This is a genomic window from Bifidobacterium sp. LH_730 (assembly GCF_056355835.1).
On the sequence record NZ_JBKETB010000002.1, the window covers coordinates 396,367 to 453,167 of the forward strand.

The following is a 56,801-nucleotide window of genomic DNA, read 5'->3' on the forward strand; positions in this document are numbered from 1 at the left end:
GGGAGCGCCATATGCGGAGCCTTGCCGAGGACCGCCGTTTGCGCGGAAACCCGGTTGGGCACCCGGTTCACCGGCATCGGCGTGCGAGGGAGGATTCTGCCAGCCGCCGTATGCCGGCCCACCCTGTGGATTGGAGGCGCCATTCGCGGCGCCATATGCGGCACCACCCGGCTGCCCGGGGAACGCATGCGAAAAATCATTGGGATTGCTCATATCTCCATTACAGCAATCCCGGCCCGTCCAACGCACCCGGGCCTTCCCTGATTATCCCCTGAAAACCATGCGGAACCCCCGATATTCCTTCCCGGAGGCGGCACAATGGTAGGCATGACGATTCCGATGCTCCCGGCCAAACTGCCTCTGCTGCGCCCCAAGCGGGGCCGCTGGCTCACCGGCGTGTGCAAGGGCGTGGCGCTGCATCTGGGCATGCCGGTCGCGCTGGTGCGATTGTTGTTCCTGCTGAGTGCGTTCGCCTTCGGCGCGGGCATCGTGGCCTATGTGTTCCTGTGGGTGTTCGTGCCGGTCGGCGATCCGGTCGCCGCGGCCATGGCGCCCGGCGCCGCCCCGGTCGGTCAGGCCCCGCTGTCGCGAGGCAACCGGCGGGCGGCAACCGCGGGCCGCGCCCGCATACCCGCCGCGGGCATGTCCTATGCGCCAGCCGCCGCCAACGGCCACCCCATCCCCGCTGCCGACGCCGACGCAACCGCCGACGGCACGACGGCCGGCAGCGAAAGCCTGCTCGACGCGTTGCGGCGCGCCCCCAAACCCGCGCTGGTGGCGCTGGCCGGCCTCGCATTGCTGGGCATCGGATTGGCGCTGACCTATTCCGGTTTCCCCAACGAAATCATGCTGCCCCTGATGCTGGCGGTCGCCGGCGTGGCCCTGGCATGGCTGCGATACGACGCCGAGCGCGGCCAGCTGCCGACGATGATCGGCGGCATAGCGCTGATCTTCGGCGGTTTCGCCGTATATGCCATGAATCTCGCGTCCCGGTTCGGCATGGGCATGCTGGACACCATTGTCAGCGGCTTCGTGATGCTGGCGTGCGCGGCCCTGGCGATCGTGCCATGGGCTGGGTCGATGATCCGGGGACTTACCACCGAGCGCGCGTTGAAGGAGCGCGAGGAGGAGCGCGCCGATATGACCGCGCATCTGCACGACGGCGTGTTGCAGACGCTGGCGCTGATCCAGTTGCATGCCGAGGAGCCGGACACGGTGTTCGCCCTCTCGCGCCAGCAGGAGCGCGAGCTGCGCGAATGGCTGTATCAGACGCGCGCCGCCTCCGACCGCTCGGTGAGCGCGGGATTGAAGGATATCGCGGCGCATGTCGAGGACGAGCACGGCAAGCCGATCGAGGTGGTGACCGTGGGCGACGCGCGGCCGAGCGCGCAGACCGATGCGATGCTCGACGCGACGCAGCAGGCGCTGGTCAACGCCGTCACGCACGGCGGCGAGCCGATATCCGTGTATTGCGAGGCCGGCGAGCGCATGGTCGAGATCTTCGTGCGCGACCATGGCGACGGATTCGACGTCGAACAGATTCCAGCGGACCGCCTCGGTATACGCGAGTCGATCATCGGCCGCGTGCGGCGGCGCGGCGGCACGGTGGAGATCGTGTCGAGGCCGGGATGGGGCACCGAGGTGAGGATGCATATGCCGGTCGGCGGCGCGGCCGCCGACCCCGGTTCTCAGACGTCTGAGAACGCGAAGTGAGCATGGCGGGCGCGGGATCGGCCAATGCTCCCGCGGAACGCCCCGCAATGGGGATACCATGGGCGAAACACCATGGATCCCACAGAGAAAGGACGGCAGATGGACGGGCAGGAATCCAGCCAATCCGGCCATATTCGCGTGGCCGTGGTCGATGACCACGAGATGTTCCGGGCCGGCGTGATCGCCACGCTGCGCCCCTTCTTCGATATCGTCGGCCAGGCGGCCGATGTGGAGGGTTCCGTGGCGATGGTCACGCGTCTCAAACCCGATGTGGTGCTGCTTGACGTGCATGTGCCCGGCGGCGAGGGCGGGGGCGGCGCCGAGATTCTGCTCAAAAGCCGCCCGCTGTCTCCGGCGACCAAATTCCTGGCCCTGTCCGTCTCCGATTCGGCGGCGGACGTGGGCTCGGTGATCCGCGCCGGCGCGCAGGGATATGTGACCAAGACGATCACCGGCGACGATCTGGTCTCCTCGATCAAGCAGGTCCACGAGGGATATGCGGTGTTCTCCCCCAAACTGGCCGGCTTCGTGCTTTCGGCATTCCAGGGCGCGCCACTGGCCGACGAGGGCGGACGCCCCGCGCGCGACGAGGAGCTGGACAGGCTATCGGCGCGCGAACAGGAGGTGATGCGGCTGATCGCACGCGGATACACCTACAAGGAGGTCGCCTCGGAGCTGTTCATCTCCATCAAGACCGTGGAGACGCATATGAGCGCGGTGCTGCGCAAGCTCCAGCTGTCGAACCGCACCGAATTGACGCGCTGGGCGGCCGACCGGCGCATCGTCTAGGCGAGACGCGATAAGCGAGCTGCCACACGAAAACACGATTTGGCGGAAATGACGCCATTCGTTGTTTTTGCGTGGCGGCTCGCTTATATTCAGCGCGTGGTGGCACGGGCGATGACACGGCTGGGGGTGGTCAGCAGCTCGGGGCTAAGCGTTTCGCCTTGGATGCGAGCGAGGATGCGCCCGACCGCGGTGGGAGCGGTCCAGTCGAGGCGGGAATCCATCGTGGTCAGCGGAGGCTGCAGATAGGCGGCCTCCTCGATGTTGTCGAAGCCGATCACCTGCACCTCGCCGGGGATCTCCCGACCGCTGGCGTTCAGCGCGGAGACGGCGCCGATGGCCAGCTGGTCGTTGAACGCGACGATGCCGTCGAAGGGAACGCCGGATTCGATCAGGCTCTGCGTGACGCGATAGCCCGAGCCAATCGTCCAGTCCTGATCCGTGACGCCGACGAGCCGCGGATCAAGCGCGCGCCCCTGCGCCCGGCAGGTTTCGAGCACGCCGCGCAGACGCAGCTGGGCGTTCCCTTCCTCGGCTTTGAGGGCGGCGGACTCGTCATACTCGCCGCGCGCACCGACCACGGCCAGCCGCTCCACGCCGCGGGAGAACAGGTATCGCGCGGCTTCGCCGGAGGCCTGCACATCATCAGGGGTCACATGGTCGCACCGCCCCCACGTGGTGCGCGCGCCGACGACGACCAGCGGGAACGGCACGTCCAGATCCTCCGGACAGATGCTCTCCACCTCGGACATCGACAGGATCAAACCATCGGAGACGGTGGTGTTGAAATTCTCCAGCAACGAACGCGCACCCTTCGCCGATCCCTCGGCGTAGGTGGTGACGTATACGGAATAGTCGCGTTTGCGCGCCTCGTCGATGACGCGGTTGGCCAGTTCGGCCAGATATGGCGGCGTGAGCGTGGGCACGGCGAGCGTGATGAAGCCGGTATGGTCCCGGTTGAGGTTGCGCGCGGCCATATTGACCCGGTATCCGAGTCGTTCGATGACCTCCTGCACACGGTCGCGGGTGGGCTTGGCCATGCGGCCGGTGCCGTTGATGACATTCGATGCGGTCTTGAGCGACACACCGGCCTCCTGCGCAACGTCACGCAATGTGATTCGCTTGCCGCCATCCTGCACTGCCATCGCCGCCCTTTCGCACCATTGGTAACCGGTGTCCCTAAGCCTACCCCAAGCCCGCCCGGAGCAACCCCGCGCAGGCGTGGATCAGTCGCTCGCACGCGTGACGAGCACGCCGTTGCGCTGCAGGACGCGCTCATGCCGTGCATCCGCCGCGTGAGCACAGCGATATTCGATCACCGGCTCTCCGGCGGACTCAGGCATGGCAACGGGCTCCTTCGACCGGTTCAGATAGAACTCGAAGGTCACCGGCGTGCCATCGCCGTCACGTCCGATGCGGCGGGTGCGGATGAGTCGCGCGTCCGGCCTGGCGCCCGGCTGCCCGAATTCGGACTCGACGAACCGCACGATATCCGCGCGGTCAAGATCGCAGCCGATGTAATACGCCTGCCCTTCGCCATACGGACGGCGGGTGAACGCGGGGATGGCGGCCAGCTCCCAGTCCTCGGCCTCGGAGCCCGCATAAGTGGCGAGCACCGTCGCATCGGGAGCCATGGAAGTGACGACGTTCTGCCACAGGCGGCTGGTCGCCCCGTTGGAGAGACGGACGGCGCCGGGGTCCGCGGCACTGATCGGATCGACGGGATTCTCCGTGCCGACGGAACCCTCGCCGGAGACGTCCCCGGAAACGATGTTGAATTCCTCCGAACGCACGCCGAGCATATCGCGCAGCAATCCGCTCCCGGCGCCCGGATAGCCGCCCAGCCCCACACGGAAGGTTTCATCGACCAATCCGGTGGCATAGCCGACGACGACGCGGCCGCCTGCTAACGCGAAATCGGCAATCCGCCGCACATCGGCGGCACGCAATACCAGCACGGTGGGCAGCACCACGGTGTCGTATCCGTTCCAATCGTCGCGTAGCGGCACCACATCGGCGCGCAGTCCCGCGTCGAGGAAGGCGCGATACCAATCGCGCACGTCATGGAAATGTCTTAGCTGAGCGCTGGGCAGGGTCTGGCAACGGGTGGCCCACTCGGATTCGGCAGAGAAAAGGATGGCCGTGCGGCTGCGTTCCAGCTCCGTGCCCTGCACGCCCGCATCCGACAGCGTGCGCAGCGTCTCGCCCAGCTCGCACACCTCGCGGTAGATCTTGGAATCCGCGCCGGCATGCGGCAGCATCGCGGAATGGAAGGCCTCGGCCCCGGAGCGCGACTGACGCCATTGGAAGGAGTTGATGGCGTCGGCACCAAAAGCTACGTGCGCGAGCGCGTCGCGCATCAGTTCGCCGTGGCGTTTGCGCGCGTTGAGCGGCTTCCATTGCACGGCGGAGGTGGAGTGCTCCATAAGATACCAAGGGCGTCCCTGCGCAAACCCACTCACCAACGCATCCGAGCAGGCCAGTTCGTCGAGATGGGATTCGCCCTCGTGAAAATAATGGTCGTTGGAGACGAAATCGACCTCGTCGCTCCACTGCGCGTAGTCCATGCAGCATTGATCGGTGGAGACCATGAAGTTCGTGGTGAACGGCTTGTCGGGGCAGATCTCGGCGATCGCGTCGCGCTCGGCCTTGTAGAAATCGAGCAGCATGTCGTTGCCGAAGCGTTCGAAATCAAGCTGTTGGGCGGGGTTGACCATGGAATCGCCGCCCATATGCCGCGGCAACCGCACCTCGCCGAAGTCATTGACATGCTGCGACCAGAAGGCCGTGCCCCACGCGTCGTTGAGCGCGTCGATATCACTGTCATATCGCTGCTCGCACCATTTCCGGAACGCGGTCTCGGCGTTGTCGGAATAGTCATGGCGGTTGTTCCAGCCGTATTCATTGCCCATATGCCAGGCCGTGACGGCGGAATTGTCGCCATATCGTTCGGCCAGGCGGCGGCACATCGCAAGCGCGTATTCCTTGAACACCGGGCTGGTCGGGCTCCACGACTGGCGCGAACCCGGGTTGATGACGTGGCCATAACGGTCGCGCGGCAGCACCTCGGGATGCGCCTCGTAGAGCCACATCGGCGCGGAGGCGGTGGCGGAGGCGAGATCGACGGCGATGCCGGCCGCGCCCAGCTTGGCGATGATGCGGTCGAGCCAGTCGAAATCCCATGTGTCTTCGGTGGGTTGGATGCGCGACCAGCTGAAGATGGCGAGCGCGACCGTGTTGACCCGGGCCCGCTTCATCAGCTCGATATCCTCGTCCCAGACCTCCTCCGGCCACTGGTCGGGGTTGTAGTCGCCGCCATAGGCGATGCCGCGGCCGTCGTCGGTCAGCAATCGCGGCCACTTGAACGCTCTGCGCATGGGGAGCTCCTTCATATTCCTGGTATTCGACGGTTCGGCGCGCCGCCCCGCGATCCCGGACCGGCATGGCATGGCCCGAGAGCCGCGCTCCGCTCTCGCGGACGAGTCCCGGGCCGGGTTTGTCAAAGCTGGCGGAACCGCCGGTTCACTTCTCGGTGACCGTGTATCCCTGTTCGGTGCCGTAGTCGGCGAGCACCTTCTGATAGTCGGCCATGGCCTCCTTCAGGGTCTTCTTGCCCTGATAGGCGGGGGCGATGGTGTCGCCGAACTTGGACTGCGCGTAGGGGTTGTAGGGCAGGTACTGGAACTCGGTGACATCGAGGTTCGCGGCCTCGCACAGCACCTTGTTGACCTGCTGGCCGCCGAAGTACTCGTTCTCCTTGTTCTGGAACTCCTCATCGCTCAGGATGGACTTGAGCGAGGGGAAGGTGCCGTGGTCGGCCATGACCTGCGCGCCGTCGCCGTGCGTCAGATACTCGGCGAACTTATAGGCGGCGTCCTTGTTCTTGGACTGGGTCGGGATGGCGAGGGCGGAGCCACCGTCCTCGGCGGAGACCTGCTGGCCCTCCTCCCACTGCGGCAGCGGGGCGACGCGCCAGTTGCCGGCCTGATCGGGGGCGCCGGATTCGAGATTGGTCGGCATCCAGCCGCCGATGACGAGGGAGGCGGTGGTGCCGTCGTTGAGGGAGCGGTTCCAATCGTCGGACCAGTTGGCGATGGTCGTGTTGACCAGGCCCTCGTCGATGAGCTTCTGCTGGAAGTCGATGTACTTCTTCATGCCCTCGTCGTTGGTCATGTTCATGGTGATGTTCTCGCCGTCGACCTTCCACGGCTGGGCGCCGGCCTGCCACACCTGCGCGGTGAAGGGCTGGTAGGCGTTGGAATCGCCGGAATTGTTGGTGATGTAATAGTTGTCGCCGAGCGCGTGGATCTTCTTGGCGGCCTCGTAGTAGTCGTCCCACGTCTTGATGGACTCGCCGTCCACGCCGGCCTTGTCGAAGATGGCCTTGTTGTAGAAGAAGACCTCCGGGCCCGAATCGATCGGCAGCGCATAGGGCTTGCCGTTGTACTGCACCTTGTTCCACGGGCCGGCGGCGAAGTCGTCGGCGAACTTGTCGGCGCCGAACTCGCTCAGATCGGTCAGGCCGTCGGTGACGGCGAACTGGGTGACGGTCGGGTCCTCCATCATCACCACATCCGGCGCGCCCTTGCCCGCGGCGATGGCGTTCTGCAGGGCGGTGGCGGTGTCCGAGGCGGTACCGGTGTTGTTGTACTTCACCGTGATGTCGGGGTTGGCCTTTTCGAAGGCCTCGATGGTTTCCGTCAGGCCGTTGCCCCAGCCCCAGAACACGACCTCGCCCTTGGCATCGGAGGTGTCGGTGTCCGTGGCCTTGGCGCCGTCGTTGGACGAACCGCAGGCCGCCAGTCCGATGAGCGTGGCGACCGCGGCGGTCGCGGCGATGATCTTCTTCGAGTTGCGCATGATATCTCCTTCGCGTTCCCATGGCGGCGCTCACGACGAACCGCTGTCGCAAGCGTGCCATCCCTCGGTTGGCTGTTTCTTATGTGGTACAGCCGTGTACCAACACCCATGATGATACACCTGTGTACCGTTTTGTCAAAATCACCGCAACACGCCTCGAATCACTGCGTTTTCCACCCCGCCCCTCCCTCCGACGAGGAAAGCGCCGGCAAGATGATCGCAGGCACCAATCCGACCCCGATGAGACGGAACAGCCCATCAGAGGAAGCATCCGACGCAGGTCAGGGTTCGACACATGTCCACACACTCCAATATGGAAGTTTTTGTATTTCAGAGCCAATATAAGCGGAAAAATTTGCACTACAACCTTGACATAGGTGGAAATTTTTGCGTTTTTCTGCAATAATATTTAGGAAAAAATGTTACGCATATTGGGTGATCGCATGGACAACTTCGCGCGACATATCGAAAGAACACTGGACGAATGGGCCGATACTCCCCGGACCAAACCCCTGCTGTTGCGGGGCGCGCGACAGGTGGGCAAAACCCATGCGCTTCGGGAACTCGGCAAACGCAAATTCGACGACATGGCCTATGTCACGCTGTTCAACGGCGACATCCGCACGATGATGTCCCGCGTCGTATCTCCCTCGATGTTGTTGGACGCGATCGAAGCAGCCACCGGTGTGCGGCCAAAACCCAAAACGACCCTAGTCGTGATCGATGAGATACAGGAGGAGCCGGGGCTCTTCCCGCTGCTCAAAACCTTTGGCGACGAGTTCCCGGACATCCATTTGGCCGCGGCGGGGTCGTATCTTGGATTGGCATTGCACGAACGTCTCTCGTTCCCCGTCGGCGCAGTGCGGATGCTGGACATGCACCCGCTGAGTTTCATGGAATTCCTGCGCGCGGTGGGCGACGGACGCGCGGCCAACGCGCTGGAACGGCATGAGACCGACCTGGTTGACGCACTGGCCGAACGTTTCGAACAGCGATATCGGCAATACTGCATCATCGGAGGCATGCCGGCAGCGGTCGCCGCTTTCATCGAATACGGCTATGTCGCCGCGCGCGACGTGCAGAACGGCCTACTGAAGACCTATGATCTGGATTTCTCCAAACATCCCGTCGCGGGCGTGGACGTCGAACGCATCAGAATGACGTATTCGACCTACATCCCCGACCATCTCGCGCAGGAGAACAACCACCGCTTCGTCTTCAGCCATATCGGCAAGGGCGCAAGGGCCTCAATGTACGAAGCCGCTATACAGACCATCGTGGACTGCGGTTTGGCAATACGGGTGCCGCGCACGAAAATCGCCCGCAATCCACTCGGCATCTATGCCGACGAAGCGGCATTCAAACTCTACATGCATGATGTGGGGCTGCTCGGCGCGGCGCTTGGCATCACCGCCCGCGACGTCGTGGCCACGGATACAGGGTTGATCGAATACCGGGGAGCGATGACCGAGCAATATGTCTGCCAACAACTCGTCGCCGCTGGGTTGACGCCGTATTACTGGGTCAGCGGCGACAGCAAATACGAGGTCGACTTCGTCTTCAACTCCGACCATGGCGTCACCCCGCTGGAGGTCAAGGCCGGCGAAGGACGGAAGAAAGCGAGCCTGTCCCGATGCTGCGAGACATACGAATTGCATGGATTCCGCACTTCCATGCGCGGATATGACCAGCAAGACTGGATGGACAACATTCCACTGTGGGCCATCGGCAGCACTTTCCTGCCTTACGACATCAACGATTTCAAGCCCGACGACGGCGCCGATCTAGGACCGCTGCCGCCGCTCGGCCAACCGTTGGCATGACCTATGCATACGAATCTCAATGAGATAGCGTCTGCCGCTTTCCTCCGATAAGAGAGCCTCATAATCCTCCCTCTGATGAGGGAGCGTAAATACGTCAGAAGGCGAGGATTCGGTCGGCGATGCGCATGGCGGACTCACGGTGGGAAACCAGCACGGCGGCTTTGTTGCCGCCATGAGCCAGCTCGTTGATCGACCCCAAGATCACGGCTTCGTTGAACGCGTCGAGGCGGCTGGTCGGCTCGTCGAAGAGCACCAGATCGGCGTCGCGCAGGAACACGCGGGCCAAGCCGATGCGCTGGCGTTCGCCCTCTGAAAGGCGGTCGCCGAGTTCGCCGACCGGTGTGTCGAGGCCTTCGGGCAGCGAATCGATGAGATCGAGCACCGAGGCCTTGCGGCAAGCCTCGCGCAGGAGGGTGTCGAGGTCGTCCGCAGACCGATCCGCCGAACCAAGCGCCATAAGCAGGTTGTCGCGGATCGTGCCATCGAACAGATGCGTCTCCTGGGTCATCATGGTTTGGACGCGGCGGCGATGGTGCGCGTCGATCCCGGGCAATGCCGTGCCGGACATCGCCACGGAACCGGCGTCGGGATCCCAGTAGCGCATCAGCAGCTTGAGCGTCGTGGACTTGCCACGGCCGCTCGGGCCCTGCACACCAAGCACACCATGCACCGGAATATCAAGTGAGAAGTCATTGAGTATCGGACGCTCCGAGCCCATACGCGCCGACGAACCGGACACGGTTGCAGCCGGCACTGACATCTCCTCCTCCATGGATGGCGACGCATCGTCATACGCAAAGGTCACATGGTCCATCCGCATGCCCGTGTAGGCGGGGGCCGCCGTCCCCGACTCCACGACGGCGGGAGTCTCGTCCATCAGGGCGAACAGACGGCGGGCCGCAGCGAAAGTGGAAGTGAGATTGCCCGGCAGCGCGGCGAGCGCCAGCGTCGGCCCGAAGGAACTGGCGATCAGCACGAAGGCCACGGTCAGGGCGGGAATCGCATGCGGACCGGTGACCGCCATCCCCGATGTGAGCGCGGCCTCATCCAACGGCCCGGGAGCCGCCGCCAACGCCACGGCGAGCGCCGCGGCGGCGAAGGTCAGCGCCATGACCAGCAGGCCGCCGACACCTGTGAACCGTCCGTTGACACGGCTCAGCCGGGCATGCTCGGCCCAGAGTCGCTTGGTGCGTTCGACGATGCCCTTGGCGCGCTCGTCGCCACGACCGAAACGGATGATCTCGTCAAGGCCACGCATATCGTCGAGCATCACGTCGTCGAGCGCGGAGGCCTGGCTGCGGATGGCGGGACCGAGATTGCGCACGCCGACGGCGAAGAACCTCGGCACCAGCACGCCGATGACCAAGTGCGCGGCGATAAGCATCAGCGCCATCCATGGATTGAGCGTGACCAAGGCGATCGCATAGACGACGGTGGTGATGACGGCGATGACGACCGGGGAGATCGTATGCGCGAAGAAGATCTCCAGCAGCTCGACATCGGTGGTGATCAATGCGATGAGATCGCCCTTCCCCTTGCCGGCGAGCTTGGCCGGGGCGAGGCGGCGCAGCGCGTCGAATGCCTTCGAACGGAACAGTGCGAGCAGGCGGAAGGCGACGTTGTGGTTGAGATACTGCTCGACGTATCGCAGCACGCCGCGCAGCACGGCGCACACGACCATCATGGCGATGGCCGGCCCCGCGCCCATGCCCCACACCGGGTTGCCGGCGAGTGCGAATCCCGCGATGACGCCGAACACCGGCAGGAAGGTGGCGGAGAGGTGACCGACGGTGCCCGCCAGCGAAGCCATGGTCATGAGATGGGCGAGCGGGCGCGCCTCCTTGAGGAGGCGGGCGATGAGGGTGGCGCTGGACTGCGACGCAACGGCACTGGCCGATCTTCTCTCTGAAGAAACAGAGGTTTCTCTCCTTCCGTCGGCTTCGCCGACACCTCCCTCATCAGAGGGAGGAATGGATAGCGCATATTGCGCCCCCTCTGACGAGACAGAACAGTCCAGTGGACTGTTCTGTGACAAAAGCGGCGAAGCACTCTGCTCTGCCGGCAGAGCCGACTGGGGAAGAGACCCGACGGAACGCGAACCCGCCGAAGGATGGGCAATGGATTCGATATCCCGCTGAACGCGCAGAAGCCGCGCGTATGTGCCGTCGGCGGCCATCAGCTCGTCGTGCGCACCGGTTTCGACGACACGTCCGCGCTCGAAGACCACGATCTCATCCGCATCGACCGCATTGGCCATGCGGTGCGTGATCATGATGACGGTTTTGCCCGAGGCGGCGAGCTCATGGATGGATTCGAGGATCAAAGCCTCGCTTTCCACATCGACGCTGCTGGTGGCCTCGTCGAACACATAGACGGCGCCGTCGTGCAGCATGGCCCGGGCGATGGCGACGCGCTGGCGCTGCCCTCCGGAGAGATTCGTGGCGCCCGATTCAATCGACATATCGAGCCCGGCGGGCTGTTGGCGCACGAAATCGGCGATACGGGCGCGTTCGAGCGCAGCCCACAGCTCGTCATTACTCGCGTTGGGACGGGCCATCAGCAGATTGTCGCGCAAAGTGCCGGCGAACAGATGGCTGCGGGCGCCGACCAGTGTGACGGCCTGGGCCAAGGACATGCCGTCAACCGACGCAAGCTCCATCCCGGCCGCACCACCCACGGTGATCGAGCCGGTGTAGCCGGTGAGCATGCCGGACAGCAGCGCGGCCATGGTGGATTTGCCGGAGCCGGATTCGCCCACGACGGCCGTGAGTTGACCTGGCAGAGCAGTGAAGCTGACCGAGACAAGGGAGCTGCCACGCGTATTGTCGCCAACCTCGCCGGAGGGTCGTTTATCGTTGGAATCTAGCCGTTGTCCGTTCGCGTCTGAGCCGGCGGCACCAGCCCGCGTATCGGCATACGCAAACCCGACCCCGTCGAAACGCACTACAAGCCCATCCCGCGCCCCATCCCCGCCGACCGGCAGCGTGGCCGTGCCATGCTTCGGCTCGGACGCATCCAGCAGCGCGAAGATACGCTTGGTGGAGGTCATGCCATTCATCGCCACATGGAAGAAGGACCCGAGCTGACGCAGCGGAATGAAAAACTCGGCAGACAGCAGCACGATCAACAGCAACCCGGCCAATGTCAGCGGCGCGCCGGAGGCATACCGCCACAGGGCCACGCCGATGCCGGCCGCGGCGCCGCCATAGGCCACGAGGTCCATCGCGGACAGCGAACGCAGCTGGATTTGCAGCACGCGCATCGTCATCACACGGAATTCCTCGGCCTTGGTATCCATATCGGCGGCGGCACGCCCGTCGGCGTCGAAGGCCTTGAGCGTCTCCAGACCCTGCATATCGTCGAGGAAGGCGGCGCCCATATCGGTGTATCGTCCCCAATACCGCTTGAACACGCGCGCGGCGCTCATCGCCACCAACCCCACGATCACGACGATCAGCGGCGCGCATACCAGCAGCGTCGCGGCGGCGGGCAGATCGAGCGGCAGGACGACGAGGAACAGGGTGATGGGCGCGAGCACCGCATAGAACAACTGCGGCAGGAACAGCTCGAAGAAGGTCTGGATCTGTTCGATGCCCTCGCCGGCCGACTGCACGATGTCGGCGGTTTTGACGCGCGAGGAATACGAGGGACCAAGGGCAAGCATCTTGCGGTAGAGCCGTTCGCGCAAGGCGAGTTTGACGCGTTCGGCGGCCTCGGTGCCGAGCTTCGCCGCAAAGACGGTGGAGAGGTACTTGATCAAAGCGCATGCGGCCATCGCCAGCGCCAGGACGGCGAGGCTTCCGGCGCTCGGATGGATGGACACCAATCCGAAGACGTTGGCGGGGCACGGAACGCCGGCCGGGGCGTCGCATTGGATGAGATGGGGGTCCGCCAGATCGACCAGCTGGGCGAGAAGCGCCACCAGCGCGACCATGAAGCCGATGTTGGCCGCCAGCCCGATCCACAGGCAGGCCACCTTGCCGGCGACGAGCCGGCCGATGCCCGGGGCCATCGAGAACAATCGCTTGTCGAACATGCGCACCTCGCTTCATGGGACGGCAGCGTTCGCAGCCGCCTCTTGCGAGGGTAGCCGAGCAATCATGGCATGACAATACCCCCGGGCGAATTATCTCATTGTCTTGTCGGCATTCCCGCCCACAGGTCGACGGCAGACGGCACGCAACACGTCACACGACCAAGTGTCCGCGCAGATCGGCGGCATGAGACACCGTCAGCGGATCGACGTCGAAGCACACGTCGGCGCGACCGGCGACGACTTCGGCTCCGACGATGCGGGCGTTGCCCTCGGTTGCGGCGCGCCATGTCTCGGCGCGGGTCAATCCGCACGATTCCAAGGCATCGAGTTCCTCCAGATTGCGCCCGAACAGCAGCGGCGTGCAGTAATCGGTGCCCACGCCGATGGCCACGCCGGTGTCATGCGCCAGTCGGACGGCCTGGGGATGGCGGTCGGCGGCGACTTTCGCACGCTCGGCGACGACCGGCGGAATGCCCAGGCCGGCCGGAGCATCGGCGAGGATGCGATAGATGTTGACGGTGGGCACCAGCGGAATGCCGACCCGCGCCATGAGCTCCGCCTGAGCCCCGGTGAGCAGCACGCCGTGTTCCACACTGTCGATGCCCGCCTCGATGGCCCAATCAAGCGCCGGACCGCCCCAGGCATGGGCCATGGCCTTGCAACCGGCCACATGGATGGCGGCGATCACGCGCCGGACCCGATCCCGGCTCATCATCGGCTCAAGCACGCGATCGGCCGGGGCGCCCATGCCTCCGGTCAGGAACAGCTTGACCCAACGGCCGTGCTTGGGCTCCAACGTCGCCCCGGCCAAGGCTCCGGCAGGGGCGTCGTCGTCACCGGGGATCATCGCCGCGCAGCCGAGCACCGTCACACCATCGCGCGTCTCGTCCCGCGTCCAGCCGCCCGCATCGCGCATGGCGGTGAATCCACAGGCGGCGAGCTCGCGCCGCTGCTCGGCGACCAGACGGTCCGTGTCGGCGGCGGAGCGCTTCGCACGCGCCTGAGCGTCGAAATCGACCCATCCGATATGGGCATGCGCATCGATCAGTCCCGGAGAGCGCCATACGGCCCTTTTCCCGGCCGTCATCGCCGCACCGCCACCGCGCGCGCCGCCTCGAGCAATGACCGGGGATAGCCTTGCGGAGGGTCGGCGAAGAAGGCGTCCGTGGCCCCCTTGCAGACGACCCGCCCGTGCCGCATCACCGCCACCTCGTCGCACAGGTCGGCCACGACACCAAGGTCATGGGTGATGAGCACGACGGCCAGTCCCCGTTCCCGCCGCAACGCCGCCAGCAAGTCGAGCACGCCGCGCTGTACCGACACGTCGAGCGCGCTGGTCGGCTCGTCGGCCACCAGCACCTCGGGCTCGACGCCCAGCGCGCGGGCGATGGCGATGCGCTGGCGTTGGCCTCCGGAGAAGGCGCGCGGCCGACGGTCCAAGGCATCGGCCGGAAGCCCCACCATATCCAGCAGCCGGACGCAACGCCGTTCGATGCCCTCGCGGTCCGCGCGCGCGACGACGCCGTGCAGCACCATGCCTTCGGCGAGGATACGGCGCACGGTGTGACGCGGGTTCAACGAGGAGTCGGGGTTCTGGAAGACCATCTGGATGCGGCGACGCTGTTCGCGCGTGCGCCGACGCGGATCGCGGGGCAGCGCCTCACCGTCGAACCGCACTTCGCCGGCATCGGCCTCGATCAGTCCGGCCAGCACGCGGGCGAGCGTCGATTTGCCGGCCCCGGATTCGCCCACGACGCCGAGAGCGCCGCCGCGCGGCACCTCGACATCCACTCCGTCAAGGGCCGTGGCGCCGCCATATCGCACGGTCAGCCCACGCGCCTCGAGCAACGGCGCCGGGGACGCGCCGGGCATATCGATCATTCCCTCGTTCGTCATCCCGCTCATCACTCTCCCTCCGGTTCCTCTGCCGGCACAGGCCCTGGAATCGGCGTCACCGCGGCGATCAGACGACGCGTGTAGTCCTCCTGCGGGCAAGTGAGCACATCACCGGTGGCACCGGTCTCAATGGCGCGGCCGTGCCTCATGACGACGAGCCGGTCGCATAGACGCGCGGCGACGCCGAGGTTGTGGGTGACGAACACCATCGTCAGGCCGAGCCGCGCCTTGAGACCGGCGAGCAAATCGAGTATCTGCGCCTGCACGGTCACATCGAGCGCGGTGGTGGGCTCGTCGCACAGCAGCAGATCGGGCTCCGTGGCCAACGCGACGGCCAGCACGACGCGCTGGCATTGCCCGCCGGACAGCTGGCCGGGATACCGGTCGTGCGCGGCGAGATCTTCGGCGGGCAGACCAAGCCGCCCCAGAAGCGCCAAAGCCTCCCTCCTCGCCTCGTGACGCCTCAGTCCGCGCGCGTGGCGCAGCACCTCGGCCACCTGACGGACCACGGGCATCAACGGGTCGAGCGAGGCGACCGGGTCCTGGAGGACCATGGCGGCGTTGACGCCGTCGGCGAGCGCCACGCCGCCTCCAGCCCGCCGCACACCGCGCGGCAGCATCCCCGCGCCACGGCCGCGACCGCTTCCCAGGCACTCATCCATGATGGTGCGCAGGGTGAGGCTTTTGCCCGAGCCGGACTCCCCCACCAATCCCAGGCATGCGCCGCGCGCGACCTCGAAGGACAGTCCGTCGACCAAGGCGCGCGGGGAATCGGCGTCACCGGCACCACCGCCCGCGTCGTCGGCGTCATCCGCGACGATACGAAGCCCGCGCACCGAGAGCACCGTGTCACGCATATCCATCGTCTCCGTCATATCCCTCGCCGTCCCAACTCGTTGAGGCCGTCGGCGACCATCGCCAGCGCGAGGCCGACCAGCACCACGACGCAGCCGGGCAGCGTGGACAGCCACCAGCGCGTGGCCAGGAAGGACTGGCCGTCCGCGATCATCGTGCCCCAGTCGGGCGTCGGCGGCGCAATGCCCAGGCCCAGGTAGCCGAGCGTGACGATCGACACGAGCAGCGCCACCATGTCGGTGGCGAGCACCACCAGCGCCTGCGGCAGCACATTGGGCAGCAGCTGGCGCGCCATGACCGACGCATCGGAAAAGCCCATCACCCGGGCCGATTCCACCCATTCGGCATGTGCCAGCGATGCCGTGGCGCCCTTGACCGAACGGGCGAAAACAACCCATCCGACGATCAGGAAGGTCAGGACGACGCCGCGCACACCGGCCCCGAACACGAAGGCCACGACCGCGACGGTCAGATAGAACGGGAAGGCGATCAAGGTGTCGGACAACAGCGTCACCGCGCGGTCCCACCAGCCGCCACGATATCCTGCCACAAGACCGGCGGCCGTGCCGATGACGAAGGGCGCGGCCTCGGCGCCGACCATCAGCGCCAGATCGATGCGGCCGGCGGCGGCCACGCGCACGAGGATGTCGCGGCCGAGCTGGTCGGTGCCGAAGGGATGGGCGAGGGAAGGAGGCTGGAGCATCGCGGCGACGTCCTCGCGGGTCGGGTCGTAGGGCGACAGCACCGGAATCAACACGACGGCCAATACGATGGCCAGCAATGCCAGCAAACCGACCGTCAGCAGCGGAGGCAAAGCCGGGAATGCGGGGAACGCACGCCGACGACGCGCCGTATCTTCCTTTGTCGCCCCGTTCATCGTTCGCTCTCCCCCATGCCCATGCCGGCGCGCAGCCGCCAGTCCACGGCGCCGGACAGCAGCGAGATGACGGCCCCCACCGCCACCACACCGAGGGCGCAATAGAGCGCGATGGCCTGGATCAGCGGAAAATCGCGCGCGCCGATGGCGGCGAACAGCAACGACCCGACGCCGCGCAGGCCGAAGACCTGTTCGACGACCAGCGTGCCGCCGACAAGGAAGGAAAGCTTCATGCCGAAGAGCTGCAATGCCGGCAGCACCGCGCCGCGCAGCACATGGCGGCGTATCGCGCGTTCGGGCAGTCGGGCGGCGCGTAAGGTCACGACGAAATCGGCGTCGTAGACCTCGATCAATCGTTCGCGCAGGGAACGCACCAGGAACGGCACCTGCGCCAGCGCGATGGTCAGCGAGGGCAGCGCCATCGAATAGAGCATCCCGTCGATGCCGGGCTGCGTGCCGCCGACCGGGAAGACGCGCAGACGGACCGCGAAGACCAGGACCAGCACAAGGCCGACCCAGAACTCGGGCATGCCGAGGGTGACCGTCGGCACGGCGCGCACGATGTGGTCGATGACGCCGCCGCGATGCCGGGCCGCGGCCAGCGCCATCGGCGGCACCAGCAGCGCCACGAGCAGGGCGGAGCAGCCGATCAGCCACAGGGACACCGGCAGCCGATCCAGGACCAGCGCGCGCGAGGAGACATGGTAGGCGATGGATTCGCCGGTGTCGCCGGTGGTCAGCAGCGTCGTCAGGAAGTCGAGGAACTGCCGCCAGAGCGGCCGGTCGAGGCCGAGCCGCGCGTGCATATCTGCGATCTGGGCGGGGGTCGCCTTGAGCCCGAGCACCATCTGCGCCGGGTCGCCGGGCACCAGCCGGACGATGAAGAACACGCCGACGGTGACCAACGCCGTCACGGCCAGCGCGTGCGCCGCGATGCCTCCCAGCCAGCGCAGAACCGGCGGCCACGCAATGGAGCGGATGCGCACGGCGGAGCCATCCGGGCTCTCAGAGCCGCCGGCAGCATCGGCGCCGTCGTCGCGGCGCAAGGTTCTCGGTTCGTTCATAATGCTGTCATTATGGCCTCGGGACGCGGGAACGGACCCGCGGCATCCCACGATGCGCACGACGCGCGCCACCGGTCCGTCACTTGGCCGCCGCGTCCCCGAAGGTCACGTTCTGGAAGCGCACCGAGTCGTTGGGCAGCACCTCGAGCCCCTGCACGTCGGAGCGCACGGCCTTGACGATGTCGGGCGAATACAGCGGAATATAGGGCACCTCGTCGGCAAGCGTCTGCTGGATGCCCTCGTAGAGCCTGCCGCGCCCGTCGCCGTCGGCGGTGGCGCGCGCCTGCTTGAGCGCCGCGGTCACCTTGGGGTTGGAGTATCCGGTCCAATACGAGTTCGAGAAGCCGTCGGGATCGGCGAGGAAGGAGACGATCGAATCGGCGTCGGGATAGTCGGCCTGCGAGGAGTTGAGCATGATCGCATAGTCGAATTTCTTGAAGCGGTCGCGGAATGTGGCGGAATCGGCGGCGTCGATCGTCACGTCGATGCCGAGCCCCTTGGCGGCGGACTGGAAGAGCTGCGCGGTCTGCTTGCGCGCGTTGTCGCCGGAGGGGATGAGGATCTTCGTGGCGAATCCGTCCGCATACTTCGACTGGGCGAGTTCCTTCTTCGCCGCGTCGAGGTCGGCGCCGCCGGAGGCGAGCGACTTGACGGTCTTCTGTCCGGAATACCGGATGGCGGAGGGCACGACGGCGTTCGCGGTGACGGCGTGGCCGAAGGAGACGGCCTTGGTCACGGCGTCGCGGTCGAAGGCCAGGGCGAGGGCGCGGCGCACATGCACGTCGGCGAAATGCTCGTCCTTGGTGTTGAAGAACAGCTGCTCGGTGACCCACGAGCCATTGGAGAGCACCTTGGTCTGCGCGCCGTCGGCGCCGAGTTCCTCGAGGCTTTCGGAAGCGGGGTTCTCGATGCCGTCGACCTGCCCGGTCTTGAGCTGGTTGACGGCCTGCGTGCCGTCTTCGACGAGCTTGTATTCGAGTCGCTTGAGCGTGCCGGAGGTCTTGCCCCAGTAATGCTTGTTGGCGACGAAGCTCAGGTCGCCGGAGGGGTCCCACTTCTCGACGGTCCACGGGCCGGTGCCGACGGGCTTCTTGAAGAACTCCTCCTCGGTTTTGCCGCCGAAGTCCTTGGGCACGATGCCGTTGGAGAAGTTCGCGAATTCGGCGAGCAGCGGGGTGTCGGGGCTGTTGAGCTTGACCTCGACGGTCGCCTTGTCCTTGGCCGTCACCGAGGCGATGTCCGCGTCGAGCGGCAGGGCCGCGTCCTTCTCGTCCAAGTGCTCGTCGATGGAGAAGACCACATCGTCGGCGGTCACCTCGGAGCCGTCGGAGAATTTCAGCCCGTCCTTGAGCACGAAGGTATAAGTCAGGCCGTCGGCCGACACCTCGTGCGACTTGGTGAGCCAGTCGATGATGTTGCCATCCTTGTCAAAACTCAGCAGCGGCTCGAAGACCTTGTCTATCGCGAAGGCGTTGTTGGCGGTGATCTCGGTCCACAGATCGAGCGAGGTGACGGCGGCGGAGCGCGCGTAGACGAAGGTGTCGCGCGCCTCGTCCCCGGCACCGGCTCCCCCCGCCTGTCCGCCGGTCTGCGAGCACGCACCAAGCGACAGCGCGAGCGTGGCCGCGAGGGCGCCCGCCAATATGCTTCTGACTGGATGCCTCATGATGTTCCCCTCTTCTAACCGTTCACGACATGATGGTTCCGCCCGGCGTCGCCGGTGCGGACCAGTCCACCAGTATAGGAACGGCGGCGATGGCACGCGCCCGCATGCCATCGCCGATATCTCCAACCGGCTATCGATTCGCCCTATGGCCGCGGCCGGCCATCGCCGCGGACCGCCATATACGTCCGGTTGTCGTTCGCGGACAAAAGCGGCGTCCGGAAATTGGCGGAGCCCACAACGGCGGTTACGGTTACGAAGGCGTAGGTTAAGGTGTATATATGGCCGTTCTCAGACGCGGCCCACCCAACGAACGAGGTCATATGAAGCAATACGACGCCCCCGGCACCGTGGAAGTGCGGGACGACGAGACCATGTACTCCCTGCTCACCGATCGCATGGCCCGCACTGGCGCGGACACGCCGATCGTCAGCCGCAAAACCGGCCCCGGCCAGTGGTCCACGATGACCACCGGCGAATTCCTCGAACTCGTGCGCAAGGCCGCGAAGGGCCTGATCGCCTTCGGCATCGCCAAGGGCGACGCGGTCACGCTCTTCTCCCCCACACGCTGGGAATGGGGCGTGCTCGACTTCGCGCTGGCGGCCATCGGCGCGGTGAATGTGCCGATCTACGACACCGATTCGGCCGCGCAGGCCGAGCGCATCCTCAACGATTCGGCCGTCAAGCTCGCCATCGCCGACAACCAGGAGCGATATGACCGCCTCGACGGCGTGATGGACCGCTGCCCGGCGCTCGAGCGCCTGCTCATGCTCGACGGCAACGCGCTGGGCGCGCTCGAAGGCCTCGGCGTGGCCGTCTCCGACGAGGAGCTCGACGAACGCATCGCCTCGGTCGGCGCCGACGACCTCGCCACGATTGTCTATACCTCCGGCTCCACGGGCGCTCCGAAGGGCGCCGAGCTGACGCACCGCAACTTCCTGTTCATCGTGCGCGCCGGTTACCAGCTCGTCCCCGAGCTCATCAACAACCCGGATCCGAAGACGCCGACGCGTCTGCTGCTGTTCCTGCCGCTGGCGCACTGCTTCGCGCGCTACATCGAATACTGCTCGATCGGCTCGGATTACGGCGTCGTCGGCTTCCTGCCGGACACCAAGACGCTGCTGCCGGATGTGCGCGCCTTCGCGCCGTCCTATCTGCTGGGCGTGCCGCGTGTGTATGAGAAGGTCTACAACGCCGCCTCCCGCAAGGCCGGCACGGGCGCGAAGGGCCGCCTGTTCGTCAAGGGCGTCGAGGCCGCGCGCGCGTGGAGCCGCATGGAGCAGGCGGGCGAGCAGCCGACGCTGGCTCAGCGCGCCGAGCATGAGTTCTATGACAAGACCGTCTACCGCATGGTGCGCGGTGCCCTCGGTCCGAACATCCGCTTCGTGGCCTGCGGCGGCGCGCCGCTGGACGTGGATCTGGCGCATTTCTTCTCCGGCATGGGCGTGCCGATGATCCAGGGCTATGGCATGACGGAAACGGCCGCCCCGTTCACGGTGACGACGGTGGAACTCAACAAAATCGGCACGGTGGGCCGTTGCGCGCCCGGCGCTTCGGTGCGCATCGCCGAGGACGGCGAGGTGCAGGTGCACGGCGACAATGTGTTCCGCGGATACCACAATCTTCCGGAGAAGACGGCGGAGGCCTTCACCTCGGACGGCTGGCTCAAGACCGGCGACTTGGGTTCGCTCGACGAGGACGGATGCCTGACGATCACGGGCCGCAAGAAGGACATCATCATCACGGCCGGCGGCAAGAACGTCTCCCCGATTCCGATGGAGGAGCAGATCGTCAAATGCCCGATCGTCGAGCATGCGGTGGTGGTGGGCGATCAGCGCCCCTTCATCGGCGCGCTGATCACGCTCGACCCGGAGGGCTTGGAGCATTGGCTGCCCGCACATGGCCTGTCGGCGGACACGCCGCTGGAGCGCGTGGCCACGGCGGCGGCCGTGCGCGATGAGATCCAGACGTGGGTGGACCGTGCGAACGCGACCGTCTCCCGCGCCGAGTCCGTGCGCAAGTTCGTGGTGCTCGACACCCAGTTCACGCAGGACAACAAATGCCTGACCCCGTCCCTGAAGGTCGTGCGCCCCAAGGTCAACGAGGTCTTCGCCGATGTGATCGACCGCGAGATCTACGGCGGCACGCGCTGAGGGCGCTGCGCCAGCACCGCGCCCCGATCCACGTCATACATATGCGTTCCCGTCCCGACTGGAGCGCATATGCCCGAAACTCATCCGGTTTTACGTGAATCTCCTCTGTATTCGTACGGAACCGCGCCATATTTGCGCGGATCTCCGTTGGAGTTGTACGGATCTCTGGCGGGTTTGTTGCCGCTGGCGTCACAAACCCGCCAGAGATTCGTATATTCCCCTCAAAGTTCCGTACAGACCCAACGGAGATCCGTATGTTTCCGGTGGAGATCCGCACAGATACGTAGGAGAATCGCCGTTCCCTCATAATGCGCCGGAAAACAGGGAAGCCCCACGGCTCAGCAACCGTGGGGCTTCCTCTTAGCGCTCGTCAGCGGTGCGATAACGCACCGTTATCTCAGTGCTGGTTGGTCAGGCGGTGATACATCTCGCTGATCTCCAGTTCCTTCTCGAACTGGCGGGCGGTGGTGTTCTCGTCGATGACGGCGAGCTCGACACCGGCCATGCGGGCGAAGTCCTCCCAAGCCTCGCGGCCGACGGAGGTGGTCATGCAGGTGTGGTGCGAGCCGCCGGCGAGGATCCAGCACTCGGCAGCGGTCTTGAGGGACGGCTGCGGCTTCCACACGGCGCGGGCGCACGGCAGCTCCTTGAGGGAACCCTGCGGCTCGACGACCTCGACCTCGTCCATGAGCAGGCGGAAACGCTCGCGCATGTCGGACATGGAGACCACGACGGCCTTGCCGGGCTTGCCGGAGAAGACCAGACGCACCGGGTCGGACTTGCCGCCGATGCCCAGCGGGAAGATGTCCAGCTTCGGCTTGGCGATGGTGCCGATGGCCGGGGAGACCTCGAGCATGTGGGAGCCCATGTCGAGCTCATTGCCCTCGGTGAAGTTGTAGGAGTAGTCCTCCATCAGGGAGGCGCCACCCTCGAGGCCGTAGCCCATCACGGCGCCGATGCGCACGAGCACGGCGGTCTTCCAGTCGCCCTCGGCGGAGAAGCCCCAGCCGTACTCGGACGGGAAGCGCTGCGGGCCGACGCCCGGCAGCTGCGGGAGGGCGCCGAGGTCCTCGAAGTTGTCGACGCCGGCGGTGCAGCCGTTGGCGCGCATCATGTTGACCATGGCGGCCTCTTCCTTGGCGGCGATGAAGAGCTCATCGTAGCGGGAGTCGAGCAGCGCCGGGGCCACGTCGTACTTGGCCTTGTAGTCCTCGATGAGGGCCTTGACCTGATCGTCCTTGACGGCCTCGTAGGCGGCGACCAGCTCATTGACGGCCCAGGTGTTGATCGAGGCGCCGAACACGCGCTCGGCCTCGGTCTTGTCGCCCTCGGTGACGGCCACGTTGCGCATGTTGTCGCCCCAGCGCATGACCTTCATGTTCTGGGAGGCGTCCCAGCCGGCGCAGGCGCGGGCCCAGGTGGCGATCTTCTCGGCGACCTCGGGATCGGTGTAGTGGCCGACGACGACCTTGCGCTTGATGCCCAGGCGGGAGACGATGTAACCGAACTCACGGTCGCCGTGGGCGGCCTGGTTCAGGTTCATGAAGTCCATGTCGATGGTCTCCCACGGGATCTCCTTGTGGTGCTGCGTGTTGAGCTGCAGCAGCGGCTTGGTCAGCACCTCGAGGCCGCGGATCCACATCTTGGCCGGGGAGAAGGTGTGGCACCAGGTGATCACGCCGATGACGGCCGGGTTGGCGGAGGCCTCGACCATGAACTCCTTGACGCCGTCGGAGGACTTCAGGGTGGGCTTCAAAACGATCTTCGCCGGGATCTTGCCGGTGGCGTTGAGGTAGTCCACCATCTCGCCGGTCTGCTGGGCGACCTGACGCAGCGCTTCCTCGCCGTAGAGGTCCTGCGAACCGACGCCGAACCAGATTTCCTTGCCCTCGAAGGGGTTCTCCATTGCCATAATGGCTCCTTTACTTCCTTGTTGGTTGGTTGTTACAGATTCATGCAGCTCAGTGCTGGCGAACTCAGCGGTGACATAGCGCGTGCGGTATCGGTGCGGTGGAAGGCGAAGGCGTAGGTTGCTACGTCGAGCCTTCCACCGTGCCGATAACGCTCCGCTATGTCAGTGCTGGCCGTAGACGTTCTGGTAGCGGTCGTTAAGCTTATCGATGTCTTCCTGCGGAATCGGAATGATATCGCCGAGCTGGCGGGCGGCCCACATGGTGTGGGCGACTTCCTCGGTCATGGCGGCGGCCTTGACGGCGCCCTCAGCATCCTTGCCGATGGTGAAGGGGCCGTGGTTCTGCATGAGGACGGCCGGGGACTTCGGATACTTCTTCAGGGTCTCGACTACACCTTCGCCGATGGCCTCGGAGCCGATGAGGCGGAACGGGCCGACCGGCACGGGGCCGCCGAACTCGTCGCCCATCATGGTAAGTCCGCAGGGGATGTTCTGGCCGGTGGCCGCCCAGGCGGTGGCGTAGGTGGAGTGCGTGTGCACGACGCCGTAGACGTCGGGCATATGTCGGTAGATGTAGGCGTGGGAGGCGGTGTCGGAGGACGGGGCCTCGGAGCCGTCGACGACATTGCCGTCGAGGTCGCACACGACCATCGAGGAGGGGGTCAGATACTCATAGCGCAGACCGGAGGGCTTGATGACCATGAGGTCGGCGGTGTGCAGGCGCTGCGACACGTTGCCGGCGGTCCACACGACGAGGTTCCACTTGATGAGCTGCTCATGCAGGGTCGCGACGACCTCGCGTACCTGCTTGACCTCGGCGCGGACCTCGGGGCCGTAATCAGCCAGAGTTGCCATATTTGTTTCCTTTCTGGATGAGGGAGTTTTTACTTGTCTTCGAGATCGATGGATTCGATGGCGGTGTGCTCGATCGGCAGCCCCTTGCGGAAGCGCGCGAAGAAGTCCTCAAAGCCCACGACGTCATGCTCGTCGGGCGCCTCGGTGGTGGACGCGGCGTCCTTGAAGACGCGGCCGTCGAGATAGTCGGCGAGGTTGGAGCGATCCTCGTTGGCATGCCACAGGTAGTCAGCGAGCACAGCCATGCCCCAGGCGCCGCCCTCGGCGGCGGTGGACATGACCTTGATCGGGGTGTTGAAGGCGGCCGCCAGGATCTTCTGGGCGACCTTCGGCGTGGTGAAGATGCCGCCGTGGCCGACGAGGGAATCGACCTGGACGTGTTCGTCCTTGGTCATGACGTCCATGCCGATCTTGACCGGGGAGAAGGCGGAGAACAGCTGGGCGCGCATGAAGTTGCCGAGGGTCATATTGGCCTCGGGGCTGCGTGCGAACAGCGGGCGGCCCTCGGGCAGGCCGGCGAGGAATTCGCCGGAGCGGAACGGATAGTTGATGAGGCCGCCGCAGTTGGAGTCGACGTCGTCGGCGATGGCGGCGCGGAACAGCGTGCCGTAGAGCGTGCCGGCGTCGACCGGGCTGCCCAGCGCCTCCGCGAACTGGCCGAAGAGACCGACCCAGGCATTGAGGTCGGAGGTGAAGTTGTTGGCGTGGCTCATGCCGGCCAGATCGCCGGCCGGGGTGGTGACCAGATCGACCTCGGGATGCAGTGCCTTGAGCTTGTGCTCAAGCACGACCATCGCGAAGATCGAGGTGCCGGCGGAGACGTTGCCGGTGCGCACGCGCACGGAGTTGGTGGCGACCATGCCGGTGCCGGCGTCGCCTTCCGGCGGGGCGAGCACGATGCCCGGCTGCAGGGTGCCGGTCGGGTCGAGCAGCTTGGCGCCTTCGGCGGTCAGCTCGCCGGCGGGCGTGCCGGCGACCAGCGGCTCGGGCAGCAGGTCCTCGAGCTTCCACGGCTGGGCCGCGACCTCGGGCAGGGCGTCGAACTGCTTGACGAACTCGGTTTCCCACGTGTGGGTGGTCGGGTCGATCGGGAACATGCCGGAGGCATCGCCGACGCCGAGCACCTTCTTGCCGGTGAGCTTCCAGTGGACGTATCCGGCGAGGGTGGTGAAGTACTTGACGCGGCCGACGTGCTCCTCCTTGTTGAGGACGCACTGATAGAGGTGGGCGATGGCCCAGCGCTCGGGGATGTTGTATTGGAAGAGTTCGGAGAGCTTCTCGTGCGCCTCGTGGGTGTTGGTGTTCTGCCAGGTGCGGAACGGCACCAGCAGCTCGCCGTTCTCGTCGAAGGCGAGATAGCCGTGCATCATGGCGGAGAAGCCGATATGGCCCACATGGGTGAGCCTTTCGCCGTAGGCGCGCTCGACGTCGTTGGCCATGGAGGCATATGCGGTCTGCAGACCCTTCCAGATCTCCTCGACGCTGTAGCTCCACAGGCCGTCCTCGAGATGGCTGGCCCAGCCGAAGTCGCCGGAGGCGATGGTCTTGTAGCTGTCGTCGATCAGCACGGCCTTGATGCGCGTGGATCCGAACTCGATGCCCAGCGAGGTCTTGCCGGCGCGAATCTTCTCCGCGATATCGGCGATCTGCTCGGTGTTGTCGTTTGCCATACTGCGAACTCCTTTGGTGACCGGCGGCCCGCACCGCCCGTCCTCTTCCGGAAGCGCCTTCGCCACTCCGTCCTCGGAGTACTGTTAGCGCTCACATTGCCTCTGCAATTGTAACCGGAACACGCGGGGAACTCAACCCCGACGTGTCCCGCCCGATAACGAATTGATAACGCCCGACGCAGGCCCTACGGACGCGCGGCGTGGCCCAGCGAACTGCGCGTCACCACCCGCGGCGGAATCAGCCCGACCCCATGCTCGCCGGTGGCATACGCCGGCTCGGCGCCCTCGCCGATCAGATGCAGCGTCTCGCGCATCGCGGCCGCGCCCAGCCCCTCGAAATCGGGACGGACCGTCGTCAGCGGCGGGAAGAGGTTGTCCATCGCCGGCATATCGTCGAATCCGACGAGGCTGACATCCTGCGGAATGCCGAGGCCGTGCTCGTGCAGGGCACGCGCCACGCCGACGGCCTGGCTGTCGTTCGATGCGATGACGACGGTGGGCAGAGGCGCGCCGGTACGGCCGATGGTGTCGAGCACATGGTTCATCTTCGCGTAGGCCTCACTGGAATCCCAGGTGTCGCAATGCACGGTCTGCGAGCGAATCGCGCGCTCGGCGCTCAGCCGATTCCACGCGGCCAGACGGGTCGCGGCGTCGCGCCATTCCTGCGGCCCGGCGAAGAAGATGGCGGAGTGATGCCCGTGGGCGCTGACCAGTTGCGCGATCTCGCCCATCGCCCCCCACTGGTCCATGCCGACGATCGCGGTGCGGGCGCGATCGCCCTCGCCCATCAGCGACAGCCCCTCGCGCACGCTCATCGCGCCATGCGTCGACGTGACGATGACGCGCGGACGGCTCACCTTGGTCCGGCAGGCGGCCTCGAACATCACATCGGTCGGGGTCAGGAAGATGAAGGCGTCGACGTTCTGCTCGGCGAAGGTGTCGGTGAGCTCCTCGAACTCCCGCTGCGTGCACAACGCCTCGTGGACCATCATCACGCTCATGAACAGGCCATGGTCGCGGGCCATCGATTCGATGGAGGATATGGTCGAGATCGGGCCGAAGAAACGCATGCCCCCGGCGATCAGTCCGATGGTGCGCGAACGGCGCGAGGCCAGGGCGCGGGCCGAGTTGGAGGGGCGGTATCCGAGGCGCTTGATGGCCTCCTGCACTCGGGCGCGCGTGGCGGCCGACACGTCGGGCGAGTCGTTGATCACGCGGGAGACGGTCTGGTGGCTCACTCCCGCGAGCTTGGCCACCTCAAACATCGAGGGACGTTTATTGGTTGTGCGGCCGGTCACCATACTTCCTACCTCCCGCATGCGTTGACGGTTTGATATGAGTCTACCGTAATTTCGTGAACGCTCACAATCCGGAGGGACGCCGGATGGCCGCTTCCGTCCGCCCGTGCAGACATCGATCCCGGGGCACCGACCTCATATGGATGGTCAGGCCATATGGCCGTGCGCGGCCTTCAGACGAGTTTCCAGCTGACGCGGTGCAGCGGCGAGGGGCCGAGCGCCGCTATGGCCTCGCGATGCGCCTTGGTGCCGTATCCCTTGTTGTGCGCCCACTGGTAGGCCCCGTAACGAGAATCGGACCGGGACAGATCGACCATGAGCCGGTCACGCGTCACCTTGGCTATGACGGCCGCGGCGGCCACCGAGGCGCATTGGCGGTCACCCTTGACCAGCGTCGTCACCTCGGCGCCCACCGGCACCTCGGGCGCGTCGAAGGTGTCCGCGGCTTTGGTGATGTAATCGTTGGGCCCGTCGAGGATCGCGCCCACGGACAGACCCAGGCGATCGGCGGCGCCAAGCTCGCGCTCGACTTGGTTCAGGGCGCGCAGCGAGGCGATGCCCAAGGCATGCCCTATCCCCCACTCGTCGATCTCGGCGTTGCTCGCCTGGCCGACGGCCCATGCCGCGCACCATGCCTTGAGCCCGTCGACGATGGCCTCGCGCCGGTGCTCGGTGAGCAACTTGGAGTCGGCCACCCCCTCCGGCACCGCGAGATCCGGCAGGTCCCGCGACCAGAGCGCGGCGGCCCCGACCATCACCGGACCGGCGAGCGCGCCGCGGCCGACCTCGTCGAAACCGACGATCAAGTCGTATCCCTCGTCGGCCAGCCGGCGTTCCAGATCGAGGGTGGGCGTCACCGATGGCATGGCGAGGGTCCTTTCAGTCCTTGGAGGCGGAGGCCGCCGATGACGCGCCGCCCGGCACGTCCGCGAAGACCTCATGATGGGCATCGAGCCCGCCGACGCGCGTAAGCGGCCAGAAACGCGCGAATCCGACGCCCACGACGTCATCCACCGGCACCAGACCATGCTGGCCGTCGTCCTGGTGATATCTGGAATCGGCGGAGTTGGCGCGGTTGTCGCCCATGACGAACACATGCCCCTCGGTGACCTCGACGCGGAAGGGGAAGGCGCTGGGAGCCACACCCGGGCGGATATAGGAGCTTTCGTCGACCGCGACGCCATTGACCTTGACGGGCTGGCCGTCGCCGGCGCATTCGACGACATCGCCGGGCAGACCGATCAATCGTTTGATCAGGAACTCGGTGCGCGAGGCATCCGTGCCTTCGTTGCCAAGCCAGTTGGAGGGATCCTTGAACACGATGACGTCGCCGCGTTCCAAATCGAAGACCCGTGGCGTCAGCTTGCTGGTGATGACGCGGTCGCCGATCTCGATGGTGTCGAGCATCGATCCGGAGGGAATCGTGTAAAAGCCGAAGACGAACAGGCGCAGCAGCAGGATGACGACGACCGGCACGCCCGCCCATATCAGGAAATCACGCCAGCTGAAACCGTCCGCGGCCCCGCCGCCGGCCCGACCGCCATCCGAGTCGTGCGGCTCGGCGGGATCGACGCCGCGTCCGGCCACCGACATGGTCCTTGCGTCGCGCGCCGCGGCGGCCTCGGACGCATCGGACGACGGATCGAAGCCGTCATACGTATCGTCGGACTGCATGCGTGCCTCCCTGTGTGGAATATGAATGCATATGCCCTCATGGTCGTCGTCGACGGACCGGTGCCCATCTTAGCCGGCTCGGCCGCGCATCCGCATGGACGAGGAGCCTGGATATGGAAGGACCCGGGAACCATGCGGTCTCCGGGTCTTTCGCGACACAAGCGTTACGCTCAGGCCTCGGCCTTGGCGCTGTTGTCACGGCGCTCGACGATGCGAGCGGCCTTGCCGCGCAGGGCGCGCAGGTAGTAGAGCTTGGCGCGGCGCACACGGCCCTTGCGCACCAGCTTGATGGAATCGATCGCCGGGGAGTGCAGCGGGAAGCGGCGCTCCACACCGGTGCCGAAGCTGATCTTGCGCACCACGAAGGTCTCGTGGATGCCGGCGCCCTTGCGGGCGATGACCACGCCGGTGAAGGTCTGGATACGGGAGTTGTTGCCCTCCTGGATCTTGACGTTCACGTCGACGGTGTCGCCGGGACGGAAGGCCGGGATCTCCTCGGCCGGCTTCATGTGCTTGGCGTCAAATGCGTCAATAGCGTTTGCCATGGTGTTCCTCGTTCGCCGCCGCATATCGGCGCAACCATTCGGGCCAGCCCTGTCGGCTGGCGATGTCGTTCGTTGCCGATCCGCCGGGAGTCAGGCTCGCGCCGCCCGGCTGGACCCAAGGGAGACGGACCGATATGCGGCCAGCCCGTCCCGACACAGCAAAGCAACAGCATATCCCAGCACGGGGACTGATCGTGGTCGGGAAAGCTCAACGACCTTGCATAAGTTCGGCGACGGCGGCGCGGATGGCGGTTTCGGCGGCGTCGAGGCCGGCGGCGTCCGCATCGGCGGGGATGTCGCGCACCGAGCGCTCGATCGGGCACATGCCGGTTTGGTCACGGTTGAGAATCATGGGGACGAGGATGTCGTAGCTGGCGGCGATGCCGTGGGCCCGCAATGCCTCCAAGCCGCCTTCGCTCATGGTGCGGGCATGCACGGCCACCGCCCCGAGCTTGACATAGAGCAGGGCGGCGGCTTTGCCGACCACGCGGTCGGCGGCAGAGAAGCCGTCGAGCCGCGTGCCGTCGGCAAGCCACAGCAACAGCGGGCGCACGCCTCGGCCGGAGCCGGTCAGCACAGTACCGCTCTCCCCGGTGTCGCCATCGCTTGCCTCGCCGCCGCGCACGGCCGCGCAGCCTAGCGTGTCATCGCCCGCCAGCACGGCCTTCGCGCGAGTCAGATCGTCATTCATGCGCGACGGGACTGGGTTTTGGAATCAATCCAATACGCCAACAGCGGAATCAGCGCCCACTGCAAAATCAGACCGGGCAGACCGGTGACCACGCTCATCCAGATCGAGGCGACGGCCACGGCGCTGTTGCCCAGGGCGAACACTGCGACCAGCACGGCCAAGGCCCGCACCACGCGACCGGCGACCTGCGCGACCAGCACCTTGGCGATGGTCGGCATGGCCGTGCCGCGCAGCAGACCGGCGACCAATCCGTAGCCGGCGAGCTCGATGATCATGAACGGCAGCATCGCGGCCATCGGCATGCCCGACAGCGCGAAGCTCACGGCCGGGGCAAGCGCACCGGTGGCAAGGCCTGCCCACGGACCGGCCAGCAGACCGACCATCAACACCGGCAGATGCATCGGCAGGAAGGTCTCGCCCAGTGCGGTGCCGAGACCAGACACGGCGCCGACCGCGTGGAAGCACTGCGGCAGTGCGACGGCCGCGACGACGGCCAGCGCCGTGGCGGCGGTCTGGACGCGCACGCTCGGCAGCGTGCGCACACGGGTGGAGATCAGCGCGACAGGCGCATTCGCGGAAGCGGACATATCAAACTCCTTCTCAGGGCTTTTTAACTCAGGGTTTTGCTCGAAAATATCCCGGCGGCGTCTCAGCGCGCGTCGAGATCGATGAACTGGTAATTGCGACTGCCGACATGCATCTCGACGGCATGCTCGATGGTGTGGATGCCATTGCGGCTTTCGATGCGCTCGATCAGCGGGGCGTTGTTGTCGGGCGACTCATACACCATATCGACGCAGGCCTGGTCGACGGCCACCGGATCAAGCGAGGCGGCGATGCCGATGTCGGCCATGACGGGAGCGGACGGATTGCCATCGCAATCGCAGTCCACGGACAGATGATTCATCACATTGATGAACAGCATGGCGCCCTTCAGCTTGGTCGTCACCGCCCATGCGGCCTCGGCCATCGCCTCCAGGAAGGAGTCGTGGTCACCGGAGAAATGCTTCTCGAGGATCTCGTCCTGCCCGGAATGCAGGCGCTTCTTGCCGTTCGCCGAGGCGATGCCGATGGAAATGTTCTTGAGCGCGCCGCCGAAGCCACCCATCACATGTCCCTTGAAATGCGATAGCACGGCGTAGTAGTCGTAATCGGTGAAATGCGAGCCGACGATGTCTCCGGTGATGCGCTTGCCGCCCTCGACCGGCAGCGTGATCTCGCCTTCCTCGTCCTGGATGTCGACCGGGGCGATGGCGGTGAAGCCGTGTTCCTCGATGGTCTTCCAGTGGGCCTCGTTGGTGTCGCGGGTGCCCGCGTAGGCGGTGTTGCATTCGACGATGGTGCCGTCGAGCTCGTGCACCAGATCCTTGATGAGATTCGGATCGAGATAATGGGTGTTGCCGCCTTCGCCGGTGCTCAGCTTGACGGCGACCTTGCCCTGCGGCCGCGCGCCGAGGGCGTCGTAGACGCGCTTGAGCCCGGCGGGGCTGATGTCACGGGTGAAATAGACCTTCGGCGCCATCGGGAATTCGGTGCGATGGTTGACGTAGCCGGGAACTGCCGCCATGGCTGGCCTCCTTGCGTGGGCGATTTGGTATCGAAACCATGATACGGCGACGCCCACTCATCGCCGTGTGGATATGGATGCGGATATAAACAAAGGTCTCCCCGCCACAAGGGCGGGGAGACCCGAGAATCAGCGATTCAGCGCCAGCGCTCTGATCTCAATCAGAACTCGCGCTTCGCGCGGTAGAACTTGATCAGGGACTGCGTGGACGCATCCTGGGCGGCCAGGGCCTCGTCATCCTGGGAGATGGCCGGGGTGATCTGCTTGGCCAGCTGCTTGCCGAGCTCGACGCCCCACTGGTCGTAGGAGTCCAGGCCCCACACGGTGCCCTCGACGAAGGTGATGTGCTCGTAGAGCGCGATCAGTTCGCCCACGGCGAACGGGGTGAGCGCCACGCCGAAGATCGAGGTGGTCGGCTTGTTGCCGGTGAACACGCGGGCGGGGACGATCTCCTCCGGCGTGCCCTCGGCGCGCACCTCGTCGGCGGTCTTGCCGAAGGCGAGGGCCTTGGTCTGCGCGAAATAGTTGCCGAGGAACAGCTCGTGCACATCCTGGTCGCCGTCCTTGGTCGGGTTCGGGGTGTTGACGAACGCGATGAAGTCGGCCGGGATGAGCTGGGTGCCCTGGTGGATCAGCTGGTAGAAGGCGTGCTGGCCGTTGGTGCCGGGCTCGCCCCAGAAGATCTCGCCGGTCTCGGTGGTGACCGGGGTGCCGTCCCAACGCACGGACTTGCCGTTGGACTCCATGGTCAGCTGCTGCAGATAGGCCGGGAAGCGGTGCAGATACTGGTCGTAGGGCAGCACGGCGTGCGAGGCGACCTTGAAGAAGTTGCGATACCACACGTTCAGCATGCCCATGAGCACGACGACGTTCTTCTCGAACGGGGTCTTCTCGAAGTACTCGTCGATCTCATGGAAGCCGTGCAGGAACTCCTCGAAGCGGGCCGGGCCGAAGACGACGGCCAGGGAGGTGCCGACGGCGGAATCGACGGAGTAGCGGCCGCCGACCCAGTTCCAGAAGCCGAAGGCGTTGTTCGGATCGATGCCGAACTCGGCGACCTTCTCCAGGTTGGTGGAGACGGCGACGAAGTGCTTCTTCACGGCGTCGGCCACGGAGGCGTCGGAGCCATCGATGGCGCCCTTGGCCTTGAGCTCCTCGAGCAGCCAGGTGCGCGCCTCGCGGGCGTTGGTCAGGGTCTCGAGGGTCGTGAAGGTCTTGGAGACGATGATGAACAGCGTGGTCTCCGGATCGAGGCCCTTGGTCTTCTCGGCCAGGTCATTGGGGTCGATGTTGGAGATGTAGCGGGCGGAGATGCCGGCATCCGCATAGGGCTTCAGGGCCTCATAGACCATGACGGGGCCCAGGTCGGAGCCGCCGATGCCGATGTTGACGACGGTCTCGATCTTCTTGCCGGTCACGCCGACCCACTCGCCGGAGCGGACCTTGTCGGCGAAGGCGTAGATGCGGCCGAGCACCTCGCGCACATCGGCGACGGTGTCCTGGCCGTCGACGATGAACTTGCCCTTGTCGGTCTCCGGGCGGCGCAGCGCGGTGTGCAGCACGGCGCGGTCCTCGGTGTTGTTGATATGCACGCCGGAATACATCTGCTTGGTGCGCTCGTCGAGCTTGACGGCCTTGGCAAGGTCCGCGAACAGCTGCAGGGTCTCGGGCTTGATGAGGTTCTTGGACAGGTCGAAGTGCAGATCGCCCGCCTCGAAGGAGAGCTTCTCGACGCGCTCGGCGTCATCGGCGAACCACTGCTTCAGGGACACGCCCTCGGCATTGAGCTCGTCGAAATGCTTCTGCAGCGCCGCCCATTCCGGGGTTTTGGTCGCGTCAACAGGAGGATTGATGGCCATGGATTCCATTCCTTTCATCTCTGTCGAAACGCCGCCGGCGGACGGCTCGGAACCACCACCCGCAACGTCTCGGTACACCTCACAAGATACTCACAAAAGGGGACACAATCCAACAAAAATCGGCACGGCAACCGCGACGCGACGCACCGTTTTGATTTATCCGCACTTTGCCCTATACTTTTCTTTTTGTGCACGGGCATGCGAATGTCGCAGTGACAGGCCACTTTAGCTCAGTCGGTAGAGCGGCTCACTCGTAATGAGCAGGTCGTCAGTTCGATTCTGACAAGTGGCTCCATTCCCCTAGGGCAGTCCCTGCCCTAGGGTTTTGTATATCGGCGCCCGATACCCACGGCGCGCCCACGCGAGAGTGGCGAAATTGGTAGACGCGCAGGATTTAGGTTCCTGTGACTTCGGTCTTGCGGGTTCGATTCCCGTCTCTCGCACCACTTGCCGCCCAAGGAGAAGAGAGAGCCATGTCGGCGATTATCCAACCCCTGTCGCTGCTGGCGATCATCATCATCGGATATCTGTTCAAGCGATACCGGGTCTTCGGCCAGCGTGATTACAACGTGCTCAAATCGGCGGTGTTCAACCTGACCCTGCCCTGCGCGATCATCCATTCCTTCGCCACGAACCCGCATGATCCCAGCATGCTGCTGGTCTCCCTCTTCGGATTCTTCGCCTGTCTGCTGCCGATCGTCATCATGTTCCTGTGCTCGCGGCGCATGAGCGTGGGGCGGCGCGTCTTCCTCATGCTCAACGGCTCCGGGCTCAACGTCGGCAACTTCTGCCTGCCCGTCGTCACCGCGATCATGGGAAGCGGGGCGGCGATCAGCGTCATCATGTTCGACATCGGCAACTCCATCATGGTGTGCGCCGGCATGTATGTGCTGACCGTCGCGCTGCTGCATGTGCCCGAGGACCGCCCGCTCAAACCCGAGGAGGCCCAGGGCGCGCCGGTGATGCCGCGCATCCGCCCGAAGGACAGGCAGGCACGGATGCTGGCGCTGCGCGCCCATATCCTCACCGTGATCAAAAGCTTCGTGACCTCGGTGCCCTTCGACACCTATGTGGTCATGGTCGTGCTGATGCTCGCCGGCGTGTCGATTCCGGGGTTCGTCGGCGATTTCGTCGAGCCGGTGTCGAAGGCGAACGGGTTCTGCTCGATGCTGATGGTCGGCATGATGATGGACATGCCCTCGTCGAAGCGCGACGCCCTCGACGTGGCGCAGGTGGTGGCCTGGAAGCTGGTGTTCATCACGCTGCTCGGTCTGGCGGCATGGTTCCTGCTGCCCTTCGACCCGTTGACGCGCAAGGCCGTCGTGCTCACCTGCATGGCGCCGAGCGCCGTGTTCTCGGTGCTCTACACCGACCGCGTGCTCGGCAACGCCAAGCTCGCCGGCTTCACCCTCGCCTGCACCGGTTTCCTGTCGCTGGCCCTGATGACGGCCGGCAACATCCTGATCCCCGTGGCCTGAGTCTGGCATGCGGCCGCCTGCGTACGTTTGTGAGCACTGAGATGAAGGGCCTGCTCACAAACGTACGCTGAGCGCCGCCAGGAATACGTTTATGAGCAGGCATACCGTCAATCTGCGCAGAATCGTACGGATGGAACGGACCAGCGTACGTTTGTGAGCAGCCACAGCATCGTTCCGCACATAAACGCAACCCGAAATCAGTCGATGCAGGCCTCGATCGCGGGCACGAGGGCCTTCAACGCCTTGCCTCGGTGGGAGATCGCGTTCTTTTCGGCCGGCTCCATCTCGGCGCTGGTCAACGGCTCGGCGGCCGGGTCATCGGCGATGCGCGCCGGCTGGTCGTCGGGCACGAACAGCGGGTCGTAGCCGAAGCCATGCTCGCCGCGGGGAGCGCGGAGGATATGCCCGGGCATCTCGCCGGTCTCCACGGTCCGCGCGGCAATCGGGAATTCCCCGTCCGCATTGGCGACGGGCCCGGGCACGACCAGCGCGGCGGCGCAACGGAAGCGCGCGGTCCGCTTGTCGTCGGGGATGTCCTCGATCTGAGCGAGCAGCAACGCGTTGTTCGCCGCATCGTCGCCATGATGACCGGCCCAGCGGGCCGAAAGGATGCCGGGCGCGCCGCCCATCACGTCCACGACGAGCCCGGAGTCATCGGCGACGGCCGGCAGCCCCGTGCGACGGGCCACATCGCTTGCCTTGAGCAACGCGTTCTGTTCGAAGGTGACGCCGGTCTCCACCGGGTCGGGCAGTTGCAGCGAGCCTGCGGAGACCAGTTCGATGGCCGACGCCGCGTCCCCAAGATCCTCCTCGAGGATGCGGCGGATCTCGACCAGCTTGCCTTCGTTATGCGTGGCGACGACGAGTTTCATGAGGTTCCTTTCCGGTAAAATGCGTCCAAAACGCAAACTGTTGGTTGTTTCAGGCTTCTGTTGGTAACCGATGCCGTCAACCGCGGATCTGTCTTCGAGCAAAACCTTGGAAAAACGCCATTTTACACAATGGCTCGCAACGGGCTTCTCAGCACAACTACCAACAGAAGCCCAAAACAACCAACAGTTTGTCCCAAGATGCGTCAGTCGAGGGCGAGCGCCGCGCGCTGGGCCGCCTGCAGCTCCTTGTTGCCCTTCTCGGCGAGGTCGAGCAGTTCGTTCAGCTCCTTGCGCGAGAACGGCCGATGCTCGGCGGTGCCCTGCAGCTCGATGAACTCGCCGGAGCCGGTCATCGCCACATTCATATCGGTCATGGCCTGGCTGTCCTCGATATACGGCAGGTCCAGCATCGGCGTGCCGTTGATGACGCCGACCGACACGGCCGACACGCAGTCGCGCAGCACGCGTTCGGCGGACTTGATATGACGGTGTTCCTCGGCCCAGCGCATCGCATCGACCAGCGCCACATAGGCGCCGGTCACGGAGGCGGTGCGGGTGCCGCCGTCGGCCTGCAGCACATCGCAGTCGATCTGCACCTGGTTCTCGCCGAGGGCTTTCATATCGACCACGCCCCTCAGGCAGCGGCCGATCAGGCGCGAGATCTCATGCGTGCGCCCGCCGATCTTGCCGCGCACGGACTCGCGGTCGGTGCGCTCGGAGGTGGCGCGCGGCAGCATCGCGTATTCCGCGGTCACCCAGCCCAGACCCGAATCCTTGCGCCAGCGCGGCACGCCGGCCGTGAACGTAGCCGTGCACATGACACGCGTGTTGCCGCATTCGATGAGCACCGAGCCCTCCGGGGCGTCGGTGAAATGACGGGTGATGCGAACCGGGCGCAGCTCGTCGACCTTGCGCCCATCGGCGCGGATGACGGTGTGTTCGCCCAACATATCCTTGATCTCAACCATATGCCCCAGCCTACACGCTGACCTGCGGTTCAGCGCAGCAACGCGCGCCTGGGCAGCACCCGGTCGATGAGGAACAGCGCCAGGCCCAGCGCGAAGAAGACGCCGAGATAGATCGCCATGTTCACGCCGAGCTGCGCCCAACCCAGCTTCGCCAGGTCGACGAAGGGATAGGGATAGGGCGAGTCGCCGTCGAGATAGGCGTGCGGCCACAGCGCGGCGCGGATCAGCACGAAGGCCAGGTAGAACGGGAAATAGGCCAGCCAGGTCAGCGTGTAATGCCAGCGGAACCGGCGGTGCGGGTCGAACAGCAGGAAGTCGATGCCAGCCATGATCGGCACGATGATATGCACCATCCACACGCAGGGGATGCCGAACACGCGCGCGGTGTCGGGGCCGATGACGGCGGGCGCGAGCACCAGCCACGCCACGAGCCCGGTAATGGCGATGTAGAGCGTCAGACATCCCTTGAGCCATGCCGGCGGCTGCCTGCCGTCGAGCAGCGAGGCGAAGCCCGCCCATATCATCACCAGCCCGAGCATGATGTTGGTCTGGTGCGTGAAGAACGCGAGGTTGTTCACCTGCCCCAACAGCCAGGTCTCGTGCGTGCCGGCCAAGGCGAAGAAGGCGATGAGAAGTCGAAAGACGCCAGCGAGGTATTTCATGCGGACCAGTCTAGCCGCGGCCGCGCGGAAAGGGTTAGACTGACCTTCGACATCATGCGAATGGGAGGACCCATGTTGGATTATTCGCCGGCTCTGATGACCGACATGTACGAATACACGATGCTGGACGCCTGCCTCAAGGACGGCACAGCCAACCGCCGCTGCGTCTTCGAGGTGTTCACGCGCCATCTGCCGGAGGGGCGCCGATATGGCGTGGTGGCCGGCACCGGGCGCATCCTCGACGCGCTCGAGCATTTCCATTTGGACGACGAGGACCTGAAGTTCCTCTCCGACCGGCACGTCGTGAGCCCCGAGACGATCAAGTGGCTCGAGGACTTCCATTTCAGCGGTTCGATCAAGGGCTACCGCGAGGGCGAGATGTTCTTCCCGAATTCCCCGATATTGCAGGTCGAGGGCACCTTCGGCGAGTGCACGCTGTTGGAGACACTGATCCTGTCGATCCTCAACTATGATTCCGCCGTCGCCTCCGCCGCCTCCCGCATGGTTTCGGCGGCCAAGGACCGCCCGTGCATGGATATGGGCGGGCGCCGCACGAACGAGTGGGCGGCGGTCGCCGCGGCCCGCGCCTCCGTGGTCGGCGGCTTCCAGGGCACGGCGAATCTGCTGGCCGCGCAACTTTATGGTCTCAAGGCCATCGGCACGGCCGCGCACTGCTTCACGCTGGTGCACGATGACGAGCGCCACGCCTTCGAATCGCAGATCGCCGCGTTGGGCAGGAACACCACGCTGCTGGTCGACACCTATAACATCGAGCAGGCCGTGAAGACGGCCGTCGAGGTGGCCGGCCCCGAGCTCGGCGGCGTGCGCATCGATTCGGGCGACCTCGCCTCGTTGGCGCAGCGCGTGCGCAACCAGCTCGACGCGCTGGGCGCGACCAACACGAAGATCACGGTCACCAACGACCTCGACGAATACGCGATCGCCGCGCTGCAGACCGCGCCGGTCGATTCCTATGGCGTGGGCACGATGCTGGTCACCGGCTCGGGCGCGCCGACCTGCGCGATGGTCTATAAACTCACCGAGCGCGAGGGCGCGGACGGCACGATGGTGCCGGTGATGAAGAAGTCGAAGGACAAGGCGACCGTCCCGGGCCGCAAGCTCGCCTACCGCTCCTATGAATACAACCTCGCGGAAGCCGAGCATGTCATCTCCGGTTCCGAGGAGAAGCTTGCCGCATACCAGCCGGATGCCGAATGGAAGGATCTGCTGGTCGGATACGTCGACCATGGCCGGATCGACGCGCGTTGGCAGGGCCACGACGCGATCATGGCCGCGCATGACTACCATGCCAAGGCGCTGGCCGAGCTGCCGATCACGGCGCAGTCGCTGATGCGCGGCGATCCGGTGATTCCGACTGAGACTACGGTTCTGTAGAACCATCGTCTCAGTCGGAATCCGTCGCGGCATAGCCGCTCCCCTCACCTGGCCGAACCCCACTGAGGTTCGGCCTTAACGGTTCGGCCTTAACGGTTCGGCCTACTGAAACAACAGTTCTGTAAAGACCCTTATTACGAGCGGAATACCTTATCCCGATAGTCGTTCCAATCGGGATAAGGGGCGCCTTCGTCGAGGCTGCGTTTGATGTCGCGGTAGAAATGCTGTTTGCGCAGGATATGTCGCCGCGCCTCCTCGATGGCGACCCGCTGCTCCTCGATGGCCTCGCGCCGCTCCTCCAGCAGCTCGAGCATATCGTCGATATGCTCGTCCTCGTTGCCTTCGTAGGCGAAGAAACGCTTGAGCTCCTCGATGCTCATGCCCGCGCGCTTGAAGCAGCAGATCGACCCGAGCCGATTGATATGCCCCTGCCGATACCTCCGCTGACCATTCGCATCCCGCTCCACATTGGTCAGCAGCCCCTGGTCCTCGTAATAGCGCAGGGTCGAGGGCTGCATGTGGAACATGCGCGCCACCTCACGTATCGTCCAGGTTCCGTTCCCGTCATCCTGTGCTGCCATATCCCCGACCTTCCTTTCCATCCGGACACGCCGGCGCTTGCGTTCAAGCATACTTGAGCGAGGACCATGGAGCATGGATTCGTTCGAAGCAATACACATTCAAAGGAGCAATGATGTTCGAACCCACCGCCATCTATGAACCGGCGACGACGCGCTATAACTCGATGACCTACAACCGCTGCGGCGACTCCGGCCTCAAGCTGCCGGCGATCAGCCTCGGATTCTGGCACAACTTCGGCGATGTGACGCCCTTCGAGCAGATGAAGCAGCTGGTCTTCACGGCCTTCGACAACGGCATCACGCACTTCGACCTGGCCAACAACTACGGCCCGGAGCCCGGCCAGGCCGAGTTCAACTGCGGTCTGCTGCTCGACAAGTATTTCAAGGCGCACCGCGACGAACTCATCATCTCAACCAAGGCCGGCTATGAGATGTGGGCCGGTCCCTACGGCGACGGCGGCTCTCGCAAATACCTGACCGCCAGCCTCGACCAGAGCCTGGAGCGCCTGGGCCTCGACTATGTGGACATCTTCTACCACCACCGCCCGGACCCCGAGACGCCGCTCGAGGAGACGATGGGCGCGCTGGCAAGCATCGTGCGGTCCGGCAAGGCGCTCTACGTGGGCCTGTCGAATTATGACGGCGAGACGATGGCGAAGGCCGCGGCGATCCTCGACGAGCTCAAAGTGCCCTTCGTGATCAACCAGAACAAATACAACATCCTCGACCGCACGGTCGAGACCAACGGCCTCAAGGACACAGCCAAGCGCCTGGGCAAGGGCCTGATCACCTTCTGCCCGCTCGCGCAGGGCCTGCTGACGAACCGTTATCTCAACGGCATCCCGGCCGACAGCCGCATCGCCCACGATCCGCGATTCCTCACCGAGGACGCACTCACCGACAAGCTGCACCAGCAGATCGTGGATCTCAACGACCTCGCCGCCCAGCGCGGCCAGAGCCTGGCCGAGATGAGCCTGGCCTGGCTGCTGCACGACGGCGTGGTGACCAGCGTGCTCGCCGGAGCCTCCAAGCCCCAGCAGATCCTCGACAACATCGGCGCCCTCAAGAACACCACCTTCACCGAGGACGAGCTCGCCCGCATCGACGAGATCAGCCAGCGCTGACCCTTCCCCTTCCCACCCCGCTGTGCGTAGCTCCACACGCTCTCTGCGCCACGCTACGCACAGCGCAACTCAAACAAAGCAAGAAAAATCACGCAACGAGGCGTTGGCCGGGATATGGGGCATTGGACCGTAGGCTTGGCCGAACGGCCTGGAGTGTGTCCGATGCCCCATATCCCGGCCAACGCCGGTCACGGGAATTAACTAATTTCAATCAACGTCCGGCGCACGCCGGTCGCCCTCACCATCCACGCATCTCGTCATAGATGCGCTTGCAATCCGGGCACACCGGATATTTCGAGGGGTCGCGCTTGGGCACCCACACCTTGCCGCACAACGCCACGACGGGCCGCCCGGTCGCCCTCGATTCGGCGATGCGGTCCTTGGAGACGTAATGCGCGTAACGGTCCGCGTCCCCGTCGTCCGCCCGGCGCGTGTCCTCCTGGACCTCGGGGCGCTCCAGCACCGCCGTGCCGGCACCGCCCTCGGGATCGCTCTCCATCGGGTCGCTCTGGTTGAACCAAGCCATATCGCCGCCTCCTCAAGGCCTCGTGCGGATGTCACTGCCTCCAATAATAGGCGCGGCGCGGTAGTCTTGGGGATATGACTATCGCAGTGTGCCCAGGATCGTACGATCCCGTGACCGCCGGGCATTTGGATGTGATCGAGCGCAGCGCCCACTTCTTCGACGAGGTGCATGTGGTCGTGGCCGTCAACGCCGCGAAGACGCCGCTCTTCCCGGAGACCACGCGCGTCGAGGTGATCCGCCGCGCGCTCGATAAGGACGGCTATCCCCAGGTCAAAGTCACGTCGACCGACGGTTTGATCACCGATTACTGCAGGCGCGTGGGCGCCACGGTCATCGTCAAGGGACTGCGGCAGAACGGCGACTACGAGGCCGAGCTGGGGATGGCACTGGTCAACCGCAAGCTCGCGGGCGTCGAGACGCTGTTCCTGCCCGCCGATCCGGTGATGGAGCATATTTCCAGCTCCATCGTCAAGGATGTGGCGCGCCACGGCGGCGATGTGACCGGCATGGTCCCCGATTGCGTCGTGCCGATGCTGGCCGATGCCCTCACTGAAGAAAAGAGCCGATGATGGATATCGAAGACAAGACCGGATATGTGCCCGTGTCGTCCGCGCCCGGGGACGGCGGCGAGGGGGCCACGGCCGAGGCGCCGGCACCGGCGGACACCACGCCGCAGCCGCAATCCGCGGCCGCCGAAGAGACGCAGGCCAAACCGACCTTCCCGATCGACGCGCTGCCGGACCTGCGTTCCACACTCGACGGATCGTCCGTCGACGAAGCGGCCGAGGCCAAAAGCCGCGAGGAGTTCACGACGGTCTACGACATCATCGACAAGCTCGAGGAGACCCTCGACGAGGCCAAGGCGGGCTTGTTCACGCCGGGCCAGGTGAAGGTGGACCGCGAGTCCTTCGCCGCCGATCTCGACGAGCTCAAGCGCATGCTGCCGGTGCAGCTGGAGCGCGCCTCGGCGCTGATGCGCGAGGCGGAGCGCCGCTTGGAAAGCGCGCAGACGCAGGCCAACGCCATCGTCGCCTCCGCGCAGAGCCGCGCGGCCGATATGGTGCGCGACGCCAACGAACAGGCCCAGTTCCTCGCCGGGCAGGAGAACGTGACCGAGCTGGCCCGCCAGAAGGCGCGCGCGATCCTCGATCAGGCGCAGGCGAAGGCCGACCACCTCACCCAGGGCGCGGACCGGTATTGCGTGACCTTGATGGAAGGGCTGCAGCAGCAGCTGGGCAAGCTGGGGCAGGATGTCTCGGCAGGCCTCAATGTGCTCTACGAACGTCAGCGCACGGCGGGAGAACAACTGCCGCGCCTTGACGACGACAATCAGACGGAGGTGCGATGATGTCTCGTCCCGAGGATTCCCCATGGGCGGTGCCGGTGGCGCAGGTAGCGTCCCGCCCCGGCCAAAGCAAGCAGATCGACGCGGATTTCCCGGCGCCCAGCGGCATCGGCGATGAGATCGTCGGCGTCAAGGAGGGAGCCCCGGTGCATGTGTCCGGCTCCTTCGACTCGATTGTGGACGGACTGGTGTTCTCCGCGCGTGTCACCGCGCCGGTCAAGGCCGAATGCACCCGGTGCCTCAAGCCCATCGAACGCGATTGGGGCGTGGATGTGACCACGTTCATGCCCTATGAGTCGGGCGAGGATGCGAAGGGCAGGAACGGCGAGGTGGACATCGTCGCCGGTGAGGAGGAGGCGGAGGACATCTACCCGCTGCTCGCCGACGGCGCATGGGCCGATCTCGAGGCGCTGCTGCGCGACACCCTGGTGGAGGCGCTGCCGCTGCAACCGCTGTGCAGCGAGGACTGCCAAGGCCTGTGCTCGCAGTGCGGCGTGGATCTCAACGAGCATCCCGACCATCATCACGAGGTCACTGACATCCGCTTCGCGGCGCTGGCCGATCTCAAGAAGCAGCTCGAGCAGCAGGCCGACTGACGCGCCACGCCCGGTTTGTACCCCGGGTGCGCTAAACTAACCGACGCTTAAGCTCAATCGATCGATAGATAGAGGAAACTGAAATGGCACTGCCTAAGTACAAGACCTCGCGCGCCAACACGCATTCGCGTCGCGCGAATTGGAAGGCCACCCCCGTGGCGACCGTGACCTGCCCGAACTGCGGCGCTCCGGCCTACCCGCACATGGCCTGCCCGAGCTGCGGCAACTTCCGCGGCCGCACCTACCGCGAGGCCATCCGCTCGTCCCACACCAAGTGAACCAGCGGCCATAACGCATCGAAAGGCCCTGCCATCGACGGGTGGCGGGGCCTTCGCATATTCCTGATATCCCCCAAAACCGTTTCCAATCCGACACACGGAAGGCATGCACGCCCATGACCGTCGATATGAACGACACACCGCAACCATCGAAAGAGGCGCTGCTCGCGGCGCTTGGCACCACGCTGTCCCCCGACATGCTCGTGCAGGCGCTGACGCACCGCTCCTTCTGCCACGAGCATCCCGGCGTGCCCAGCTATGAACGCCTCGAATTCCTCGGCGACGCCGTGCTCGAACTGGTCGCCACCGAATCGCTGTTCTCCGCCCATCCGGACCTCAGCGAAGGCGAGCTGGCGAAGATGCGCGCGAAGGCCGTCTCCGAGGAGGCATTGTCGGCCATCGCGCGCGACCGGCTCCACGCCGGCTCCTACATCCTGCTCGGGCGGGGCGAGGCCGAGCAGGGCGGAGCCGACAAGGACTCGATTCTGTGCGATATCGTCGAGTCCCTGATCGGCGCGACCTTCCTCGAGCATGGCATCGAGGGCGCGCGCCAGGTCATCCACCGGCTCGTCGACGACACGCTCGCCGAGGTCGCCACCGAGGGGCCGGCCCTCGACTGGAAGACCTCGCTGACCGTGCGCGCGCACGAGCTCGGCCGCAAGGAACCGGTCTACCGCATGCAGGTCTCCGGTCCCGAATACGCGCCGGTGTTCACGGCCCATGTCTCGCTGGGCGAAGGCGGCGACATCCTCGGCGAGGGCACGGGCCCCAGCAAACGCAAGGCACAGCTGGCCGCGGCCGAAGTCGCATGGAAGGCGCTGGCCTAGCCTCCCCACCGGCCGTCATGCGGCCCGCCGGCACCAGCATTCGGGCGTCGGCGGGCCGCATCATCCATCACCGGCTAGCATGGGGCAATAACACCAAGAGAACAGAGAACGCACGCGCCCAACGCCACAAGCACCGGGCGCACGGCGTCCGCGCCGACGGGCCGAACGGGGCCGGAACGCGGGACGCATGCACCGAACAGTGTGAGAGGAATCATGGCTTTACCCACACCTTTGCAGGCATTCAGCGGGGTGCCGAAAACCCCCGCGGGCAACGACAGGCAGATCGTCGGCGGCGAGAAGATGACCGGCGCCAAGGCTCTGGTCCGCTCGTTGGAGGAACTGGGCGTCGAGGATGTGTTCGGACTGCCCGGCGGCGCCATCCTGCCGGTCTATGACCAGATCAAGCAGGACACGAAGTTCCGCTTCGTGCTCGTGCGCCACGAGCAGGCCGCCGGACACGCGGCCGAGGGCTATGCGATCGCCACGGGCCGCGTGGGCGTGTGCATCGTCACTTCCGGCCCGGGCGCGACCAATATGATCACCGCCATCGCCGACGCGAACATGGACTCGGTGCCGCTGGTCGTGATCACCGGTCAGGTGGGCGTGGGCGCGATCGGCACCGACGCGTTCCAGGAGGCCGATATCGTCGGCGCCACCTATCCGGTGGTCAAGCATTCGTATCTGGTCACACGCGCGCAGGACATCCCGCGCGTCCTGACCGAGGCCTTCCACATCGCTTCCACCGGCCGCCCCGGCCCGGTGCTCGTGGATCTGACGAAGACGGCGCAGACCGGCGAGATGTATTTCTCCTGGCCGCAGCGCATGATCCTGCCCGGCTACAACCCCACGACCAAGGCGCATGGCCGGGTGCTGAGCGACGCGGCGAAGCTGTTCACGCGCTCCTACCGCCCCGTGCTCTATGTGGGCGGCGGCGCGGTGCGCTCCGGCGCGGCCGCCGAGATCGCCGAACTGGCCGAGATCACCGGCGCCCCAGTCGTCACCACGCTGCAGGCGCGCGGCATCCTGCCGGATTCGAATCCGGCGAACCTCGGCATGCTCGGCATGCACGGCACCGTCGCGGCCACCGGCGCGGCCCAGCGCTCCGACCTGCTCGTCGCGATCGGCGCACGCTTCGACGACCGCGTCACCGGCCGGCTCGATGCCTTCGCACCGACTGCCCGAGTCATCCACATCGACATCGACCCGGCCGAAATCGGCAAGAACCGCGTGCCGGACGTGCCGATCGTCGGCGACGTGGCCACCGTGCTCAAGGATCTGATTCCCGAGATCAAACGCGCCTTCGCACTGCACGGCAAGCCCGATCTGAAGCCGTGGTGGGCGGCGCTCGACAAGCTGCGCACGGACTTCCCGATCGACTACGACCAGCCCGAAGACCAGCCGACGGACGGCACGTTGTCCCCCCAGTGGGTCGTCCGTCGGCTCTCCGAGCACGCCGATCCCTCGTCGATCTGGGTGTCCGGCGTGGGCCAGCACCAGATGTGGGCCTCGCAGCTCGTCGATTTCGAACAGCCCCGCCACTGGATCTCCTCCGGCGGCCTGGGAACGATGGGCTACGGTCTGCCGGCGGCCATCGGCGCGCAGGTCGGCTCGGCCCGCGAACATGCGAACGGCGAGGCCGACGGCATCAAGCCGGTGTGGCTGATCGACGGCGACGGCTCCTTCCAGATGACCAGCGAGGAGCTGGCCACGGCGTTGCTCGACGGCACACCGGTCAAGATCGCCATCCTCAACAACTCGGTCTACGGCATGGTGCGCCAGTGGCAGACCCTGTTCTACGACCACCACTACGCGGCCACGAACCTGCATGACGGCGAGGCATCGCAGGCCGCCGCCGAGGCGGCCGAAGCCGGAAACCCCGCCGAGTTCCACGATGTGCCCGATTTCGTCAAGCTCGCCGAGGCCTATGGCTGCGTCGGGCTTCGCGCGTTCACCCAGGAGCAGGCCCTCGAGGCCATCGAGAAGGCGAACCGGATCAACGACCGCCCGGTGCTCATCGACTTCCGCGTCTGGAAGGACGCGATGGTCTGGCCGATGGTCGCCGCAGGCGCCTCGAACGACGACGTGACCTACCGTCCCGGCACCAAGCCGCTGCTGCGGGGCACCGCGCAGGACGCCCCGGCCTCCGGCGCGGACGTGGCGTCGGTGTGAACGGCATGCGAATGAAGGAGAACTGACATGGCAAACTATCCCGCATCGCAACCCGGCTCCGAGCGCCACACGCTGTCGGTGCTCGTCGAGAACCGCCCCGGCGTGCTGGCCCGCATCGCCGGCCTCTTCGCACGCCGCGCCTTCAACATCAATTCGCTGTCCGTTTCGCCGACCGAACGGCCCGACATCTCCCGCGTCACCGTGACGGCCGATGTGGAGCGCGTGCCGCTGGAGCAGATCATCAAGCAGCTCAACAAGCTGCTGCATGTGTTGAAGATCGTCGAGCTGGACCCGAAGACCACCGTCGAGCGCGAGCTCGTGCTCATCAAGGTCGCGGCCGACGAGTCGAATCGCTCCGATGTGCTGGAGATCGTGCGCTTGTTCCGCGTCAACGTCGTCGACGTGCACCCCGAGTCGTTGACCATCGAGGCCACCGGCGCCGAGGGCAAGATCGATGCGCTGCTTGGTCTGCTCGAGCACTACGGCGTCATCGAGCTCGTTCGTTCCGGCGCCGTCGCCGTCACCCGCGGCCCGCGAGCCCTCAGCGAGAAGGTGCTCGGGTCGGAGATTACCGGCCGTTGAGCCGCTCGGCAGCTCAACGGCGCGAGCCGGCCGAAGAGGGAGCCCAGTGGGCTCCCGTGCCGGCGGAGCTTCCCGGTTCGGCCGTAATTTCAAAGAAATTACAAAAGCCGAACCGCGCGAGGAGGAAGACAGTCCAGTGGACTGTCTGACGACGGAGCCATCCTTATATGGACGGGGCGCAACCACCACTCGGCGGTTGCGCCCTGTCCATATCTCCGTGAGTCCCCTCACTCCTTCACATATGTGAAGTCATGGATGACCCGCCCCGCGGCGAGTCCCTTCTTCTCGAAGTTGGTCAGCACTCGCCCCTCGAAACGCTCCGATTCCATAAAATCGGCATGCGGCATATCCGCCGCCAATTCGGCGTTGCCCTTGCCCACATGCCCCGTGGGCAGGCTGACGGTCAGCGCGCCGCCGTTGCGCCATCCGTCGAGGCCATCCATCACCTCATGGACATGCAGCGCATAGTCCTCGATGTCGGTGGCGATGCGCCACACGCCTTCGTCGGCGAGCGCGCGATGGATCTCGCCGGCGAGCGCGGGCTGCACGATGCGCCGCTTGTGATGCTTCTTCTTGGGCCATGGGTCGGGGAAGAAGGTCCATACCTCGGTGGCCATGCCATCGTCCATTGCTTTGAACAGTTCGGGCGCGTTGATGCGCGCGATTCTCAGGTTGCCAAGCTCACGTTTGCCAGCGAGCAGCAGGGTGTGAGCCACACCGGGGTCATAGACCTCCAAGGCCAGGAAATTCATCTCCGGGCGAACCTCCGCGGCGGCGGCGATGTTCTCGCCCTGCCCCGTGCCGATTTCGACGATTAGGGGATTGTCGTTGCCCCAAGTCTTGCGCACGAATTCCCCGTTGAAAACGAACCCCGGACGCACATCGAGGGAGTTCTCCCCCGCGTTGATATCCAGCAGGTATTGATGGGCGTAGTTGTCCCATGCGCGCTGCAACCGCGCGTCCAAGCGCCCGGAGCGGCGCACGAAGGAGAGCACGCGGTGCAGCGGATGTCCGCCGGGCTCGTCGGTCGGCTCGTCCATGGCTTGATCGGTCATCGGATTCCTCCATTCTCCTGCGCCAACTTCGAACTGTTGGCGGATTCCATCTACAGTTGGCGCCCACACCATTATCCCCCATGGAAAGTCGCCACCGGAACGCCTATTTTTCAAGGATTAGCGGACAGGTGTCAAGCCAAACTCACGAGACAACCGCCAACTGTGGACGATAGCCGCCAACTGTAGGCAGCCCTGAGTCAACGTCTCTGCCGCGCGCGTTCATTCCTGTTCTGTGTTATACTCAAATTGTTCGAAAAGGTAACAAATGTGAGCAGAAGCGAACAGCGGCTCGCTTGTCGAACCGTCTCGCTTCCGCTCATCTCAGCGAAAGGCCAGACATGACAGTTCTCGTCACTGGTGGGTGCGGATACATCGGCGCCCACGTCGTCCACGCCCTGCATCAGCAGAACGACAAGGTCGTCGTCGTCGACGATCTGAGCTATGGCAAGCCCACCCGCATCGAAGGCGCCCGCCTCTACGGCATGGACGTCTCCTCCCCCGACGCCGGCGATCGTCTCGCCGAGATCATGAAGGCCGAGGGCGTCGACTCCGTCATCCACTTCGCCGCCCGCAAGCAGGTCGGCGAGTCCGTCGAGAAGCCGCTGTGGTACTACCAGCAGAACATCAACGGCATGCTCAACGTGCTCGACGGCATGGTCAAGGCCGGCGTCAAGAAGCTCGTCTTCTCCTCCTCCGCCGCCACCTACGGCGAGCCGCCGGTCGACGTGGTGCCCGAGGATGTGCAGCCGATGCTCCCGATCAACCCCTACGGCCAGACCAAGCTCTTCGGCGAGTGGATGGCCCGCGCCTGCGAGGAGCCCTATGGCATCCGCTTCTGCGCGCTGCGCTACTTCAACGTGGCCGGCTGCGGCCCCGTCGAGCTCGAGGATCCGGCCATCCTGAACCTCATCCCGATGCTCTTCGACCGCCTCAAGAAGGGCAAGGCGCCGGCGATCTTCGGCGACGACTACCCGACCGAGGACGGCACCTGCGTGCGCGACTACATCCACGTCTCCGATCTTGCCGACGCGCATGTGGCCGCCCTGAAGTACCTCGATCGCGACGAGCGCAAGTACGACGCCTTCAACGTCTCCACCGGCGAGGGCACCTCGGTGCGTCAGATCGTCGACGAGATCAAGAAGGTCACCGGCCTGCCGTTCCACGAGGCCGTGATGGGCCGCCGTGCCGGCGATCCGCCGCACCTGGCGGGCTCCCCCAAGCGCATCAACGAGGAGATGGGCTGGCACGCCAAGTACAACGTCGAGGACATCGTGAAGTCCGCGTGGGCCGCCTGGCAGGCGAACCCGGAGCACCACATCGACGTCGAGACCTGGAAGCAGACCGACTGACGTTCCCCGTGCGCATAAACGCATAACGCGCATAAGCGCCTAGGTGGGGCGCGGCCATTCATCCGGCTGCGCCCCACCTTTTGCATATGCGCCGTCCGCATCTTCGCCATACCCCAGAACATACCCACCCGCCGCCCAGACGACGTCCAGACAGCTCCCATGCGCCGCAGTATGCTGGGAGCCATGACCAACAACACTCCCCTCCCCCAGCAGCCCCACGACACCGCAGATCCGAGTGGAACCATCGGCCAGGACCAGAATCAGCAACCCTTCCCCCAATCCACGGACGGGCAGATCCCAGGATTCACCCCACAGTCCTCCTACGCGCCGAATGGCGCGCCCACAGCCGCATATCCGCAGCAACCGCCGCAAGGCCCCCACACGCCCTTCTCCGGCCCTCAGCCCGCTTCCGGCGGCGCCGGCATTCCCAATGCTTCCACGCCCGGCCAGCAGCTACCAGCCGGCTATCCCTATCCCCCGCAAGGTTATTACGCGCCATATCCCCAGCAACGGTGGAACGTCATGTCGATCATCGGCTTCGTGATGAGTTTCGTCTTCGCCCCGGTCGGCCTTGCGCTCTCCATCGTCGCGCTCATGCAGATCAACAAAAGCCGCGAGCAGGGCAAACCGCTGGCCATCGCCGGCATCGTCGTCGGCGCGGTCATCACGGTGCTCGTCATCCTATGCATCGTCTTCGTGATCTGGGCCTTCGCCCACTACGCGTCCTCCTACGGCTATGACGGCGGGTATTACGGCGGTTATTACGACACCGATTTCGAGGACGTCATGCGCATGGCATGGCGATACTGACGGCTTGGGGCATGGCCGTCGCCCTGCCCCAAAAGCCTGATATCAGGCGCGACACGCCGTGATTTGCATATCTCGGGAATAGCAGTAATATTTCTATCTGTTGCCGCACGGAAACGAGCGGAACACACGGCCCCGTAGCTCAGTTGGTTAGAGCGCCGCCCTGTCACGGCGGAGGTCACCGGTTCAAGTCCGGCCGGGGTCGCTGGAATAGCTGAGAACCCGGTTCGCCGGGTTTTTTCAACTGTCCTCATGGCTCTGTAGCTCAGTTGGTAGAGCGAACGACTGAAAATCGTTAGGTCAGCGGATCGATCCCGCTCGGAGCCACCACTGAAAGCTCCGCTTGCGCGGGGCTTTTTTCATAATGGTTCCGCCTACGATTCCGGCACCTCGCACACAACGAAGGTCGTCCCCGTTGTTCCCCCGGACGAGGGGCACAACGGGGACGACCTTGATGCAAAACAACAGGCTCAGCCCACCGGCGCGGTGAAGACGTATTCGCCTCCCGGCAGTTCGATGGAGCCATCCGGCGATGGCCTGGCATCCGCCGCGTCATCGATGGACACGCCCTCGAGACGCACCGACGCCGTCGCGCCATACGGCACGGTCAGCTCGCCACGCATCACATGGGCGCCTTCATCCAACTTCCAGGCGATGGACACCTCGCCATAGGGAGTGACATGCCTTGCCTCGGCATGTGTGAAACCCCCGCCGACCCTTGGGGCGACCAGGATCCGACGCCAGCCGGGCTCCAATGGGGACAATCCGCCGACCGTCGCATGGACCCAGTCGTTCACCGATCCCAACGCGTAATGGTTGAACGAAGTCATGCCGCCGGGATTCACCGAGCCGTCGGGAAGCATCGAATCCCAACGCTCCCATGTGGTGGTGGCTCCCATCGAGACCTGATACAGCCAACTCGGGCATTTCGTCGAAAGGAACAGCCCATAGGCCTCGTCCGTGTGACCGGTGCGCGTGAGTGCGGGCAGCACGAACGGCGTGCCGGCGAAACCGGTGCCGATGCGTCCGTCGGCCAGCCGCACCAGTTCGGCGAGCCTGTCACCGCAGGCCTCCAACTCCTCCCCCTGGACCAGGTCGAAGGCGATGGCCAATGCATAGGCGCACTGGGTGTCGCAGGTCATCAACGCCCCGTCCGCCCCGGGATCCCGCAGCATATAGCGGGCGCGGAATCCCTCTTTCGAATGCGCCGCCCAGCGCGCGAAACGCACGGCATCCTCGTCATGCCCCAGCAGGCGCGCCACGCGCACCATCAATTCGCAGCTGTGGATGAAGAACACCGTGGCGACAAATTCCTTGTCCGTCATCGCCAGATCCGGCTCCTCCGGCGGCGCCTGGGGATCGAGCCAATCGCCGAGCTGTCCGATCGGATAGTCGGGCCTGCGATCCCACACGCCGTCGGCGGACAGGTATCCCTCGACCTCCTCGAGCCAGCTGCGCGAGCAAGCGTAGGACTCACGCAGCACGGACACGTCGCCGCTGGCCATGTAGACATGCCATGGCACCAGCACGGCGGCGTCGCCCCACACGGCGATGGCGGCCGGCTTCGCCCAGATGCCCATCGGGACGTAGGGCACATAGAACGGCACGGTGCCGTGCTTGCGGCGTTCGAACGCCAGATCACGCATCCAGCTGGTCAGGAACCCCGCGCAATCATAGAGATACAGCGCCGTGGGCGCGAATATGGCGATGTCCGCGGTCCAGCCGACGCGCTCATCGCGCTGCGGGCAGTCGGTGGGGATCGACATGAAGTTCGAGCGCATCGCCCACAGGGTGTTTTGATGCAGCTTGTCGACCATGGCATTGGACGAGGAGAACCATCCGGTGCGTTCCATCGCCGTGTGATAGACCGTGCACACGATGTCCCCGGCTTCGAGGGCCGGCAATCCGGTGACCTTGGCGTAGCGGAAGCCATGCATGTCGAAACGCGGCTCCCACCAGGCGTCGGCGCCGGCCGAGGTGAAGCGGTCATGCTGCACGCCGCGGTGCAAGGTGCGCTGCACCAGCGCGCCGTCGGCGTCCAGCACCTCGGCATGCTCGATATCAACGCTTTGCCCGGCCTCGAGCCCGCGGAAATGCAGACGCAGGCGCTGGGAGCAGTTCTGCCCCATGTCGATCATCCACACGCCGCGCCCGTCGTCGGTGTCCCCGATGCGCGTGACCGACGCCGGCGCATTGGTTCCGCACGGCTGGATCGCACGCATCGTGGGGAATTCGATCCGGCTTTCGTCGAATTTGACCTCCGCCACGGGGCGCCAGTCGGCGTCATCATATCCCGGCAGGGTCCAGCCCGGCTTCTCCATGCGCGCGTCGTAATATTCGCCCTCATACATATTCGAGCGCGTGATCGGCCCCAGCGCGATCTTCCAGCGCTCGTCGGAGGCGTTCGAATACCATGACTGGCGCACGCCATCCTCATAGGTCACCTCGAGCTGAGCGAAGGCGCCGATACGTTCGCCCCATACATTGGCCTCGCCGCCGTCGAAGCCGACGCGGCCGCGATACCAGCCGTCGGCCAGCCACAGCGCGAGCGCGTTATCCCCGACCTCGAGCTGGTCGAGCACGTCGTAGGTCCAGCATTCGACGCGATTGTCGTAGGAGGTCCATCCGGGGTTCAGCACATCGCAGCCCACCGGCTTTCCGTTGATCTGCGCGTCCACCAACCCCAGCGCGGTCAGATACAGCCGCGCCAGCACCGGCTTGCGCCGCAGCTCGAATTCGGTGCGGACGATCGGCTGATGACGATGGTCGGTTTCGAACTCGGGCCAGGAGGGACCGATGAAATCGGCGACGCGCTGATGCGGACTGAGCAATCCCACGTCGAAACGCACAGGTTCGCTCCACGCGGAGACCTCGCCGTCCACGGCCACCAGGCGCGCCGAGGCCTCGACCAACTCACGTGAGTCCAGCGGGGCAAGCGGCCAGTCCAGCAGGACGTTCCCATCCGCGGGCACCCTCACCATATGCTCGCCGCCTCCATGGCGGGGCTTGCGCCGGAGGATGCGCAGCTCCGCCTCCGCACCCTCGGGGACCGGCCCCGCATAGGACCAAGACAGCCTCGGGGTGGCGGTGCCGATGCCCAGCACGTCCCCGTCGAAATGCTCCACACGCATTCTGCGCGGCGTTGCGATGCTCATATCCGTTTCCTTTCGCTGCTCATCGCCGATGATCGTCGTTACCTACCGTCTGTCAGCGCCTACCGTCGTCTATCGCCCAAGCTCCGTCTGCGCGAAGGCACCCGGATTCAGCGCGGGATCGGGCACGTCGTGGTTCTTGATGAAGCGCATGGCCCCGAGGGCGATCAGCAGGGACAGCGTCAGCGCGCCGACCAGAATCCACAGCAGCAGCGACGGGGAGAACGCCATCAGCGTCGGGGTGACGAATCCGAAGGCGGCGGTGATGAAACGCACGATCGCATAGGTGAAGCCGGTGGCGGATGCACGGGCGTTGGCGGGGAACAGCTGCTGGCTCCAGATCTTGTACACCGGCTCGCCGTGCAGCGTGTTGGTGATCGAGAACAGCGTGTAGCACACGGTGAACACCATCCACTGCGCGCCGAGGAAGGCAGAGACCACCCACGAGAGGATGCCCACAACGACGCCGACGATCATGACGATGTATCGCTTGGAGGTGTCGGCATAACGCATGAACACCATATAGGTCACGACGATGGCCAGCACGTTGGCGATGAAGCCCACGGCGGTGGCGTAACCCTGGCTGCGTCCGCCGATGGTGACCATGAAATAGGTCTGGAAGGAGCCCCAGGTGTTCGCCGACAGATTCCACATCAGGTAGTAGGCGGTCAGGAACAGCAGCGGGATCAGGAAGCGCTTGTTGGTGAACAGGCCGGACAGAGGATACGCCTGCTCGGCATCGCCGCCATGCTTGGCGTTTTCCGCGGCGTTCTCCGCCAGCAGTTCGTCCTCGATGCGCTTGAAGCTGGGCATCGCCACTCGCATCAGCCACGTGACGAAGGCGACGGCGGCGATCAGCCCGAACATGATGTAGACGCCGGCGTATCCCATGCCGGACACCAGGAATCCCACGCCCTGCGACAGCACGATGCCGCCGAGCCAGAACAGCTCCGTGGAGGAGATGATCTTGCCCTGATACCGTTCGGGCACGCGTTCGGCGATCACCGCCAGCGAGGTGGGCAGGTCGGCGCCCGAGGCCAGGCCCGCCACGACGACGCCCGCGACCAGCACCGGCAGGTTCGGCGCCATCAGGATCATCACGGTGCCGATGGCGACGAACAGAATGTCGAGGTTGAAGACCTTGACGCGACCGAAGCGATCTGAAAGGCGCCCGCCGAAGAACGAGCCGACGCCGACGCTCAGCGCCAGGACCGTGCTGATCGCACCCACCCACCAGGTGCTCATCGCAAAGCGTTCCGCCCACAGCGGCAGCGCCACGCCGGCGGTCACCAGAATCGCCGCATCCAGATACGAGGCGACGCTGGCGTTGAACGAGAGTTTCCAATACCGCGGATCCAGCGAGGACGATGATGCCATGTTCACTCCTTTGTTGTCTTCCAGTGGCATGCGGCGGCGCTACGATGCTCCGACACATATTTCAATCATCGTATATTCATTTTTCAATGAAATTATTTGAAATAATATCCCCATTTCAATGAAACGTCAACTTGAAATGGGATGAAATCGGTTTTCAGCGTGTCGACGTCGGATTACAATATCCCATATCATTTGAAACGCACTGAAAGAACCGATATGACCGACGCCCTCCAGTCCCCCGAACAGCCGCATACGCCAACACCCGCGGCGAAGGACACGGCGGCCCCGGATCGCCGCCCGCCCAGCATCACCGACGTGGCAGAGGCGGCGAAGGTCTCGCTGGGCACCGTCTCCAACTTCTTCAACTATCCCGACCGCATCTCCGACAACATGCGCCGACGCGTGGAAGAGGCGATCCGGCAGGTCGGATATCACCGGCAACGTGCGACCCCCTCCCCCGCCCGGCAATCCAAGACACTGGTGGCGATGGTGATGGCCAGCGTCGAGAACTCGATCTATTCCTCCGTGTTCCAAGGCGCGCAGGCCGTGCTCGCCGACCATGGCATGCGCCTGATCGCGGCCAATTCGTTGACCGACGCCCATGAGCAGATGCAGCTTGTGGAGACCTTCCTGTCCTTGCCCGTGGCCGGGATGCTGCTGGCCACCCCCAACGCCGCCCCGCAGGACGTCGCTCGCACCCAGGCGGCGGGCATCCCCGTCGTGGCCGTGGACCACGTCGAACGCAACGGGCAGGGCGGACCATGTTGCTGCGTGGCCGAGGACAATGTGCAGGGCGGGCGGCTCGCCGCGCAACTCCTGATCGAGCGCGGCTGCGAACGGCTGGTGTATGCGGGCCGGGGATTCGAATTCCAGCCGGTCGAGGAGCGATACGAAGGCATATTGCGCGCCGTCCGGCACGACGCCCCGGACATGGATGTGCGGCTTATGGATGCGCGGGGATTCCTGTTCGAGGACGGGCTGGATCTCGGGCGGGACATCGACGAACTCCACCCACACGGTTCGGGGCGGCTGGGCGTCATCGCCTGCTCGGACACCGTGGCCAACGGCATCGCCACCGCGCTGTCAGACCGGATTCCGGACGAGGTGATGGTCGTCGGCACCGAGGGCAACCTGTTCGCGGAACGCGCGCCCATACGCCTGACCACCATCGACAACCCGGGCGAGCACATGGGCCGGCAGGCGGCCCAACTGCTGCTGGACGACATCAACGCCGGCAGCGGGCATAGGCACATCACCGTCATGTGCGCGCCGACGCCTCATATGCGCGAGTCCACTGGTTGCGCGGAATGATGGCGAGCGCCCTGCGAAGCGACAATGCTGGCTACTGGAGCTTATCCGTACGTTTCTGAGCAGTCTCGGGATATGGCTGCTCACAAACGTACGGATAGACATCGTAGGAGTACGTTTCTGAGCAGGGCCGCGGCGGCAGTGCGCAGGAACGTACGTTTGCGCCTGCTCAGCGTACGTTTGTGAGCAGATACTGGCTGGGAGTGTGAGGGCCTTGCGGGGGCTCTCTTTATGGGGGATGGCGCGTCCTCTTAGATAGCGGATGGCTCCGCCGGCACGGGAGCGCACTGCGCTCCCTCTACGGCCGGCTCGCGCGGTCGGCTGGTGTAATTCCTTCGGAATTACGCCCGACCGGGAATGCGGTCGGCCACCCAATCAACGATGTGGGGGGCCACTTGTTCGATCTGGTCGATGGCGACCTCGAATTCGTGGGCGCCGCCATACCACGGGTCCACGAGGTCGATCGCATCCTCATGCCCGGCCTTGGGCTGCGGCAGCTCCGGATCGAAGCTGCGATACATATGCACCTCGGCGCGCTTGCCGGCCGGCAGCA

The 56,801-nt window shown here is 65.2% G+C and carries 48 protein-coding genes and 4 tRNA genes (2 of these 52 only partly in view); 21 read left to right on the forward strand and 31 right to left on the reverse strand.

Features of this window, described 5'->3' with window-relative positions; translation table 11 throughout:
* Positions 1–213: the start of a PspC domain-containing protein gene (locus AC1AUD_RS04440; RefSeq protein WP_476572453.1), read on the reverse strand. Its footprint begins 1,755 nt before the window's first position; the window shows 213 of its 1,968 coding nt (coding positions 1–213); it begins with the start codon at positions 211–213; the stop codon falls past the left edge of the window.
* A 105-nt stretch (positions 214–318) separates the two neighbouring features.
* On the opposite strand from AC1AUD_RS04440, the gene AC1AUD_RS04445 reads away from it, so the two are divergent.
* Both AC1AUD_RS04445 and AC1AUD_RS04450 read left to right on the forward strand, forming a co-directional pair.
* Complete coding sequence (locus AC1AUD_RS04445) at positions 319–1,713, forward strand: ATP-binding protein (RefSeq protein WP_476572455.1); 1,395 nt, start codon at positions 319–321, stop codon at positions 1,711–1,713.
* Positions 1,714–1,812: 99 nt separating this feature from the next.
* On the forward strand, positions 1,813–2,502 hold the full coding sequence (locus AC1AUD_RS04450) for a LuxR C-terminal-related transcriptional regulator (protein WP_476572457.1): 690 nt from the start codon (positions 1,813–1,815) through the stop codon (positions 2,500–2,502).
* Between the two features lie 89 nt (positions 2,503–2,591).
* On the opposite strand, the gene AC1AUD_RS04455 is transcribed toward AC1AUD_RS04450, so the two are convergent.
* The 3 genes from AC1AUD_RS04455 to AC1AUD_RS04465 form a co-directional block, all read right to left on the reverse strand.
* Entirely contained in the window at positions 2,592–3,644 is a 1,053-nt protein-coding gene (locus AC1AUD_RS04455; RefSeq protein WP_476572459.1) for a LacI family DNA-binding transcriptional regulator, read from the reverse strand.
* Between the two features lie 81 nt (positions 3,645–3,725).
* A complete protein-coding gene (locus tag AC1AUD_RS04460) occupies positions 3,726–5,876 on the reverse strand; it encodes a beta-galactosidase (RefSeq protein WP_476572461.1) in 2,151 nt (716 codons plus the stop codon).
* A 145-nt stretch (positions 5,877–6,021) separates the two neighbouring features.
* Positions 6,022–7,359: an ABC transporter substrate-binding protein gene (locus tag AC1AUD_RS04465; protein WP_476572463.1), complete on the reverse strand. Its 1,338-nt coding sequence runs from the start codon at positions 7,357–7,359 to the stop codon at positions 6,022–6,024.
* 443 nt (positions 7,360–7,802) lie between these two features.
* On the opposite strand from AC1AUD_RS04465, the gene AC1AUD_RS04470 reads away from it, so the two are divergent.
* The gene (locus tag AC1AUD_RS04470) at positions 7,803–9,182 is read left to right on the forward strand and encodes an ATP-binding protein (protein WP_476572465.1); all 1,380 of its coding nucleotides are present in this window, start codon (positions 7,803–7,805) and stop codon (positions 9,180–9,182) included.
* A 94-nt stretch (positions 9,183–9,276) separates the two neighbouring features.
* On the opposite strand, the gene AC1AUD_RS04475 is transcribed toward AC1AUD_RS04470, so the two are convergent.
* The 7 genes from AC1AUD_RS04475 to AC1AUD_RS04505 form a co-directional block, all read right to left on the reverse strand.
* The gene (locus AC1AUD_RS04475) at positions 9,277–13,218 is read right to left on the reverse strand and encodes a thiol reductant ABC exporter subunit CydD/CydC (protein WP_476572467.1); all 3,942 of its coding nucleotides are present in this window, start codon (positions 13,216–13,218) and stop codon (positions 9,277–9,279) included.
* A 151-nt stretch (positions 13,219–13,369) separates the two neighbouring features.
* Positions 13,370–14,305: an amidohydrolase family protein gene (locus tag AC1AUD_RS04480; RefSeq protein WP_476572469.1), complete on the reverse strand. Its 936-nt coding sequence runs from the start codon at positions 14,303–14,305 to the stop codon at positions 13,370–13,372.
* Positions 14,302–15,123 (reverse strand): ABC transporter ATP-binding protein, encoded by an 822-nt coding sequence (locus AC1AUD_RS04485; protein WP_476572471.1) that lies wholly within the window; start codon positions 15,121–15,123, stop codon positions 14,302–14,304. Before AC1AUD_RS04485 ends, AC1AUD_RS04480 begins: the two co-directional genes overlap by 4 nt.
* Entirely contained in the window at positions 15,123–15,989 is an 867-nt protein-coding gene (locus AC1AUD_RS04490) for an ATP-binding cassette domain-containing protein (RefSeq protein WP_476572473.1), read from the reverse strand. Before AC1AUD_RS04490 ends, AC1AUD_RS04485 begins: the two co-directional genes overlap by 1 nt.
* Positions 15,986–16,846, reverse strand: a complete 861-nt coding sequence (locus AC1AUD_RS04495) for an ABC transporter permease (protein WP_476572475.1) — start codon at positions 16,844–16,846, stop codon at positions 15,986–15,988. Before AC1AUD_RS04495 ends, AC1AUD_RS04490 begins: the two co-directional genes overlap by 4 nt.
* On the reverse strand, positions 16,843–17,910 hold the full coding sequence (locus AC1AUD_RS04500; protein WP_476572477.1) for an ABC transporter permease: 1,068 nt from the start codon (positions 17,908–17,910) through the stop codon (positions 16,843–16,845). Before AC1AUD_RS04500 ends, AC1AUD_RS04495 begins: the two co-directional genes overlap by 4 nt.
* Positions 17,911–17,989: 79 nt before the next feature.
* Positions 17,990–19,576 carry an ABC transporter substrate-binding protein gene (locus AC1AUD_RS04505; protein ID WP_476572479.1) on the reverse strand — a complete coding sequence of 529 codons (1,587 nt, stop codon included), beginning with the start codon at positions 19,574–19,576 and terminating at the stop codon, positions 17,990–17,992.
* Positions 19,577–19,896: 320 nt separating this feature from the next.
* Here AC1AUD_RS04505 and AC1AUD_RS04510 point away from each other — a divergent pair, with 320 nt between their 5' ends.
* Entirely contained in the window at positions 19,897–21,726 is a 1,830-nt protein-coding gene (locus tag AC1AUD_RS04510) for an AMP-dependent synthetase/ligase (protein ID WP_476572481.1), read from the forward strand.
* A gap of 397 nt (positions 21,727–22,123) precedes the next feature.
* Here AC1AUD_RS04510 and araA read toward each other — a convergent pair whose 3' ends face one another.
* From araA to pgi, 11 genes are all read right to left on the reverse strand, one after another.
* Positions 22,124–23,638, reverse strand: coding sequence for an L-arabinose isomerase (gene araA, locus AC1AUD_RS04515; RefSeq protein WP_476572483.1), 1,515 nt, complete (start codon positions 23,636–23,638; stop codon positions 22,124–22,126).
* A gap of 162 nt (positions 23,639–23,800) precedes the next feature.
* Complete coding sequence (locus AC1AUD_RS04520) at positions 23,801–24,493, reverse strand: L-ribulose-5-phosphate 4-epimerase (RefSeq protein WP_476572485.1); 693 nt, start codon at positions 24,491–24,493, stop codon at positions 23,801–23,803.
* A gap of 29 nt (positions 24,494–24,522) precedes the next feature.
* Positions 24,523–26,163: a xylulokinase gene (locus tag AC1AUD_RS04525; RefSeq protein WP_476572487.1), complete on the reverse strand. Its 1,641-nt coding sequence runs from the start codon at positions 26,161–26,163 to the stop codon at positions 24,523–24,525.
* A 185-nt stretch (positions 26,164–26,348) separates the two neighbouring features.
* Positions 26,349–27,464, reverse strand: coding sequence for a LacI family DNA-binding transcriptional regulator (locus AC1AUD_RS04530; protein WP_476572489.1), 1,116 nt, complete (start codon positions 27,462–27,464; stop codon positions 26,349–26,351).
* A 170-nt stretch (positions 27,465–27,634) separates the two neighbouring features.
* Positions 27,635–28,327: a ribonuclease HII gene (locus AC1AUD_RS04535; RefSeq protein ID WP_476572491.1), complete on the reverse strand. Its 693-nt coding sequence runs from the start codon at positions 28,325–28,327 to the stop codon at positions 27,635–27,637.
* A gap of 13 nt (positions 28,328–28,340) precedes the next feature.
* Positions 28,341–29,135, reverse strand: a complete 795-nt coding sequence (gene lepB, locus AC1AUD_RS04540) for a signal peptidase I (RefSeq protein ID WP_476572493.1) — start codon at positions 29,133–29,135, stop codon at positions 28,341–28,343.
* Positions 29,136–29,305: 170 nt separating this feature from the next.
* On the reverse strand, positions 29,306–29,680 hold the full coding sequence (rplS, locus tag AC1AUD_RS04545) for a 50S ribosomal protein L19 (RefSeq protein WP_476572494.1): 375 nt from the start codon (positions 29,678–29,680) through the stop codon (positions 29,306–29,308).
* A 208-nt stretch (positions 29,681–29,888) separates the two neighbouring features.
* Positions 29,889–30,371 (reverse strand): DUF1893 domain-containing protein, encoded by a 483-nt coding sequence (locus tag AC1AUD_RS04550; RefSeq protein ID WP_476572496.1) that lies wholly within the window; start codon positions 30,369–30,371, stop codon positions 29,889–29,891.
* Positions 30,368–30,958, reverse strand: coding sequence for an ECF transporter S component (locus AC1AUD_RS04555; RefSeq protein WP_476572498.1), 591 nt, complete (start codon positions 30,956–30,958; stop codon positions 30,368–30,370). Before AC1AUD_RS04555 ends, AC1AUD_RS04550 begins: the two co-directional genes overlap by 4 nt.
* Before the next feature lie 62 nt (positions 30,959–31,020).
* Positions 31,021–31,938, reverse strand: a complete 918-nt coding sequence (locus AC1AUD_RS04560; protein WP_476572500.1) for a DUF362 domain-containing protein — start codon at positions 31,936–31,938, stop codon at positions 31,021–31,023.
* Positions 31,939–32,099: 161 nt separating this feature from the next.
* Complete coding sequence (gene pgi / locus AC1AUD_RS04565) at positions 32,100–33,797, reverse strand: glucose-6-phosphate isomerase (protein WP_476572502.1); 1,698 nt, start codon at positions 33,795–33,797, stop codon at positions 32,100–32,102.
* Positions 33,798–34,016: 219 nt separating this feature from the next.
* Here pgi and AC1AUD_RS04570 point away from each other — a divergent pair.
* The 3 genes from AC1AUD_RS04570 (at position 34,017) to AC1AUD_RS04580 (ending at position 35,275) form a co-directional block, all read left to right on the forward strand.
* A tRNA-Thr gene (locus AC1AUD_RS04570) sits at positions 34,017–34,092 on the forward strand.
* 66 nt (positions 34,093–34,158) lie between these two features.
* Positions 34,159–34,243 (forward strand) — tRNA-Leu (locus AC1AUD_RS04575).
* A 27-nt stretch (positions 34,244–34,270) separates the two neighbouring features.
* On the forward strand, positions 34,271–35,275 hold the full coding sequence (locus tag AC1AUD_RS04580; protein WP_476572504.1) for an AEC family transporter: 1,005 nt from the start codon (positions 34,271–34,273) through the stop codon (positions 35,273–35,275).
* 197 nt (positions 35,276–35,472) lie between these two features.
* Here the strand turns inward: AC1AUD_RS04580 and AC1AUD_RS04585 are convergent, their stop codons facing one another.
* The 3 genes from AC1AUD_RS04585 to AC1AUD_RS04595 form a co-directional block, all read right to left on the reverse strand.
* Positions 35,473–36,147 (reverse strand): non-canonical purine NTP pyrophosphatase, encoded by a 675-nt coding sequence (locus AC1AUD_RS04585; protein WP_476572506.1) that lies wholly within the window; start codon positions 36,145–36,147, stop codon positions 35,473–35,475.
* A 203-nt stretch (positions 36,148–36,350) separates the two neighbouring features.
* Positions 36,351–37,115 (reverse strand): ribonuclease PH, encoded by a 765-nt coding sequence (gene rph / locus AC1AUD_RS04590; RefSeq protein ID WP_476572508.1) that lies wholly within the window; start codon positions 37,113–37,115, stop codon positions 36,351–36,353.
* A gap of 29 nt (positions 37,116–37,144) precedes the next feature.
* Entirely contained in the window at positions 37,145–37,777 is a 633-nt protein-coding gene (locus tag AC1AUD_RS04595) for a Pr6Pr family membrane protein (protein ID WP_476572510.1), read from the reverse strand.
* 72 nt (positions 37,778–37,849) lie between these two features.
* Between AC1AUD_RS04595 and AC1AUD_RS04600 the strand changes: the two genes are divergently transcribed.
* Entirely contained in the window at positions 37,850–39,172 is a 1,323-nt protein-coding gene (locus AC1AUD_RS04600; protein ID WP_476572580.1) for a nicotinate phosphoribosyltransferase, read from the forward strand.
* A gap of 134 nt (positions 39,173–39,306) precedes the next feature.
* Here AC1AUD_RS04600 and AC1AUD_RS04605 read toward each other — a convergent pair whose 3' ends face one another.
* Entirely contained in the window at positions 39,307–39,753 is a 447-nt protein-coding gene (locus tag AC1AUD_RS04605; protein ID WP_476572512.1) for a MerR family transcriptional regulator, read from the reverse strand.
* 113 nt (positions 39,754–39,866) lie between these two features.
* Between AC1AUD_RS04605 and AC1AUD_RS04610 the strand changes: the two genes are divergently transcribed.
* The gene (locus tag AC1AUD_RS04610) at positions 39,867–40,877 is read left to right on the forward strand and encodes an aldo/keto reductase (protein ID WP_476572581.1); all 1,011 of its coding nucleotides are present in this window, start codon (positions 39,867–39,869) and stop codon (positions 40,875–40,877) included.
* Between the two features lie 238 nt (positions 40,878–41,115).
* Here AC1AUD_RS04610 and AC1AUD_RS04615 read toward each other — a convergent pair whose 3' ends face one another.
* Positions 41,116–41,403: a DUF3039 domain-containing protein gene (locus tag AC1AUD_RS04615; protein WP_476572514.1), complete on the reverse strand. Its 288-nt coding sequence runs from the start codon at positions 41,401–41,403 to the stop codon at positions 41,116–41,118.
* A 74-nt stretch (positions 41,404–41,477) separates the two neighbouring features.
* Between AC1AUD_RS04615 and coaD the strand changes: the two genes are divergently transcribed.
* The 7 genes from coaD to ilvN all read left to right on the forward strand — a co-directional run bounded on the left by coaD (position 41,478) and on the right by ilvN (position 47,200).
* Entirely contained in the window at positions 41,478–41,972 is a 495-nt protein-coding gene (gene coaD, locus AC1AUD_RS04620; RefSeq protein WP_476572516.1) for a pantetheine-phosphate adenylyltransferase, read from the forward strand.
* Positions 41,969–42,751 carry an ATP synthase subunit B family protein gene (locus tag AC1AUD_RS04625; protein ID WP_476572518.1) on the forward strand — a complete coding sequence of 261 codons (783 nt, stop codon included), beginning with the start codon at positions 41,969–41,971 and terminating at the stop codon, positions 42,749–42,751. The genes coaD and AC1AUD_RS04625 overlap by 4 nt, the downstream gene beginning before the upstream one ends.
* Entirely contained in the window at positions 42,751–43,344 is a 594-nt protein-coding gene (locus AC1AUD_RS04630; RefSeq protein WP_476572582.1) for a YceD family protein, read from the forward strand. Before AC1AUD_RS04625 ends, AC1AUD_RS04630 begins: the two co-directional genes overlap by 1 nt.
* 83 nt (positions 43,345–43,427) lie before the next feature.
* Positions 43,428–43,622, forward strand: a complete 195-nt coding sequence (gene rpmF / locus AC1AUD_RS04635) for a 50S ribosomal protein L32 (protein WP_476572520.1) — start codon at positions 43,428–43,430, stop codon at positions 43,620–43,622.
* A gap of 128 nt (positions 43,623–43,750) precedes the next feature.
* On the forward strand, positions 43,751–44,449 hold the full coding sequence (gene rnc, locus AC1AUD_RS04640) for a ribonuclease III (RefSeq protein ID WP_476572522.1): 699 nt from the start codon (positions 43,751–43,753) through the stop codon (positions 44,447–44,449).
* Between the two features lie 213 nt (positions 44,450–44,662).
* Complete coding sequence (locus AC1AUD_RS04645; protein ID WP_476572524.1) at positions 44,663–46,618, forward strand: acetolactate synthase large subunit; 1,956 nt, start codon at positions 44,663–44,665, stop codon at positions 46,616–46,618.
* Between the two features lie 27 nt (positions 46,619–46,645).
* Positions 46,646–47,200: an acetolactate synthase small subunit gene (gene ilvN, locus AC1AUD_RS04650; protein WP_476572525.1), complete on the forward strand. Its 555-nt coding sequence runs from the start codon at positions 46,646–46,648 to the stop codon at positions 47,198–47,200.
* A 227-nt stretch (positions 47,201–47,427) separates the two neighbouring features.
* Here the strand turns inward: ilvN and trmB are convergent, their stop codons facing one another.
* Positions 47,428–48,255 carry a tRNA (guanosine(46)-N7)-methyltransferase TrmB gene (gene trmB / locus AC1AUD_RS04655; RefSeq protein ID WP_476572527.1) on the reverse strand — a complete coding sequence of 276 codons (828 nt, stop codon included), beginning with the start codon at positions 48,253–48,255 and terminating at the stop codon, positions 47,428–47,430.
* A gap of 338 nt (positions 48,256–48,593) precedes the next feature.
* Here trmB and galE point away from each other — a divergent pair, with 338 nt between their 5' ends.
* From galE to AC1AUD_RS04675, 4 genes are all read left to right on the forward strand, one after another.
* A complete protein-coding gene (galE, locus tag AC1AUD_RS04660; RefSeq protein ID WP_476572529.1) occupies positions 48,594–49,604 on the forward strand; it encodes a UDP-glucose 4-epimerase GalE in 1,011 nt (336 codons plus the stop codon).
* A 183-nt stretch (positions 49,605–49,787) separates the two neighbouring features.
* Entirely contained in the window at positions 49,788–50,414 is a 627-nt protein-coding gene (locus AC1AUD_RS04665) for a DUF4190 domain-containing protein (protein ID WP_476572531.1), read from the forward strand.
* A 128-nt stretch (positions 50,415–50,542) separates the two neighbouring features.
* Positions 50,543–50,616 (forward strand) — tRNA-Asp (locus tag AC1AUD_RS04670).
* Between the two features lie 49 nt (positions 50,617–50,665).
* Positions 50,666–50,741: transfer RNA gene (locus tag AC1AUD_RS04675), tRNA-Phe, on the forward strand.
* 140 nt (positions 50,742–50,881) lie between these two features.
* On the opposite strand, the gene AC1AUD_RS04680 is transcribed toward AC1AUD_RS04675, so the two are convergent.
* Complete coding sequence (locus AC1AUD_RS04680) at positions 50,882–53,566, reverse strand: family 78 glycoside hydrolase catalytic domain (protein ID WP_476572533.1); 2,685 nt, start codon at positions 53,564–53,566, stop codon at positions 50,882–50,884.
* 69 nt (positions 53,567–53,635) lie between these two features.
* Positions 53,636–54,940, reverse strand: a complete 1,305-nt coding sequence (locus AC1AUD_RS04685) for an MFS transporter (protein WP_476572535.1) — start codon at positions 54,938–54,940, stop codon at positions 53,636–53,638.
* Positions 54,941–55,156: 216 nt separating this feature from the next.
* Here AC1AUD_RS04685 and AC1AUD_RS04690 point away from each other — a divergent pair, with 216 nt between their 5' ends.
* The gene (locus AC1AUD_RS04690) at positions 55,157–56,251 is read left to right on the forward strand and encodes a LacI family DNA-binding transcriptional regulator (RefSeq protein ID WP_476572537.1); all 1,095 of its coding nucleotides are present in this window, start codon (positions 55,157–55,159) and stop codon (positions 56,249–56,251) included.
* A gap of 338 nt (positions 56,252–56,589) precedes the next feature.
* Here AC1AUD_RS04690 and AC1AUD_RS04695 read toward each other — a convergent pair whose 3' ends face one another.
* A protein-coding gene (locus AC1AUD_RS04695) for a low molecular weight protein-tyrosine-phosphatase (RefSeq protein WP_476572539.1) crosses the window boundary here: on the reverse strand, positions 56,590–56,801 show its end. The gene runs 313 nt beyond the window's last position; 212 of the gene's 525 nt are visible here — the last part of the coding sequence; the start codon falls outside the window, past its right edge — the gene reads right to left on this strand; it ends in the stop codon at positions 56,590–56,592.

Excerpts from the sequence above, each read along its gene's own strand:
- AC1AUD_RS04625 (WP_476572518.1), top strand. The coding sequence starts at position 41,969 with ATGATGGATATCGAAGACAAGACCGGATATGTGCCCGTGTCGTCCGCG.
- rph (WP_476572508.1), bottom strand. The coding sequence starts at position 37,115 with ATGGTTGAGATCAAGGATATGTTGGGCGAACACACCGTCATCCGCGCC.
- coaD (WP_476572516.1), top strand. The coding sequence starts at position 41,478 with ATGACTATCGCAGTGTGCCCAGGATCGTACGATCCCGTGACCGCCGGG.
- lepB (WP_476572493.1), bottom strand. The coding sequence starts at position 29,135 with ATGCAGTCCGACGATACGTATGACGGCTTCGATCCGTCGTCCGATGCG.
- AC1AUD_RS04685 (WP_476572535.1), bottom strand. The coding sequence starts at position 54,940 with ATGGCATCATCGTCCTCGCTGGATCCGCGGTATTGGAAACTCTCGTTC.
- AC1AUD_RS04460 (WP_476572461.1), bottom strand. The coding sequence starts at position 5,876 with ATGCGCAGAGCGTTCAAGTGGCCGCGATTGCTGACCGACGACGGCCGC.
- galE (WP_476572529.1), top strand. The coding sequence starts at position 48,594 with ATGACAGTTCTCGTCACTGGTGGGTGCGGATACATCGGCGCCCACGTC.
- AC1AUD_RS04490 (WP_476572473.1), bottom strand. The coding sequence starts at position 15,989 with ATGACGGAGACGATGGATATGCGTGACACGGTGCTCTCGGTGCGCGGG.
- rnc (WP_476572522.1), top strand. The coding sequence starts at position 43,751 with ATGAACGACACACCGCAACCATCGAAAGAGGCGCTGCTCGCGGCGCTT.
- pgi (WP_476572502.1), bottom strand. The coding sequence starts at position 33,797 with ATGGCCATCAATCCTCCTGTTGACGCGACCAAAACCCCGGAATGGGCG.
- AC1AUD_RS04690 (WP_476572537.1), top strand. The coding sequence starts at position 55,157 with ATGACCGACGCCCTCCAGTCCCCCGAACAGCCGCATACGCCAACACCC.
- AC1AUD_RS04450 (WP_476572457.1), top strand. The coding sequence starts at position 1,813 with ATGGACGGGCAGGAATCCAGCCAATCCGGCCATATTCGCGTGGCCGTG.
- AC1AUD_RS04530 (WP_476572489.1), bottom strand. The coding sequence starts at position 27,464 with ATGGTGACCGGCCGCACAACCAATAAACGTCCCTCGATGTTTGAGGTG.
- AC1AUD_RS04600 (WP_476572580.1), top strand. The coding sequence starts at position 37,850 with ATGTTGGATTATTCGCCGGCTCTGATGACCGACATGTACGAATACACG.
- AC1AUD_RS04535 (WP_476572491.1), bottom strand. The coding sequence starts at position 28,327 with ATGCCATCGGTGACGCCCACCCTCGATCTGGAACGCCGGCTGGCCGAC.
- ilvN (WP_476572525.1), top strand. The coding sequence starts at position 46,646 with ATGGCAAACTATCCCGCATCGCAACCCGGCTCCGAGCGCCACACGCTG.
- AC1AUD_RS04525 (WP_476572487.1), bottom strand. The coding sequence starts at position 26,163 with ATGGCAAACGACAACACCGAGCAGATCGCCGATATCGCGGAGAAGATT.
- AC1AUD_RS04475 (WP_476572467.1), bottom strand. The coding sequence starts at position 13,218 with ATGTTCGACAAGCGATTGTTCTCGATGGCCCCGGGCATCGGCCGGCTC.
- AC1AUD_RS04510 (WP_476572481.1), top strand. The coding sequence starts at position 19,897 with ATGAAGCAATACGACGCCCCCGGCACCGTGGAAGTGCGGGACGACGAG.
- AC1AUD_RS04665 (WP_476572531.1), top strand. The coding sequence starts at position 49,788 with ATGACCAACAACACTCCCCTCCCCCAGCAGCCCCACGACACCGCAGAT.
- AC1AUD_RS04680 (WP_476572533.1), bottom strand. The coding sequence starts at position 53,566 with ATGAGCATCGCAACGCCGCGCAGAATGCGTGTGGAGCATTTCGACGGG.
- AC1AUD_RS04470 (WP_476572465.1), top strand. The coding sequence starts at position 7,803 with ATGGACAACTTCGCGCGACATATCGAAAGAACACTGGACGAATGGGCC.
- araA (WP_476572483.1), bottom strand. The coding sequence starts at position 23,638 with ATGGCAATGGAGAACCCCTTCGAGGGCAAGGAAATCTGGTTCGGCGTC.
- AC1AUD_RS04580 (WP_476572504.1), top strand. The coding sequence starts at position 34,271 with ATGTCGGCGATTATCCAACCCCTGTCGCTGCTGGCGATCATCATCATC.
- AC1AUD_RS04495 (WP_476572475.1), bottom strand. The coding sequence starts at position 16,846 with ATGAACGGGGCGACAAAGGAAGATACGGCGCGTCGTCGGCGTGCGTTC.
- AC1AUD_RS04610 (WP_476572581.1), top strand. The coding sequence starts at position 39,867 with ATGTTCGAACCCACCGCCATCTATGAACCGGCGACGACGCGCTATAAC.
- AC1AUD_RS04480 (WP_476572469.1), bottom strand. The coding sequence starts at position 14,305 with ATGACGGCCGGGAAAAGGGCCGTATGGCGCTCTCCGGGACTGATCGAT.
- AC1AUD_RS04630 (WP_476572582.1), top strand. The coding sequence starts at position 42,751 with ATGTCTCGTCCCGAGGATTCCCCATGGGCGGTGCCGGTGGCGCAGGTA.
- rpmF (WP_476572520.1), top strand. The coding sequence starts at position 43,428 with ATGGCACTGCCTAAGTACAAGACCTCGCGCGCCAACACGCATTCGCGT.
- AC1AUD_RS04615 (WP_476572514.1), bottom strand. The coding sequence starts at position 41,403 with ATGGCTTGGTTCAACCAGAGCGACCCGATGGAGAGCGATCCCGAGGGC.
- AC1AUD_RS04505 (WP_476572479.1), bottom strand. The coding sequence starts at position 19,576 with ATGAGGCATCCAGTCAGAAGCATATTGGCGGGCGCCCTCGCGGCCACG.
- AC1AUD_RS04485 (WP_476572471.1), bottom strand. The coding sequence starts at position 15,123 with ATGAGCGGGATGACGAACGAGGGAATGATCGATATGCCCGGCGCGTCC.
- AC1AUD_RS04550 (WP_476572496.1), bottom strand. The coding sequence starts at position 30,371 with ATGAATGACGATCTGACTCGCGCGAAGGCCGTGCTGGCGGGCGATGAC.
- AC1AUD_RS04585 (WP_476572506.1), bottom strand. The coding sequence starts at position 36,147 with ATGAAACTCGTCGTCGCCACGCATAACGAAGGCAAGCTGGTCGAGATC.
- AC1AUD_RS04560 (WP_476572500.1), bottom strand. The coding sequence starts at position 31,938 with ATGGCGGCAGTTCCCGGCTACGTCAACCATCGCACCGAATTCCCGATG.
- AC1AUD_RS04500 (WP_476572477.1), bottom strand. The coding sequence starts at position 17,910 with ATGAACGAACCGAGAACCTTGCGCCGCGACGACGGCGCCGATGCTGCC.
- trmB (WP_476572527.1), bottom strand. The coding sequence starts at position 48,255 with ATGACCGATCAAGCCATGGACGAGCCGACCGACGAGCCCGGCGGACAT.
- rplS (WP_476572494.1), bottom strand. The coding sequence starts at position 29,680 with ATGGCAAACGCTATTGACGCATTTGACGCCAAGCACATGAAGCCGGCC.
- AC1AUD_RS04555 (WP_476572498.1), bottom strand. The coding sequence starts at position 30,958 with ATGTCCGCTTCCGCGAATGCGCCTGTCGCGCTGATCTCCACCCGTGTG.
- AC1AUD_RS04605 (WP_476572512.1), bottom strand. The coding sequence starts at position 39,753 with ATGGCAGCACAGGATGACGGGAACGGAACCTGGACGATACGTGAGGTG.
- AC1AUD_RS04595 (WP_476572510.1), bottom strand. The coding sequence starts at position 37,777 with ATGAAATACCTCGCTGGCGTCTTTCGACTTCTCATCGCCTTCTTCGCC.
- AC1AUD_RS04520 (WP_476572485.1), bottom strand. The coding sequence starts at position 24,493 with ATGGCAACTCTGGCTGATTACGGCCCCGAGGTCCGCGCCGAGGTCAAG.
- AC1AUD_RS04445 (WP_476572455.1), top strand. The coding sequence starts at position 319 with ATGGTAGGCATGACGATTCCGATGCTCCCGGCCAAACTGCCTCTGCTG.
- AC1AUD_RS04645 (WP_476572524.1), top strand. The coding sequence starts at position 44,663 with ATGGCTTTACCCACACCTTTGCAGGCATTCAGCGGGGTGCCGAAAACC.
- AC1AUD_RS04465 (WP_476572463.1), bottom strand. The coding sequence starts at position 7,359 with ATGCGCAACTCGAAGAAGATCATCGCCGCGACCGCCGCGGTCGCCACG.
- AC1AUD_RS04455 (WP_476572459.1), bottom strand. The coding sequence starts at position 3,644 with ATGGCAGTGCAGGATGGCGGCAAGCGAATCACATTGCGTGACGTTGCG.